The organism is Paracoccus sp. Ld10 (genome assembly GCF_045064235.1).
In the GTDB taxonomy this organism is placed as follows: domain Bacteria; phylum Pseudomonadota; class Alphaproteobacteria; order Rhodobacterales; family Rhodobacteraceae; genus Paracoccus.
This window is the reverse complement of record NZ_JBISHD010000002.1, coordinates 1-54,589: the sequence shown is the minus strand read 5'-3', so window position 1 is coordinate 54,589 and position 54,589 is coordinate 1. Positions and strand designations below refer to the sequence as shown.

The 54,589-nt window shown below is 64.0% G+C and carries 47 protein-coding genes, 1 tRNA gene, 6 pseudogenes and 1 other annotated feature; of the genes and pseudogenes, 23 read left to right on the top strand and 31 right to left on the bottom strand.

Annotation, left to right across the window (positions count from 1 at the left end; translation table 11 throughout):
* Positions 1–291, bottom strand: a pseudogene (locus ACJJVR_RS00555) (helix-turn-helix domain-containing protein); the annotation flags it as partial.
* 135 nt (positions 292–426) lie between these two features.
* On the opposite strand from ACJJVR_RS00555, the pseudogene ACJJVR_RS00550 reads away from it, so the two are divergent.
* Positions 427–656: pseudogene (locus ACJJVR_RS00550) on the top strand (hypothetical protein); the annotation flags it as partial.
* Positions 657–927: 271 nt separating this feature from the next.
* On the opposite strand, the gene ACJJVR_RS00545 reads toward ACJJVR_RS00550, so the two are convergent.
* Positions 928–1,110 (bottom strand): hypothetical protein, encoded by a 183-nt coding sequence (locus ACJJVR_RS00545; protein ID WP_405401364.1) that lies wholly within the window; start codon positions 1,108–1,110, stop codon positions 928–930.
* Positions 1,111–1,803: 693 nt separating this feature from the next.
* On the opposite strand from ACJJVR_RS00545, the gene ACJJVR_RS00540 reads away from it, so the two are divergent.
* Positions 1,804–4,053, top strand: coding sequence for a methyl-accepting chemotaxis protein (locus ACJJVR_RS00540; protein WP_405401362.1), 2,250 nt, complete (start codon positions 1,804–1,806; stop codon positions 4,051–4,053).
* An 868-nt stretch (positions 4,054–4,921) separates the two neighbouring features.
* Here ACJJVR_RS00540 and ACJJVR_RS00535 read toward each other — a convergent pair.
* The 6 genes and pseudogenes from ACJJVR_RS00535 to ACJJVR_RS00510 form a co-directional block, all read right to left on the bottom strand.
* A pseudogene (locus ACJJVR_RS00535) lies at positions 4,922–5,216 on the bottom strand (hypothetical protein); the annotation flags it as partial.
* A 68-nt stretch (positions 5,217–5,284) separates the two neighbouring features.
* Positions 5,285–5,377, bottom strand: a pseudogene (locus ACJJVR_RS00530) (transposase); the annotation flags it as partial.
* Between the two features lie 173 nt (positions 5,378–5,550).
* Complete coding sequence (locus ACJJVR_RS00525; protein WP_405401361.1) at positions 5,551–5,814, bottom strand: hypothetical protein; 264 nt, start codon at positions 5,812–5,814, stop codon at positions 5,551–5,553.
* Between the two features lie 502 nt (positions 5,815–6,316).
* Positions 6,317–7,246 (bottom strand): MYG1 family protein, encoded by a 930-nt coding sequence (locus tag ACJJVR_RS00520; RefSeq protein ID WP_405401359.1) that lies wholly within the window; start codon positions 7,244–7,246, stop codon positions 6,317–6,319.
* A 127-nt stretch (positions 7,247–7,373) separates the two neighbouring features.
* Positions 7,374–7,685, bottom strand: coding sequence for an ETC complex I subunit (locus ACJJVR_RS00515; protein ID WP_405401357.1), 312 nt, complete (start codon positions 7,683–7,685; stop codon positions 7,374–7,376).
* 70 nt (positions 7,686–7,755) lie between these two features.
* Positions 7,756–8,088: a hypothetical protein gene (locus ACJJVR_RS00510; RefSeq protein WP_405401355.1), complete on the bottom strand. Its 333-nt coding sequence runs from the start codon at positions 8,086–8,088 to the stop codon at positions 7,756–7,758.
* Positions 8,089–8,163: 75 nt separating this feature from the next.
* Here ACJJVR_RS00510 and ACJJVR_RS00505 point away from each other — a divergent pair, with 75 nt between their 5' ends.
* Positions 8,164–8,439: an I78 family peptidase inhibitor gene (locus ACJJVR_RS00505; RefSeq protein ID WP_405401353.1), complete on the top strand. Its 276-nt coding sequence runs from the start codon at positions 8,164–8,166 to the stop codon at positions 8,437–8,439.
* Here the strand turns inward: ACJJVR_RS00505 and uvrB are convergent.
* The 10 genes from uvrB to coaBC all read right to left on the bottom strand — a co-directional run bounded on the left by uvrB (position 8,436) and on the right by coaBC (position 20,226).
* Entirely contained in the window at positions 8,436–10,622 is a 2,187-nt protein-coding gene (gene uvrB / locus ACJJVR_RS00500) for an excinuclease ABC subunit UvrB (RefSeq protein ID WP_405401352.1), read from the bottom strand. The genes ACJJVR_RS00505 and uvrB overlap by 4 nt on opposite strands.
* A 55-nt stretch (positions 10,623–10,677) precedes the next feature.
* Positions 10,678–11,895 carry an NAD(P)/FAD-dependent oxidoreductase gene (locus ACJJVR_RS00495; RefSeq protein ID WP_405401350.1) on the bottom strand — a complete coding sequence of 406 codons (1,218 nt, stop codon included), beginning with the start codon at positions 11,893–11,895 and terminating at the stop codon, positions 10,678–10,680.
* Positions 11,896–11,997: 102 nt separating this feature from the next.
* Positions 11,998–13,209, bottom strand: coding sequence for a cysteine desulfurase (locus tag ACJJVR_RS00490; protein ID WP_405401348.1), 1,212 nt, complete (start codon positions 13,207–13,209; stop codon positions 11,998–12,000).
* Positions 13,206–13,799: a Yip1 family protein gene (locus tag ACJJVR_RS00485; protein ID WP_405401346.1), complete on the bottom strand. Its 594-nt coding sequence runs from the start codon at positions 13,797–13,799 to the stop codon at positions 13,206–13,208. The genes ACJJVR_RS00490 and ACJJVR_RS00485 overlap by 4 nt, the downstream gene beginning before the upstream one ends.
* Complete coding sequence (locus ACJJVR_RS00480) at positions 13,796–14,290, bottom strand: hypothetical protein (RefSeq protein WP_405401345.1); 495 nt, start codon at positions 14,288–14,290, stop codon at positions 13,796–13,798. The genes ACJJVR_RS00485 and ACJJVR_RS00480 overlap by 4 nt, the downstream gene beginning before the upstream one ends.
* A complete protein-coding gene (locus ACJJVR_RS00475) occupies positions 14,287–15,621 on the bottom strand; it encodes a SufB/SufD family protein (protein WP_405401344.1) in 1,335 nt (444 codons plus the stop codon). Before ACJJVR_RS00475 ends, ACJJVR_RS00480 begins: the two co-directional genes overlap by 4 nt.
* Entirely contained in the window at positions 15,621–16,376 is a 756-nt protein-coding gene (gene sufC, locus ACJJVR_RS00470) for a Fe-S cluster assembly ATPase SufC (RefSeq protein WP_405401342.1), read from the bottom strand. Before sufC ends, ACJJVR_RS00475 begins: the two co-directional genes overlap by 1 nt.
* Positions 16,377–16,452: 76 nt before the next feature.
* A complete protein-coding gene (sufB, locus tag ACJJVR_RS00465) occupies positions 16,453–17,973 on the bottom strand; it encodes a Fe-S cluster assembly protein SufB (protein ID WP_405401340.1) in 1,521 nt (506 codons plus the stop codon).
* Positions 17,974–17,989: 16 nt separating this feature from the next.
* Positions 17,990–19,045, bottom strand: a complete 1,056-nt coding sequence (locus ACJJVR_RS00460) for a cysteine desulfurase family protein (protein WP_405401338.1) — start codon at positions 19,043–19,045, stop codon at positions 17,990–17,992.
* The gene (coaBC, locus tag ACJJVR_RS00455; RefSeq protein ID WP_405401336.1) at positions 19,042–20,226 is read right to left on the bottom strand and encodes a bifunctional phosphopantothenoylcysteine decarboxylase/phosphopantothenate--cysteine ligase CoaBC; all 1,185 of its coding nucleotides are present in this window, start codon (positions 20,224–20,226) and stop codon (positions 19,042–19,044) included. The genes ACJJVR_RS00460 and coaBC overlap by 4 nt, the downstream gene beginning before the upstream one ends.
* Positions 20,227–20,351: 125 nt before the next feature.
* Here coaBC and ACJJVR_RS00450 point away from each other — a divergent pair, with 125 nt between their 5' ends.
* A complete protein-coding gene (locus ACJJVR_RS00450; RefSeq protein ID WP_405401334.1) occupies positions 20,352–21,863 on the top strand; it encodes a YifB family Mg chelatase-like AAA ATPase in 1,512 nt (503 codons plus the stop codon).
* Here ACJJVR_RS00450 and gshB read toward each other — a convergent pair.
* The 3 genes from gshB to rsmI are packed head-to-tail and all read right to left on the bottom strand — an operon-like array spanning position 21,860 to position 24,158.
* Positions 21,860–22,810, bottom strand: coding sequence for a glutathione synthase (gene gshB, locus ACJJVR_RS00445; protein ID WP_405401332.1), 951 nt, complete (start codon positions 22,808–22,810; stop codon positions 21,860–21,862). The two genes, ACJJVR_RS00450 and gshB, sit on opposite strands and share 4 nt — an antisense overlap.
* A gap of 60 nt (positions 22,811–22,870) precedes the next feature.
* Positions 22,871–23,233: a YraN family protein gene (locus ACJJVR_RS00440; RefSeq protein WP_405401330.1), complete on the bottom strand. Its 363-nt coding sequence runs from the start codon at positions 23,231–23,233 to the stop codon at positions 22,871–22,873.
* Between the two features lie 10 nt (positions 23,234–23,243).
* Positions 23,244–24,158 carry a 16S rRNA (cytidine(1402)-2'-O)-methyltransferase gene (rsmI, locus tag ACJJVR_RS00435; protein WP_405401328.1) on the bottom strand — a complete coding sequence of 305 codons (915 nt, stop codon included), beginning with the start codon at positions 24,156–24,158 and terminating at the stop codon, positions 23,244–23,246.
* A gap of 111 nt (positions 24,159–24,269) precedes the next feature.
* On the opposite strand from rsmI, the gene ACJJVR_RS00430 reads away from it, so the two are divergent.
* The 3 genes from ACJJVR_RS00430 to murJ are packed head-to-tail and all read left to right on the top strand — an operon-like array spanning position 24,270 to position 29,777.
* Positions 24,270–25,475, top strand: coding sequence for a penicillin-binding protein activator (locus ACJJVR_RS00430; RefSeq protein WP_405401326.1), 1,206 nt, complete (start codon positions 24,270–24,272; stop codon positions 25,473–25,475).
* Between the two features lie 22 nt (positions 25,476–25,497).
* On the top strand, positions 25,498–28,251 hold the full coding sequence (locus ACJJVR_RS00425; RefSeq protein ID WP_405401325.1) for a [protein-PII] uridylyltransferase: 2,754 nt from the start codon (positions 25,498–25,500) through the stop codon (positions 28,249–28,251).
* Positions 28,248–29,777: a murein biosynthesis integral membrane protein MurJ gene (gene murJ, locus ACJJVR_RS00420; protein WP_405401324.1), complete on the top strand. Its 1,530-nt coding sequence runs from the start codon at positions 28,248–28,250 to the stop codon at positions 29,775–29,777. Before ACJJVR_RS00425 ends, murJ begins: the two co-directional genes overlap by 4 nt.
* Here the strand turns inward: murJ and ACJJVR_RS00415 are convergent.
* On the bottom strand, positions 29,774–30,475 hold the full coding sequence (locus ACJJVR_RS00415; RefSeq protein ID WP_405401322.1) for a rhomboid family intramembrane serine protease: 702 nt from the start codon (positions 30,473–30,475) through the stop codon (positions 29,774–29,776). The genes murJ and ACJJVR_RS00415 overlap by 4 nt on opposite strands.
* 88 nt (positions 30,476–30,563) lie before the next feature.
* Here ACJJVR_RS00415 and trpS point away from each other — a divergent pair, with 88 nt between their 5' ends.
* From trpS to ACJJVR_RS00375, 8 genes are all read left to right on the top strand, one after another.
* Positions 30,564–31,598, top strand: a complete 1,035-nt coding sequence (gene trpS, locus ACJJVR_RS00410; RefSeq protein ID WP_405401320.1) for a tryptophan--tRNA ligase — start codon at positions 30,564–30,566, stop codon at positions 31,596–31,598.
* A 58-nt stretch (positions 31,599–31,656) separates the two neighbouring features.
* Positions 31,657–31,712 (top strand) — a sequence feature (sul1 is cis-regulatory element that is thought to sense ions involved in sulfur or methionine metabolism; They are found in Alphaproteobacteria).
* A gap of 64 nt (positions 31,713–31,776) precedes the next feature.
* Positions 31,777–33,273, top strand: coding sequence for a SulP family inorganic anion transporter (locus ACJJVR_RS00405; protein WP_405401318.1), 1,497 nt, complete (start codon positions 31,777–31,779; stop codon positions 33,271–33,273).
* A 15-nt stretch (positions 33,274–33,288) separates the two neighbouring features.
* Positions 33,289–34,152: a universal stress protein gene (locus tag ACJJVR_RS00400; RefSeq protein WP_405401317.1), complete on the top strand. Its 864-nt coding sequence runs from the start codon at positions 33,289–33,291 to the stop codon at positions 34,150–34,152.
* Positions 34,153–34,444: 292 nt separating this feature from the next.
* Positions 34,445–35,746: a Hint domain-containing protein gene (locus ACJJVR_RS00395; RefSeq protein ID WP_405401315.1), complete on the top strand. Its 1,302-nt coding sequence runs from the start codon at positions 34,445–34,447 to the stop codon at positions 35,744–35,746.
* Between the two features lie 66 nt (positions 35,747–35,812).
* Positions 35,813–36,325 carry a hypothetical protein gene (locus tag ACJJVR_RS00390; protein ID WP_405401313.1) on the top strand — a complete coding sequence of 171 codons (513 nt, stop codon included), beginning with the start codon at positions 35,813–35,815 and terminating at the stop codon, positions 36,323–36,325.
* Between the two features lie 20 nt (positions 36,326–36,345).
* Positions 36,346–37,536 (top strand): hypothetical protein, encoded by a 1,191-nt coding sequence (locus ACJJVR_RS00385; RefSeq protein ID WP_405401311.1) that lies wholly within the window; start codon positions 36,346–36,348, stop codon positions 37,534–37,536.
* A complete protein-coding gene (locus tag ACJJVR_RS00380) occupies positions 37,533–38,780 on the top strand; it encodes a glycosyltransferase family 4 protein (protein ID WP_405401310.1) in 1,248 nt (415 codons plus the stop codon). The genes ACJJVR_RS00385 and ACJJVR_RS00380 overlap by 4 nt, the downstream gene beginning before the upstream one ends.
* 165 nt (positions 38,781–38,945) lie before the next feature.
* Positions 38,946–39,827 (top strand): polyprenyl synthetase family protein, encoded by an 882-nt coding sequence (locus ACJJVR_RS00375; protein ID WP_405401309.1) that lies wholly within the window; start codon positions 38,946–38,948, stop codon positions 39,825–39,827.
* Here ACJJVR_RS00375 and ACJJVR_RS00370 read toward each other — a convergent pair.
* Genes ACJJVR_RS00370 through fni form a run of 6 tightly spaced genes read right to left on the bottom strand, consistent with a single transcriptional unit; the run spans position 39,809 to position 45,720 of the window.
* Complete coding sequence (locus tag ACJJVR_RS00370; RefSeq protein WP_405401307.1) at positions 39,809–40,738, bottom strand: phytoene/squalene synthase family protein; 930 nt, start codon at positions 40,736–40,738, stop codon at positions 39,809–39,811. The genes ACJJVR_RS00375 and ACJJVR_RS00370 overlap by 19 nt on opposite strands.
* Positions 40,735–42,240 (bottom strand): phytoene desaturase, encoded by a 1,506-nt coding sequence (locus ACJJVR_RS00365; protein WP_405401305.1) that lies wholly within the window; start codon positions 42,238–42,240, stop codon positions 40,735–40,737. The genes ACJJVR_RS00370 and ACJJVR_RS00365 overlap by 4 nt, the downstream gene beginning before the upstream one ends.
* The gene (gene crtY, locus ACJJVR_RS00360) at positions 42,237–43,397 is read right to left on the bottom strand and encodes a lycopene beta-cyclase CrtY (protein WP_405401303.1); all 1,161 of its coding nucleotides are present in this window, start codon (positions 43,395–43,397) and stop codon (positions 42,237–42,239) included. The genes ACJJVR_RS00365 and crtY overlap by 4 nt, the downstream gene beginning before the upstream one ends.
* Positions 43,394–43,882, bottom strand: a complete 489-nt coding sequence (locus tag ACJJVR_RS00355) for a sterol desaturase family protein (RefSeq protein WP_405401301.1) — start codon at positions 43,880–43,882, stop codon at positions 43,394–43,396. The genes crtY and ACJJVR_RS00355 overlap by 4 nt, the downstream gene beginning before the upstream one ends.
* Positions 43,879–44,607 carry a fatty acid desaturase gene (locus ACJJVR_RS00350; protein ID WP_405401300.1) on the bottom strand — a complete coding sequence of 243 codons (729 nt, stop codon included), beginning with the start codon at positions 44,605–44,607 and terminating at the stop codon, positions 43,879–43,881. Before ACJJVR_RS00350 ends, ACJJVR_RS00355 begins: the two co-directional genes overlap by 4 nt.
* Positions 44,608–44,637: 30 nt before the next feature.
* Entirely contained in the window at positions 44,638–45,720 is a 1,083-nt protein-coding gene (fni, locus tag ACJJVR_RS00345) for a type 2 isopentenyl-diphosphate Delta-isomerase (RefSeq protein ID WP_405401298.1), read from the bottom strand.
* 215 nt (positions 45,721–45,935) lie between these two features.
* Between fni and ACJJVR_RS00340 the strand changes: the two genes are divergently transcribed.
* From ACJJVR_RS00340 to ACJJVR_RS00315, 6 genes and pseudogenes are all read left to right on the top strand, one after another.
* Positions 45,936–46,025, top strand: a tRNA-Ser gene (locus tag ACJJVR_RS00340).
* Positions 46,026–46,230: 205 nt separating this feature from the next.
* Positions 46,231–47,195 (top strand): annotated as a pseudogene (locus ACJJVR_RS00335) (IS5 family transposase).
* 435 nt (positions 47,196–47,630) lie between these two features.
* The gene (locus tag ACJJVR_RS00330) at positions 47,631–48,713 is read left to right on the top strand and encodes a PotD/PotF family extracellular solute-binding protein (RefSeq protein ID WP_405401296.1); all 1,083 of its coding nucleotides are present in this window, start codon (positions 47,631–47,633) and stop codon (positions 48,711–48,713) included.
* Between the two features lie 27 nt (positions 48,714–48,740).
* Positions 48,741–49,592 carry an ABC transporter permease gene (locus tag ACJJVR_RS00325; protein WP_405401294.1) on the top strand — a complete coding sequence of 284 codons (852 nt, stop codon included), beginning with the start codon at positions 48,741–48,743 and terminating at the stop codon, positions 49,590–49,592.
* A 1-nt stretch (position 49,593) separates the two neighbouring features.
* A complete protein-coding gene (locus ACJJVR_RS00320) occupies positions 49,594–50,436 on the top strand; it encodes an ABC transporter permease (RefSeq protein ID WP_405401293.1) in 843 nt (280 codons plus the stop codon).
* A gap of 13 nt (positions 50,437–50,449) precedes the next feature.
* Positions 50,450–51,508, top strand: a complete 1,059-nt coding sequence (locus tag ACJJVR_RS00315) for an ABC transporter ATP-binding protein (protein WP_405401292.1) — start codon at positions 50,450–50,452, stop codon at positions 51,506–51,508.
* Positions 51,509–51,578: 70 nt separating this feature from the next.
* On the opposite strand, the gene ACJJVR_RS00310 is transcribed toward ACJJVR_RS00315, so the two are convergent.
* Positions 51,579–51,923 carry a RidA family protein gene (locus ACJJVR_RS00310; RefSeq protein ID WP_405401291.1) on the bottom strand — a complete coding sequence of 115 codons (345 nt, stop codon included), beginning with the start codon at positions 51,921–51,923 and terminating at the stop codon, positions 51,579–51,581.
* 11 nt (positions 51,924–51,934) lie between these two features.
* Positions 51,935–52,987 carry an agmatinase gene (gene speB / locus ACJJVR_RS00305; protein ID WP_405401289.1) on the bottom strand — a complete coding sequence of 351 codons (1,053 nt, stop codon included), beginning with the start codon at positions 52,985–52,987 and terminating at the stop codon, positions 51,935–51,937.
* A 118-nt stretch (positions 52,988–53,105) separates the two neighbouring features.
* On the opposite strand from speB, the gene ACJJVR_RS00300 reads away from it, so the two are divergent.
* Positions 53,106–54,035, top strand: coding sequence for a LysR family transcriptional regulator (locus ACJJVR_RS00300; RefSeq protein WP_405401287.1), 930 nt, complete (start codon positions 53,106–53,108; stop codon positions 54,033–54,035).
* A gap of 24 nt (positions 54,036–54,059) precedes the next feature.
* Here the strand turns inward: ACJJVR_RS00300 and ACJJVR_RS00295 are convergent.
* A pseudogene (locus tag ACJJVR_RS00295) lies at positions 54,060–54,380 on the bottom strand (integrase core domain-containing protein); the annotation flags it as partial.
* A 76-nt stretch (positions 54,381–54,456) separates the two neighbouring features.
* On the opposite strand from ACJJVR_RS00295, the gene ACJJVR_RS00290 reads away from it, so the two are divergent.
* The coding region (locus tag ACJJVR_RS00290; RefSeq protein ID WP_405401366.1) for a transposase at positions 54,457–54,589 on the top strand (133 nt) is incomplete at its 3' end.

Below are 54,589 nucleotides of genomic sequence, written 5' to 3'. Positions count from 1 at the left end.
TCATCTAACGGCAGCAGCGTGTGCCGCCGGAATGCGACGATCATTGCCTCCTCCGCTTCGGTGAGCAAGGTTGAACGCGGCTTCCTCGGGCCGGTCTTCAAATCCTCGACGGTCGCACGCTTCCGCCACTTCGCGACCGTCTTGGGATTGATGCCCAGCTCTTGGCTCAGCTGCGCGAGCGAAGCTTGCGATCATTCGGGCCGACCCTCGGACCGATGGCGGGCCCGTCCTCATTATTGCTGCTCTGACGGCGTACGTGGTCCTGGCGCTGCCATGACGAATTTGTCCCATAATGCTTCCTTCCATTCCAACGAAAGGATCACACCATCAAACCGTGGGATCAAATACCTAGCGCAGGCGGATCGGATCTTGGCGGACTAGGACCATGACGCTGACCGATTTTGAAAAGCGTTTAAGGATAGGAAGATTATACTTTGCATCCCCGGCCGGAGGACCCGAAAAAAGGCCGTGAAATACGATAAGCGCCGCTACAAAAACAGAATCGCATCGAGATCATGCTCGGTCGCCTGAAGGACTTAAGACGTGTCGCCACGCGTTCCGATATGTGCCCGAAGACCTATCTTTCCGCAATCGCCTTGGCTGCAACCGTCCGGTTCTGGCTTTTAACCTCAATGAGCCTGAACCCTGAGTTGTGAACCGCATTCAGTTTCATGGTTTGACGAGGGGTGACAGAATGCTGACGCTGAGTGGCCATCAGGAATGCCGCCACTAACATCATCCAAGCGTATTCCGCGACGTTTTTCCGCCTGCCTTTCGACAATCAGCCATGGCGCGGCGCGGGTCATCTTATCCGTCCAGATCAGTCATGGGCGACGATGACGTTTCAGCAAGAAGGGTCGTGTGCCATCTGTGCAGCGGTCTGCAAATGCGAAACGATCATCGGTCACGCGTCATGGCGACGCCCCATTACGCAACCTGCACGATATACCGATGGGCATGGCGATCAGGGCCGCGCACTGCCCGTCTCTGGAGCTGTCTGCTACAACGGAACAGGGGCGCCGATGCGTTCGGGTTGCCCGGATCGATATGCTGGGCGGGAATGGCGCCGATCGGGTGATGGTTGGGGGCGCTCTTCGTGATGTCGGCCATGTTGCTTTGGGCAGTCGGCCGTCGGACAGCGTCGTTTGCCGCGCCTCTGTCCGTTTGGATCTCTGTTTGCGCAATCCAAGCCGGTGACAACCGTCCTATGGGCAAGGTTGTCCCTTGAGCCACGATCAGGTCAAACGAACGTGGCTTATGGCAACCGGGACGAACCTGCGGGCGCATGTGGTGGACGTACCGGTCAGCCGCCGGCGCCAAGATGCTCCGAATGCTTGGTGTACAGATGGTGCACAGGCACAGACCTGACCACGAACCAGATCATGTCGGTGGCGCGCTTCCTGGCCCGACATTCCGGATTTGGGGCATCCATTTCTTATGCCGTCCTATCTGGTTGCCCCCCCGCACAGGGACGTTGCGGGCGGCGGGCAGGGGGCACATGCCGGGTATAAATGTCATGCTGGCAGCCAGCGGCCGTCCCTTACGGCAATGCGCAACCCGACAGCACGGCTTAACGGTCGAACATCCTGCACGCGGACTGCCCCGGGAAACGTATCACCGGGGTCGTCCCGCGTCTTTGTCAGGATGGTACAGGCGAACACCCCGCGGTTCCAGCCACCCCTGACGGCCGGAGATGCCGTGATTGCTCCGCGCTTTCCGCAGCCCGGTAACGGATCGGAAACCTGCCGATGATATTCTGGCATGACGACCCAGTTCCCACCACTCCCCAAGAGAGGGGCAAGCATGCCGTTCCGATCCATGTCCATCCGCGCCAAGCTGGCCGTGTCTGCCGCTGCCCTGACCGCGTGCGCGATCATCGCCGTCATCGCCCTGACGACCACGCTGATGTCGCGCGCCTCGTCGCGCGCATCAGAGGCGCATGCGGATGCCCTTATGGGCAGCTATGCGGCGATCATCACCCAGGAGATGGGCAGCGTTATCGATACGGTCCGTACCAGCGTCGCGGCGATTGACGGGGCGATTGCCACTGACCCTGCTGACCGTGATGGTCTGGCGACCATCATGACTTCGGTCCTGCGGACACGACCGGATCTGGTGGGCATGACGCTGGCGCTGCAGCCGAATGCGCTTGGTCCCGACAGCGCCTTTGCAGGCAGCCCCTATGCGGATGCGACAGGGCGGTTCGTTCCTTATTTCGTCTACGCGGCCGACGGCAGCATCCAGATCGAACAGCTGGACATGCGTCCCGAAGCCGGGACGGACAGCTGGTACGACCGCCCCCTGCGCGAGGATCGCAGCTTGATCACGCCGCCCTACCTGTACCCCGTGAACGGGGCCGAGGTTCTGATGACGACAGTCAGCGGTGTGGTACGCGACGGCACCCGCCCGGTCGGCGTGGTGACAGGCGACCTGTCGCTGGACAAACTGGCCGCGAGGATCGATCAGTTGCGCCCCTTTGGTGACGGCCGCGTGCGGCTGATCAGCTCTGGCGGGATGTGGATCGCGCACGAGGATCGCAGCTTGTTGGGACAGCCGGTTCAGGCGGCTGATCAGGCTTTGATTGCGTCGGGGCCCATGCACTATGCGGACGTTGACGGACAGCAGATGATGGTTCTGACCGGCTCCGTCGCGTTTGGCGGCATGGACGAACGCTGGACCCTGCTGATGCAGGTGCCCCGCGCGACCGTGATGGCCCATGTCACGCAGACGCGTGACCGGGCGGTGCTGACCGCGGCGCTGTTGCTGGTGGGAACATTGATTGTGGTATGGTTCGGTGCACAGATCATCTCGCGTCCGATCGAAGGAATGACGGCGGCGATGACCCGTCTGGCCGATGGCGATCTGGACACGTCCATTCCCCATTCAGGCCGCGGTGACGAAATCGGGGCGATGGCGGGTTCGATGCAGGTGTTCCGCGATCGTGCCCTGACCGCCCGCCGTCTGGAGGCCGAGGCAGAGGCCGACCGCGCGGCCCGCGACCGCGATGCCCGCGCCGAAGCCGACCGTCAGGCCCGCGTCGTGCGTGAGATCGGCGCCGGGCTCGATCGTCTCTCGGCCGGCGACATGACGCATCAGATCTCAAGCCCCGCCCATGACCCTTTTCCCGAGGGCTATGATTCGCTGCGGCTTGCATTCAATGGCGTCGTGAGCGGGCTGTCCGACACGATCCGACGCATCACCGATGTCGCAAATCAGGTGCGCGGCGGTGCGGATGAGATCAACATGGCGGCGGGAGAATTGTCCAGCCGGGCTGAAACGCAGGCGGCCACGCTGGAGCAATCCGCGGCGGCCCTCAACGAGATGAGCGAAAGCCTTCGCCAGACCGCCGACCGTGCACGCGAGGCCGAACGCGCCAGTGGACAGAACCGTGACATCGCCAGCGCCAGCGCGGCGGTCGTGGCCGATGCCGTTACCGCCATGCAGGGCATCCAGCGTTCCTCGGAACAGATCACCCGGATCATCGGCGTCATCGACGATATCGCATTCCAGACGAACCTGCTGGCGTTGAATGCCGGTGTGGAGGCCGCCCGCGCGGGCGAGGCGGGTCGCGGTTTTGCGGTTGTCGCCTCCGAGGTGCGCGGATTGGCACAGCGTGCGGCGGAATCCGCCCGCGAGGTACGGGGACTTGTATCGGAAAGCGCGGCGCAGGTCAGAACCGGTTCCGATCTGGTGGGTCGCACGGGCGACAGCCTGGGAATGATCTTGGAAAAGGCCTCGGCTGTGTCCGAACAGATCGCCGCGATCGCTCTGGCCACCGCCGAACAGTCCATCGGCCTGTCCGAGATCAACAGCGGCGTGAACCAACTGGACCAGGTAACCCAGCAGAACGCCGCCGTGGCCGAAGAGGCGACCGCCGCGTCGATGTCACTGCGCCAGCAGGCACAGGTCCTGTCGACCGAAATGGGGGCGTTCACGGTGTCCGATCAGGCTCCGCCCACGCAGCGCCCGTCGCTGGCGCCGGATTTTGCCGTACAGGCCCGGCCTATCCGGGTTGCAGCTCCGGCCGGGCGCGGGCAGATGATGGAGTTCTAGGTTGCCTTGTGTACGGTCCTTATTAACGCTCGTTTGTGAGGACTGCGACACTTGGTATCGCACGTTCTGCGAACTGGGGCCCTTTGGCACCGTGATCTATACGATCAGCAGCGATGTCGGATCGCCTCGAACGTGGTAGGTGTGTTTGTGGCCCTGTCTCCTGACTCAAGCCCCGCACAATGTTAATTCCTGTGAGGGGCTTTGTTTCACATATCGGCTGCGGGTCGACGCTCCGGTTTTCCATATAATCTCATCGCCCTTCTTCAGCGACAGGGATGCCGGGTGGGGTGATGCCGTTCAGGACGGCGAACCGGCTCGGATGCGTTGCAACGTTACGGTCGAAATCCCGATAAGTCGGGCGTGTGCCCGGCAGCGCCACACAGTGCACCCTCGTGTTCACGCTGCTCCGGCGGTGATCGCCCAGAAAGTGGCGCGACGCGGTCATGGCTTCGTTACGGGCAATTGTTAAGAGCCGTCATGGTCTTGCGTTTCTGCGGGGCGGTATGACTGCGGCGACATCACAGGCGCATGGCATCGTGGCGCTTGCGGGTGTCGAAGGCCCCATCAGCGGTGACGGTGGCGATCTGGTCCAATAGATTGGGCAGCATGGGATCGTCATCAACCTCAGTAGCGTAAGACCCGGCCGCACATAGCTTCAGCATTTCCCAATCAATTTCATGTTAATTGTACGAAAGACCGGGCGTTTGGTAGCCCCATGCTTGCGTGTTCATCTGGAGAGCAGTCCCTGACCGGCGTCTGGCCCTCCTTATTCCACTTTGGTTGTCTTTCAATGCCGGTGCTATCGGTCAAAAGGTGCAATGGGCATGCCGGGCTGTGATACGGGATGTTGACCGTCCGGCCAGTCGCCCTATGTGTTCAGTCCCGACATTTGGTGGGTGGGATTTAGGATGAATCGATCTAGGTCTGAAGTCCATGTCTTGCCGATGTATTCGTAGGGCGTGCGACGTCGTATGCGTCAATGAAGTCGGGCAAGTGCGTGCGCAGCTGATCTTGGGTGTCGCAATGGTATGGTTTCACCGTCGCGTCCTTGATGGTTCGGTTCACCCGCTCAACCTGACCGTTTGTCGGGAAAACAGACCCAGGACTGTTTCCTGATCCTCGCAACTCCACGGATGGTTTGGCTTGGTCAGGCTGTGCTCGATCCCGCTCGACCATGTCCTTCGGACCAATGGCAGACACGGTCTCGCCCTTGCAGATCATGTCGAAACGCCGCCTTGCGGCAGACCTCGGCCACTGGCGTGCCTTCCTCACCCTGCTTCAGGACAAACGCCTTCTGCGCCTCCGTGAACCTCGATGCCTTCATCATTCTCTGCTCCTCTCCCAGCCAGGGAAGGTTAACCGAAAACTCCAGTTTCAAACGGTCCAGTTTTCAGGGGGCAGAGCAACCGTGTGTTGGCGGTCTACCGGCGGGCGAACTGGGGCCCGCTGCCTATTTCCGGGGTGGCGCGGTGTGGTTGCGCAGACTCCTTGGGGAATTCACGTCACGGAGACAATGCCAGAACAAGACTGTCGGATGATTTGAACAACCCCGGTTCGCCGATACACAGGTTCAGATGAGTATTTCATGATGAACTTCGATGGCGGCGGCCAAATGCGGTGCCGTCCGCGCACATTCGCGAACCACTTCCCGCGAAGCGAAGCACCGGATTGCTCTGCGAATGTCTCTGGAAACGCGCCCAGTTCGTAGGTTTTATTGATAAGATAGATCTGTTGCGACAGCCCTAAAAGCGGCAGCGGCATCTGGTCGACCTTATGGAGACACGGCAGGCGCAGAGCGCCCTGAGAGCCATGCTGTTCCGGGACGGACCGGCGGGACGCCGGTAGCATGGTGCGCCTGGTTGACTCAGGCTCGTTCCGGGCTGTTCACTGCACATCCACGTCGGCGCGCGCGCATATTGGATAGAGCACGCAAGGCCATCCAGCAGCGTGATCGCCCAAGCGCCCTCACATTGCCTGGCTGTCCGCAGGCATTCGGGAGCCTTAAGGGACGCGGTCCCGATGGTGCCGCAGTCAGGCCTGTCGGCGGCCCGCGCGCCGACCACGGACCTAGGCATGCACCTGAACGATCTGAGGCAAAGGCTGCGGCGCCAGGCAGGGTGGGCGAAATAGCAGAGACCGGGACATGGTGGCCGACCGCGCACGTACAGAACCGCGTGACGGAAAAGGCCTCGTGACCGAAGCCGGCAGGACATTGTTGCGGCATTTAGACGAATGCTGAATGCCTGTGCATATTCGGCGGCGGTTATTCCGCACTCTTGCTGGATATTGCATGTGCAACTGCAAGGTCCGCGAGCCGCAGCCCCGCCTTGCGGTCTGCAGCGACGGCGATAAAGCATGCGTTATGGCAGAAACGGGCACCTGGGACGCCGGAGACGGCTTCGAAGGCCGCATCTGTCAGGCCGGCCCAAGCCTGTGGCAGGTCGGCACGCAGTTCAAAACCGTCGGCATGTTTCCGGATACCCGTGATGGCCCAATCTGTTTCACGCGGATGGACCACGAAAAGCAGTTGATCCGCCCCCGCATCCGCAACCGCCGTGCGGAAGGGCATCCCCATGGGCAATTCCAGCACCCTGCCCTCGCCCGCTGCGGCGATGGCGGCGATCACGACGGCTTGGGCCCGCAGTTTCGCAGCCTTACGCGCAATGGCTGCTTCGACAAAGGCGCGTGCAATCAACAATGCGCGGTCAAAGGCGCGGTCGTCGGCATCGGGACTACGGTCGTCGAAGACGGGTTTCAGGCTTTCAAGCAGCAACGGCAGGGACAGATCCGCCAGTGGACCTGTCGGTGACAGGGCGCCGTTGTCTACCAGGTCAATGGGCAAGACAAAATCTGCATCGAACCCGGCATGCACACGGTCGATGTCACCCTCCGGCAGTCCCGTCGCGCGCAGATAGTCACGACCGAACTGTCGCCAGATCAGCCCGAAAGAGCTGTAGGGCTGGCCGTCATCGCGCAGGGGCGGGTTTTTTTGGTGGTGATCGAAAATCAGCCTGTCGGCATCAAAGTCGCGGCCAACATCATAGATCACGCGATCCGGCGCCGGGGTGGTCCATGCCGCATCGCGCGTGCGCAGGATCTGCGCCTCCGGGTGCAGGCGGCTGAGGATGACGGACGACAAAAGCTCATCAGCGTGAAAGCCGCCGGAATGCGTCACGAGGTGCGTAATGGTCATAGACTGCCCCAAAAAACAGATGACCGCCCAACGGCGGTCATGGAAATATCAATATCTGGCAAAATCTTTGCACCTAACGGAGCAGAGATGCCCGTGGCCGGCAGCAACCGTGGCCCGAACGACAGCCTCAGTGGCTCCAGGGCTCGCGGCGGTCGGTCGCGAAATTTTCGCCATAGCCGCGGGGGCGGATGTTCGTGCCGCGGCGGTGCGGTTCCTGCGCGACGAATTCCAGACCACGGTCGCGGGCATAATCCTCGGCCTGCTTGCGGGTGTCAAAGCGCAGGCGGACCTGGCTCTGCGTGTCGCCGCTGCTGGTCCAGCCCATCAACGGATCGACCTCGCGCGCATCGGCGGGCGGAAATTCCAGAACCCAGCCCTTGGTCTTGGCGGTACCGGACTGCATCGCGGTGCGGGCTGGCTGATAGATGCGCACGGGCATGGAGTATCCTTCGGATTGACTGTTCGCTATATCGCCAAATCCGGGCTGCGGATCAAGCCCCCTGCCCCGATCACTCCGACGCAGGTCGAGGTTGTAGGGCATCGGGCCATTCGGGGAATGGAACGCCAAGCTGCGCCGCCCCACTCTGCTTGTCCAGCAGGCAGACCGACAGCTCTGGCGCAAGGTCCGGAAGCGTCGTGACGACCAGCGCCAGCGCGTGGGTTTCCGTGCCGAATTCGTTCGGGGTCACAGCCACGTCGGCCCCGGGCGCGGCGTCCTGTGCCAGCGCCGTACATTCCGCCACGGTGCGTTCGCGCAATTCGGACCATGCATCGTCCGTGGAGGATTGCGCCATGGCAGGCCAGAATGCCACCATCGCCAAACAAACCGTACGCTTCATCATCTTGCCACCGGAACAACTGAACATGGCCCACGTTGGCATCCCAACGCGCCGTTGTCACATGAGAGAGACGTGATCATGACCCTTCTTTGCCGCCCTGCCGTCCGTGTATCACTGCTGATGCTGACATTGGGTGCCTGCGCCGGCAGCCCCTATGACGTCGCAGCCCGTCAATGCGACATGTCCCAGCACCAATCACTGGTCGGTCGCAACATCGGCGAGGTCATGCTGCCCCCCAACCTGCGCAAACGCGAGGTTCACAATGAAGGCGTCATGACGCGCGATTTCAATCCCGCGCGCCTGACCATGTTTCTGGACGCCAAAGGCTGGATCGCCCGGGTCGAGTGCAGCTAGCCGCCGCGTTTGGACCGCTTGTTGCCGCCGCGCTGACCAGCCCGCCCGGCAGTCGATCGTCCCGATGACTTGACTGCGGCCTCGGCCGCATCCTCGATCACCGATTGCCGCGCCATCGGATCGTCCGAGATCGCCAGGTCCACCGCCTCCAGCCGCTTGACCTCGTCGCGCAGGCGGGCGGCCTCCTCGAACTCCAGGTTCTCGGCGGCCTTGCGCATCTGCGTGCGCATCGCGTCCAGATGCGCGGCCAGATTGGCGCCCACCATCGGCTTGTCCACGCGGGTCGTGACGCGCGACTGATCGGTATCGCCCTGCCACAGCCCTGCCAGCACATCCTCGACGTTCTTGCGGACGGTCTGGGGCGTGATGCCGTGCAACTCATTGTACGCGATCTGCTTTTCGCGGCGTCGCTCGGTCTCTGCCATCGCGCGTTCCATGCTGCCGGTGATCCGGTCGGCATACATGATGACACGGCCATCCTCGTTCCGGGCAGCGCGACCGATGGTCTGGATCAACGACGTCTCGCTGCGCAGAAAACCCTCTTTGTCCGCGTCCAGAATGGCCACCAGCCCGCATTCGGGAATGTCCAACCCCTCGCGCAACAGGTTGATGCCCACCAGCACGTCGAATGCACCCAGACGCAGGTCACGCAGAATCTCGATCCGCTCGATCGTGTCGATGTCGCTGTGCATATAGCGGATCTTGATGCCCTGTTCGTGCAGGTATTCGGTCAGATCCTCGGCCATGCGCTTGGTCAGGGTGGTGACCAGCGTGCGGTATCCGGCGGCGGTGACGCGGCGCACCTCGTCCAGCAGGTCGTCGACCTGCATCTCGACAGGTCGGATCTCGATCTTGGGATCCAGAAGGCCGGTGGGGCGGATGATCTGTTCGGTGAACACGCCGCCAGTCTGGTCCATCTCCCACTGCGCGGGCGTCGCGGACACGAACACCGACTGGGGCCGCATCGCGTCCCATTCCTCGAACTTCAGCGGGCGGTTGTCCATGCAGGACGGCAGGCGGAACCCATGTTCCGCCAGCGTGAACTTGCGCCGAAAGTCGCCCCGGTACATGCCGCCGATCTGTGGCACCGACACGTGCGATTCGTCGGCAAAGACGATGGCGGTGTCGGGAATGAACTCAAACAGCGTGGGGGGCGGTTCGCCCGGCGCACGGCCAGTCAGATAGCGGCTGTAGTTTTCGATGCCGTTACAGACGCCCGTGGCCTCCAGCATCTCGATGTCGAATGCGGTGCGCTGCTCCAGACGCTGCGCCTCCAACAGCTTGCCCTCCTCGGTCAGCTGCTTCAGGCGCATGGCCAGCTCTTGCTTGATCCCCTTGACGGCCTGCTGCATCGTCGGGCGCGGCGTGACATAGTGGCTGCTGGCATAGATGCGGATTTGCTTGAAGCTGTCGGTCTTGACCCCGGTCAGCGGGTCGAACTCGGTGATCGCCTCCAGCTCGTTGCCAAAGAAATCGAACCGCCAGGCGCGATCCTCAAGGTGGGCGGGCCAGACCTCGACCAGATCTCCGCGCACGCGGAATGCGCCGCGCTGAAAACTGGTGTCCAGCCGCTTGTACTGCTGGGCCACCAGCTGGTTCAGGAATTCCCGCTGGTCATAGCTGTCGCCCACGACCATGTCCTGGGTCATCGCGGAATAGGTCTCGACCGAACCGATGCCATAGATGCAGCTGACGGATGCCACGATGATCACATCGTCGCGTTCCAGCAGCGCACGCGTGGCGCTGTGGCGCATCCGGTCGATGGCCTCGTTGATCTGCGATTCCTTTTCGATGTAGGTATCGCTGCGGGCCACGTATGCTTCGGGCTGATAATAGTCGTAATAGCTGACGAAATACTCGACCGCGTTTTCGGGAAAGAATCCCTTGAACTCTCCGTACAATTGCGCCGCCAGCGTCTTGTTGGGCGCCAGGATGATCGCCGGACGCTGCGTCGCCTCGATGATCTTGGCCATGGTAAAGGTCTTGCCGGTCCCGGTCGCCCCCAGCAGTACCTGGTCGCGTTCTCCCGTACCCACGCCCGCCACCAGTTCGGCAATGGCGGTGGGCTGGTCGCCCGCCGGTTCAAACTCGCTCTTCAATATGAAACGCTTCCCGCCCTCCAGCTTGGGGCGGGTCACTTCGGGAACGCGCGTCACGGGCGCGTTGGTGTTGTTGTGACCCATGGGGTTCCTGATCCGTTCGGCGTTGCCCTCAAGATGTGATGGCAGCCGCCCGGTTTCAACCGCGTTTCAGACGCTGCGGCTGAAGTTCCGCCCAGCCTTCGCCGCCCGACAACTCATCCGCCAGGATTTCCGCCGTGACCGGACCCAGGGTGAAACCCTGATGCCCATGGCCGAAATGCGCCCACAGGTTCGGCTGGTCCGGCACCCGGCCCACGACAGGCAGCATGTCGGGCATGCAGGGGCGGCGGCCTGCCCAGGGTTCGGCCTCGACCGCGGTGCCGATGTCGAACAGCTCGCGTGCGGCCTTTTCGCCGTGGCGCAACTGCGGGGGCGACAGGCGCGGATGGGGGGTCAATTCGGCGGCGGTGGCGATGCGCAGACCCCGCCGCATTGGCGACATCACGACCGAATTGCCGAAATCGGCGATCGGATGCTGGGGCGGCAACTCCATGTGGTAATGCTTGTGATAACCGCGCTTGTACACCATCGGCACCTTGAGGCCGAACCGCTGCGACAGCATCGGCGACCATGGCCCAAGCGCAATCACGGCATGTTCGCCCACGGCCTCGTCGGCGCGCCAGCCAGCGCCATGGCGGTGCAGGTCGCCCGCGTCGCCGTCCACGATCCGCCCGCCGTTGCGCTGGAACAGCGCGGCATAGCTGGCCACCAGCCCGCCCGGATCGGCACAGTTCCAGCTGTCGGACCAATGGGTTGCACCCTCGACCTCGACACGGATCGACGGCTCCATCGCGCACAGTTCTGCCCCGGTCATCAGCCGCGCCTGGACGCCGAACTCTGTCGCGAACCGATCCGCGGTCTTGCGGGCGGTCTCCATCTTGGCGGGGGTGCGGTGAATCTCGATATAGCCGTTGCGGCGGATGATGTTGTCGGCCCCGGCAGCCGCGATCAGCGGGCCGTGCCGGTCGGTCGACTGGCGGATCAGCTTGCCCCAGGTCACCGACGCGCGCCTGTGCCCAGCTGGCCGCGAATTCCACGCATAGGTCGCAACCGCGCCCAGTTGGGAAAACAGCCCCTGCGGTGTCCATTTCACATCGAAACCGCGCCCAAGGGCGATCTGGAACAACGCGCCGGGTGACAGCGGCATGGCATAGGGCTCGACCGCCTCGGTCTGGATCAGGCCGGCATTGCCGTAACTGGTCTCCCGACCCGGCACGCCGCGTTCGACGATGGTGACGTCATGCCCGCGCGCCTGCAACGCCAGTGCGGTGCTGACGCCCACCATACCTGCACCCAGAACCAGAACCTCGGCCATTGCCGCCCCCATCGCTGATGATGGGTCAGGGATGCAGACATTCCGAACGCCCGGCAAGAATTATCGGGCATTCTTCGACACCATCAGGGATCTTTGCAAGAATCAGGCGAAAAGGTCTCGGCAGAAGATCAATCCTTCGACCAATGCGTCCACATCTGCCTGCGTGTTATACATCGCGAAACTGGCGCGGGCGCTGGCGTTCAGTCCCAGATGCTCCATCAAGGGCATGGCACAATGGCTGCCGGCGCGGATCGCGATGCCCTTCTTGTCCAGAATGGTCGAGATGTCATGCGCATGCGCGCCGTCCATCGTCATGGAAAAGATCGCCCCTTTGACCGGTGCATCGCCCTGAACCTGCAGCCAGTTCAGTTCGCGCAGCCGGTCGCGGGCATGATCGCGCAGCGTGCGCTCGTGGGCGGCGATGTTCTCCATCCCCAGCCCCATCATGTATTCCAATGCGACGCCCAGACCGATCTGGTTGACGATGCCTGGCGTGCCCGCCTCGAACCGCAGGGGCGGGTCGTTATAGGTGACGGTCTCGCGGCTGACGGTGCGGATCATGTCGCCGCCGCCCAGAAACGGCCGCATCTCGGCCTGGCGGTCCGCACGGATCCAGATCGCGCCCGACCCGGACGGGCCGTACAGCTTGTGCCCGGTGACACAGTAGAAATCGGCGCCAAGCGTCGACAGGTCGACCGGCATGTGGACCGCGGCCTGCGACCCGTCCACGACCATCGGCAGGTTGGTGCCGCGACGGATCGCGGCGATGTCCACGACCGTTCCGGTGACGTTCGACATATGCGTCAGCGCCAGCATCCGCGTGCGCGGCCCGATCGCGGCCAGCACCTTTTCAGGCGGCAGGCTGCCGTCGGCGTCGGGTTCGACCCATTTCAGCACAACGCCCTGACGTTCGCGCAGGAAATGCCACGGCACGATATTGGCGTGATGTTCCAGCAGGGACAGCACGATCTCGTCGCCCGCCTGCAGGCGCGGCGCGGCCCAGGCATAGCTGACCAGGTTCAGCGCCTCGGTCGCGCCGCTGGTAAAGATCACCTCGTCGACCGCAGGCGCGTTCAGGAACCGCGCGATGGTGCCGCGAACGCGTTCGTAATTGTCGGTTGCAAGGTTCGACAGGTAATGCAGGCCTCGGTGCACGTTGGCATATTCGCCCTCGTACGTGCGGGTGATGGCGTCGATCACGACACGGGGTTTCTGCGCACTGGCGCCATTGTCCAGATAAACCAGCGGCCGCCCGTTCACGGTGGTCGACAGAATCGGGAAATCGGCGCGGACGGCGTTGACGTCAAAACTCATTGCGGCATCTCCGGCATGAGGCCAAACGCGGCCATGAAGAACGACAGCACGAATCCCATGACCAGCAGCGTGCCGAACATGACCAGCAGCACCTTTGGGCCGCTGGTGAACCCGTGCAGGGCCTTGGTGAACTGTACCGTCAGCCACAGGAACAGCGCGACGGCGACGATGCCCAGAATGCCCGCCAATCCCGGCAGGGCCAGCGACAGCACGATCTGGGCCAGCTGCACGACCAGCAGCATCACCTCGATCCAGACGGTCAGCAGCAGGGCGTCCTCGAACCGGCCGTGACCGCCGAACATGCGACCGACCCCGGCCATCAGCCCGGCACCGACGACAATCGCAAAGAGCTGCATTCCGGCCAGCACCAGCGGTTGCTGGCCAAGCGACAGAACCGCCACGCCCTCGCCCTCGGGCAGCGGGAACATCAGGGTCGAGGCATATGCCAACAGCCCTGACAACGACACAGCCAGCACTAGCGCCATCCAGCGCACCTGCATCGGCCAGTTCTGGGCGATCAACCAATGGGCCGCCTGTTCAGGATTGCGCAGAGTCTGGCGCGCCAGCGCCCTGAGGTCATCAAAGGTCATTTGCGTCTCGCCAGCGCCGCGATCCCGGCGCCCCAGATGAACAGGAATCCCATGCCCGCCACGGTGCGGGTCAGGGTCAGTGCGGGGGACGGGCCGATCAGCCCCGCCACCATTCCGCCCAGCAGCGTTGCAGGCGCCACCGCCAGCAGCGCCCAGAACAGCGCCAATCGTGCGTGGCGCGGGTCCAGCCGCCATGGGGTCGCCCGACTGACCAGACCCGTCAATCCCGCCATGGCATAAGCCACCAGCGGCATCATGAACATGGTCCCAAGAGCCGCACCCCCGATCCGCGCATCCAGCGGGATCGACGGGTCCAGTTGTGCCGCGCGCGACAGGCCGGGCGCCTGCCCGACCAGCGTGATCAGCATGGCCAGCATCAGCACCACCAACAACGTGCTGTCCGGCATGGCAGACAGGCCCCGCACCACCCTGCGCGGAGCCCACCAGCTTTCCAGCACGCGCAGCACCATTCCGCCGCGCGGTGGGGTCATCCCTGCGGGCGGTCGGTCAGCCACGCGTCCAGCCGTTCGTTGATCTCTTCGCGCAGGCTCTCATCTTCGACCTCGGACAGGGCGTCGGCCAGAAAGGACAGGACCAGGAACACGATGGCCCGGTCATAGGGCACCCCGCGCGAGCGCAGATAGAACAACGCCCCCTCGTCGATGGCCCCGGTCGTGGACCCGTGCGAACATTTCACGTCGTCGGCATAGATCTCCAGCTCGGGCTTGGCCAGAAACTGGCTGGCCTCGTCCAGCAGCAGGGCCTGGCTGATCTGATAGCCGTCGGTCTTCTGTGCGCCGTTCTTGACTAGGATCTTGCCTTGGAAAACGCCGGTCGCGCCGTTCTTCAGCACCTTCTTGAACACCTGACGGCTTTCGCCGCGCAGCGCGCCGTGGGTGACGAAAACGGTGTCGTCGTGATGGAACGGACCGACATTGCCATCGCCCAGAACCGCCGCCGCGACATGGGCCACGGCGTCGTCGCCGACCATGTCCACGACCGCTTCGTGGCGCATGGTGGTGCCGTTCACGACCAGCGCGAAACTCTTCAGCACCGACCCCTCGCCCACGCGGGCGAACAGGTGCGACAGGCCGACCTTGGGATCGTTGGCGCGTTTCGCCGCGATGTGGTGCAGCGTGGCACCCGGCAGCAGATCGACCTCGATCATGCCGTTCGAACGCGCGCCGACCGTGCCGCTTTCCAGCAGCGTCAGCTCGGCTCCCGGTTCGATCCGAATGACATGGTGCCAGATCGCATCGGCGCTGTCCGACCCGCGACGGTGCAGCACATGCACCGGACGCGAGGGTTTGCCGGTCACGCGGATCAGCAGGCCATCGGCCGCGGCAGCCGTATTCAGCGCCGCGAACGGCCGCTTGACCGGGGTCTGACCCGCCAGTTCCAGCGTGCCGTACAGATCGGCGGCCCAGTGGTCACCCGCACGATCGGCCTGCGCCAGGGTGGCGATCTCGACCCCCTCCAACGACAGGTCGTCCGATGCGGCGGCGTCGAACGCGCCATCGACAAACACCAGCGTCAGCTTGTCCCGCGCGGCGAACAGCGGCGATTCCGGCCCGGTATCGACGGCCAGCGCCTGTGGCGCAGGCGCATTGAACGGGCGCGGGTCGGTATAGCGCCAGTATTCGTCACGCGGCGCCGGCAGCCCGGTCGCGCGCAGCCGTGCCATCGCATCGGCGCGTGCGGCGGCGGTGAACCCGCCCGTGGGCAGGTCCACCACGGCCAGCCGCGCGTCCAGCGCGTTCGCGGCCTTGGGCGCGCCCGTGACCTGCGGGGTCTGGATTTCCTGAACGGCGGATTCGGACATCAGCCAGCCTCCGCCAACAGGTCGCCATAGCCGTTCTGTTCGACCTCGAGTGCCAGTTCCGGGCCGCCCGACTTGATGATCCGGCCATTGGACATGATGTGAACGACATCGGGTTTAATGTGGTCCAACAGACGCTGATAGTGGGTGATGACCAGAAAGCTGCGCTCAGGCGACCGCAGGGCATTCACGCCTTCGCTGACCAGACGCATGGCATCGACGTCCAGACCGGAATCGGTCTCGTCCATGATGCACATGCGGGGCTCCAGCATGGCCATCTGCAGGATCTCGTTGCGCTTCTTTTCGCCGCCCGAAAAGCCGACATTGACTGGGCGCTTCAGCATGTCGGGGCTGATCTGCAGATCGGCCGCCTTGGCGCGGACGACCTTCAGGAACTCTCCGGCGGTCAGTTCGGCCTCGCCACGCGCCTTGCGCTGCGCGTTCACGGCGGTGCGCAAGAACGTCATGTTGCCGACGCCCGGAATTTCGACGGGGTACTGGAAGGCCAGAAACAGGCCAGCGGACGCACGCTCCTCTGGCTCCATGTCCAGCAGGCTTTCACCGTCCAGCGTGGCACTGCCGTCGGTGACCTCATAGCCGCCACGGCCCGACAGGACATAGGACAGCGTGGATTTCCCCGACCCGTTCGGACCCATGATGGCATGGACCTCTCCGGCCGGAACCTCCAGCGTCAGACCTTTCAGGATCTGCTTGTCCTCGTCTTCAAGTTTGACGTGCAGGTTGTTGATATTCAGCATATTTTCCTCAAACGGCAAAGGCGCCACGGGGGCGCCGCATCTATGGTGGCCGGGCACTGCGGCCCGGCCGGAATGATCAGCCCACCGAGCCTTCCAGCGAGATCGCGACCAGCGCCTGGGCTTCCATGGCGAATTCCATGGGCAGCGCCTGCAGGACCTCGCGGCAGAACCCGTTGACGACCAGCGCCACGGCCTCTTCCTCGTCCATGCCGCGCGACCGGCAATAGAACAGCTGGTCGTCATCGACCTTGCTGGTCGTGGCCTCGTGTTCCACGCGGCTGCTGCTGTTCTTGACCTCGATATAGGGCACGGTATGCGCCCCGCACTTGTCGCCGATCAGCAGGCTGTCGCACTGGGTATAGTTGCGGCTGTTCGTGGCGCGCGGGTGCATGGTGACCAGCCCGCGATAGGTGTTCTGCGCCTGACCGGCCGAAATGCCCTTGGACACGATCCGCGACCGCGTGTTCTTGCCCAGATGGATCATCTTGGTGCCGGTGTCGGCCTGCTGCCAGTTGTTGGCGATGGCGATCGAATAGAACTCGCCCTGGCTCTCGTCGCCGCGCAGAATGCAGGACGGGTATTTCCAGGTGATCGCCGAACCGGTCTCGACCTGCGTCCACATCACCTTGGCCCGCGCCTCGCGGCAATCCGCGCGCTTGGTGACAAAGTTGTAGATGCCGCCCTTGCCGTTCTCGTCACCGGGGAACCAGTTCTGGACGGTCGAGTACTTTATCTCGGCATCCTCCAGGATCACCAGCTCCACGACTGCGGCATGCAGCTGGTTGGTGTCACGCTTGGGTGCGGTGCAGCCTTCCAGATAGCTGACATGCGCGCCGCGGTCGGCAATGATCAGGGTCCGCTCGAACTGGCCGGTGTTCTCCGCATTGATGCGGAAATAGGTCGACAATTCCATCGGGCATTTGACGCCGGGCGGGATATAGACGAACGACCCGTCCGAAAACACGGCGCTGTTCAGCGTCGCGAAATAATTGTCCGACTGCGGCACGACCGACCCCAGGTACTTGCGCACCAGTTCGGGATGCTCGCGGATCGCCTCGCTGATCGAACAGAAGATGACCCCGGCCTTGGCCAGTTCGTCCTTGAAGGTGGTGCCCAGGCTGACGCTATCGAACACGGCGTCCACGGCCACGCGGCGACCCTCGGCGGGCGCATCCTCGGCGCCCTCGACACCGGCCAGGATCATCTGCTCGCGCAGCGGGATGCCCAGCTTGTCATAGGTCGCCAGCAGCTTGGGGTCCACGTCGTCCAGCGACTTGGGCTTTTCCTCCATGCTTTTGGGACGCGCGTAATAATACTGATCCTGATAGTCGATCTTGGGATAGTTCAGCATCGCCCATTCCGGCTCAGTCATGGTGACCCAACGGCGATAGGCTTCCAGCCGCCATTCGGTCATCCATTCCGGCTCATGGTTCTTGGCAGAGATCAGACGGACGATATCCTCGTTCACGCCCTTGGGCGCATAGTCCATCTCGATCTCGGTGTTCCAGCCGTATTTGTAGCTGCCCATGTTCTGGACAGTCTCGACCGTTTCCCGGTCAACGCCTTCGCGCACGTCAAGATCGCTGATGTCCGTCATCCTTCAGTCCTTTTCCTCAAATGGCCGCGGTCGGTCCATTCCTGTCGCGCCAGCGTGAATACGCCTTTTCCCAGGCATCCGCAAATCGGTTGATCTGATCGTCCCCGATAGCGGGGCTTATCGAGATCCGGATCGCCGATTGCGCAAGCTGATCGTCGAACCCCATCGCCTGCAGGGCGCCGCTGGCCCGGACCTTGCCCGACGAACAGGCCGAGCCGGCCGAGATCGCGAACCCTGCCAGGTCCATCTGCATGACCTGGGTTTCGCCCTTCCATCCCGATGTAAGAAGGCATGTCGTGTTCGGCAAGCGCCGCACGGCCTTTCCCACGATCACGGCGCCGGGCGCGATGTCGCAGATCCGCGCCTCCAGCGCGTCGCGCCGTTCGCGGACCGCGTCCCACAGCCCGGCGTCCAGATCGCGCTGCGCGGCGGTGGCCGCGGCGGCGAAGGCCAGAATGCCGATCAGGTTCTCGGTCCCCGCGCGGCGACCCTGTTCCTGCCCGCCGCCCTTGATCAGCGGGGGCAGGTCGGTGCCCTTCTTCAGGATCAGCGCGCCGATACCCTTGGGCCCGCCCAGCTTGTGCGCGCTGACGAACCCCGCCATCACGCCCAGCCAGTTGAACGCCATCGGCACCTTGCCAAAGGCCTGCGTCAGGTCGCTGCTGTGCAACCCCGGCGGCAGGTCCTGCATCACGCCCGTCTCGTTGTTGGCCAATTGCAGACTGGTCCGCGCGGGGTCGGTGACGGTCACGATGCCATCGCCGTCCACGGACAGGTCCGGATGGCACCACACCTTGACCGCGCTGTGTTCCACAGGTGCGCAGTGGTGATCGCCCTGCCCCAGCACCATCGCCGCGGCCTCGGTCGCGCCGGCGGTAAAGACCACGTCGGCCCCATCGGCGCCCAAGGCCACCGCCACCTGTTCGCGGGCGCGTTCCAGCGCCATCTTGGCCGCCCGCCCCTCGGTATGCACCGATGACGGGTTGCCCGAAATCTCCAGCGCCTCGGTGATCGCGGCCTTGACCTCGGGGCGCAGGGGGGTGGTCGCGTTCCAGTCCAGATAGGTTCTCATGCCAGTGCCTTTGCGATGCGCGCGCCCAGTTGGGCCGCAACAGCGTGCTTGTCCATCCGCGGCCAGTCCTCGGCCCCATCTTCGGTGATCAGCGTGACGGTATTGTGGCTGCCGCCCATGATGCCCGTCGCCGGGCTGACATCGTTCGCCACGATCCAGTCACAGCCCTTGCGCAGACGTTTCGCCGTCGCATGCGCCGTGACATCCTGCGTTTCAGCAGCAAACCCCACGACCAGACGCGGACGCCCCGCATCGCGGCTGATCCAGGCCAGGATGTCCGGGTTCTCGGCCATCTGCAGGGTGGGCAGGTCGCCGGTCTTCTTGATCTTTTGGTCGCTGCCGTTCAGCACATGCCAATCGGCCACCGCCGCCGCCATCACCGCCGCATCCGCCGGCAACGCGGCCGCGACCGCATCCCGCATCTGCTGCGCGGTCTCGACCGCGATCACGTCCACGCCCTGCGGCGCGGGCACGGATGCCGGGCCGGTCACGAAACTGACCCGCGCCCCCAGATCGCGCAGCGCCGCGGCAATCGCCGCCCCCTGCGCCCCGCTGGAGCGGTTGGCAATGTATCGCACCGGGTCGATCGGCTCATGCGTCGGACCCGATGTTACGATCACATGCCGCCCCGTCAGCGGCCCCTCGCTCAGCGCCGCGCGGATCGCGGCGACAATCGCCTCGGGCTCGGCCATCCGGCCCGCGCCGTACTCGCCGCAGGCCATGTCGCCCTCATCGGGACCGACCGCCAGGATGCCGTCGCCGCGCAGCGTTGCCAGATTGCGCCGTGTCGCGGGGTGGTCCCACATGCGCACGTTCATCGCCGGCGCGATCAGGACGCGCTTGTCGGTCGCCAGCAGCAGGGTCGATGCCAGGTCATTCGCCAGCCCCTGCGCCATCCTGGCCATCAGATCGGCGGTGGCGGGGGCCACGACGACCAGATCGGCCTGTCGCGACAGCTGGATATGACCGATCTCGGCCTCGGCGCCCTGATCCCACAGCGTGTCGTGCACCGGCTCTCCGGCCAGCACGGACAGGGTCATTGGCGTGGTGAACTGCGCCCCCGCGGACGTCAGCACCGGCGTCACCGACGCGCCCGCAGCCCGGATCAGCCGGATCAGCGCCGGCGCCTTGAAGGCCGCGATCCCGCCGCCCACGATCAGCAATATTCGCTTGCCCTGCATGCGCCACCCCCATCGGTCCTGCGCACCAGATAGCGACGCCGCGCCCCTGCCGCAAGGAAAGCGCGTCCGTTAACCTTTCCTTAAGACCGCAGCCGTTAACCATTCCGGAACAACCGGGGGACACCATGGTCGCCATCGCCTATTCCGTGGCCTTCGAAGGCATAGAGGCCCGCCTGGTCGAGGTGCAATGCGCCGTGGCCGCAGGCCTGCCAGGCTTTTCCATCGTGGGCCTGCCCGACAAGGCCGTCAGCGAGGCCAGGGAACGCGTTCGCGCGGCGTTCGGCGCGCTGGCCATAGCCCTGCCGAACAAGCGGTTGACGGTGAACCTGTCACCCGCAGACCTGCCCAAGGAAGGGTCACATTTCGACCTGCCCATCGCGCTGGCGGTGCTGGCCGCGCTGGACATCGTGCCCCGCGACGAGCTGGCCCGCTGCGTGGCGTTGGGCGAACTGGCGCTGGACGGGCGGCTGGTCGCGGTCGCGGGCGCGCTGCCCGCCGCCGTTGCCGCCGCCGATGACGACCGCGCCCTGATCTGTCCCCGCGCCTGCGGTGCCGAGGCGGCGTGGATCGAACAGGTGCCGGTGCTGGCCGCCGACACCCTGCGCGCCGTGATCGACCACCTGACCGACCGCGCGCCCATCGCGCCGGCCCGCCCCGGTGAGGTCGTCGACGGCTGCAATCCCCCGTGCCTGTCCGACGTGCGCGGCCAGGAACGCGCGAAACGCGCGCTGGAGATCGCCGCCGCGGGTCGGCACCACCTGTTGATGGTCGGCCCCCCGGGCGCGGGCAAATCGATGCTGTCGGCACGCCTGCCCGGCCTGATGCCGCCGCTGACGGCGCGCGAGGCGCTGGAGACGTCGATGGTCCATTCGGTGGCGGGGCTGTTGAAGAACGGTCAGATCTCGCGCCGCGCGCCGTTTCAAAGCCCGCATCACACCGCATCATCCCCGGCCATCGTTGGCGGCGGCCCCAAGGCCAAGCCGGGAGAGATCAGCCTGGCCCATAACGGCGTGCTGTTTCTGGACGAACTGCCGGAATTCGACCGCAAGGTGCTGGAAAGCCTGCGCCAGCCGGTCGAGACAGGCGAGGTCTTTGTCAGCCGGGCCAGCGCGCATATCCGCTATCCCTGTCGGTTTTTGCTGATCGCGGCGGCCAACCCGTGCCGCTGCGGCTATATGGCCGATCCGGGCCGGGCCTGTTCGCGGGCGCCGGTCTGCGGCGACAGCTATCTGGGCAAGATATCGGGGCCGCTGATGGACCGGTTCGATCTGCGGCTGGAGGTGCCGGGCGTCAGCCTGACGGACCTGGATCTGCCGCCGGGCGACACGTCGGCCACCGTGGCCGCACGCGTCGCCGCCGCCCGCGCGGTTCAGGCCGACCGGTTTCGCGACCATCCCGGCGTCACGGTCAATGCCGATGCGCCGCCGCCGCTGCTGGACGTGATCGCGGCGCCCGATGCAGACGGGCGCGCGCTGATCCTCAGGGCATCGGAAAAGTTGGGGCTGACCGCGCGGGGTTATCACCGCATCCTGCGCAGTGCGCGCACCATTGCCGATCTGGACGGATCGGACCCCGTCCTGACCCGTCACCTGGCCGAGGCGATCAGCTATCGCCTGCCGTTCGTCGCGGGGGGTTAGCCCTTGGCGGCCACGCGCCGTTCAATCGCCTGCCAGATCGCCTCGGCGGCGTTGATGCCGTCGAACCGCTCCAGTTCCTGGATGCCGGTGGGGGATGTCACGTTGATCTCGGTCAGCCAGCCGTCGATCACGTCAATGCCGGTGAAAATCAGGCCCTTTTCACGCAGAACGGGCGCGATGCGGGTGCAGATCTCGTATTCGCGCTCGGTCAGGCCGATCTGTTCGGCGCGACCGCCGACATGCATGTTCGACCGGGCCTCGCCCTCCTGCGGGACGCGGTTGATGGCGCCCACGGGTTCGCCGTCGACCAGGATGATGCGCTTGTCGCCCTTGACCACGGCGGGCAGGTATTTCTGTGCGATCATGGGTTCGCGGTTGATGCCCGCAAAGGTCTCCAGCAGGGCCGACAGGTTCGGGTCGCCGGGCTTCAGGTGGAACACCCCCGCCCCGCCATTGCCGTAAAGCGGCTTGACGATGATCTCTCCGTGGCGCGCCCGGAACGCCTTGAAGGCAGCGGGGTCGCGGGCGATCATGGTGGGCGGCGTCAGGTCGGGAAAATCCAGCACCATCAGCTTTTCGGGGCAGTTCCGGACCCAGAACGGGTCGTTGACCACCAGCGTCTGGGGATGCACCCGGTCCAGCAGATGGGTCGAGGTCACGTAACCCATGTCGAAGGGCGGGTCCTGGCGCAGCCAGATCACGTCGAAATCGCCGGCCTCGACCTCGGTCCAGTCGCCGAAGGTGACGTGGTCGCCCTCGGTCCGGCGCAGGGTGACGGGGCGGCCGCGCACGACGATGCGCCCCTCGTCATAGCGCAGCTGATCGACGGTGTACTGGAACAGCCGGTGGCCGCGGGCCTCGGCCTCCAGGCCGATGCGGAACGTGCTGTCGGCGTGGATCGAGACATCCTCGATCGGGTCCATCTGCAAGGCGACATACAGGCTCATTAGGCCCTCCTGAATTTCGGACAAGTTGTGGCCCGCCGCCGGGGCGGATGCAAGCCTGCCTCAGACCTCGCCGAAGGCGTTGGGGATTAGTTCCACCCGACCGGTGGCATCTACCAACGCTACGTCGAAGCGCATGGAAACCTCGCCCAGGCCTTGTCGGTCGCAATACTCCAGCGCGGCTTGGGTGATCCGGCGCATCTGCGCGGGCAGCAGGTGCAGGGCGGCGTCGGCATGGCTGCGCGACGCCTTGACCTCGACAAAGACCAGGTCGGGACCGTCCTGCACGATCAGGTCGATCTCGGCCCCCTGCCCGCGCCAGCGCGTGGCCAGAACCTGCGCGCCGCGCTGCTGGTACAGGCGCAGGACGCCCTCTTCCGCCATGCGGCCGGACAGGTCGGCGGTGCGGCCCCGGCTGGCACGCATGCCGCCCGGCTCAGTCACGATCCGCCAGTCCAAGCGCCAGCTGATACACGTCGCGTCGCGGCAGGCCCAATTCCTGCGCGGCCTCACGGGCGGCATCCTTGACGGACATGGTGCGCATATGCACGGTCAGGACGGCACGTACTCGGTCCTCGTCCATCTCGACCGGGGATGGGCGGTCCAGCACCATCACCACCTCGCCCTTCAGCGTGGCCATGCGCGGGTCGGCGGACAGGTCGGCGGCGGTGCCGCGGATCACCTCCTCGAACTTCTTGGTCAGTTCGCGGGCGATGACGGTGATGCGGGCGGGGTCGATCAGGGCCAGATCCTCCAGCGTGCGGGACACGCGGCGCGGGCTCTCGAACAGGATCAGCGTCGAATCGACCGCCATCCAGCGGCGCAGCCACGTCTGGCGGGCGGACTGGGTCGGCGGCGGAAAGCCCAGGAACAGGAACCGATCGCTAGGCAACCCCGCCAGCGACAGCGCCGCCAGCGCGGATGACGGACCCGGCAGCGCATGGACCCGCGCCCCCGCCTCTGCCGCGTCCAGTGCCAGACGATAACCGGGATCGGCCACCAACGGCGTGCCCGCGTCGGAGCAATAGGCCACGCTGTCCCCATTCGACAGCGCCGCCAGCAGGGCGGGACGCGCCCGGTCGCCGTTGTGGTCGTGATACGACAGGATGCGCCGCCCGCGCAGCGGCACACCGTGGATGTCCAGCAGGTGACGCAGCACGCGCGTATCCTCGGCCGCCAGCATGTCGGCGCTGTTCAGCACGTCCAGCGCGCGCAGCGTGATGTCGCGGGCCGCCCCGATGGGGGTCGCCACCAGATACAGGCCGGGGTCCAGGCGCGCGGCCTCGACATGGGCGGTCAGCCTGCGGGCGGGTTCCTGCGCGGGGTGCGGGGTGTCGCGGCGGTCGGTCATCGTGCCTCCGGTTCCGGCCCGCACGGGGCCGGCGCTGATTGCCAATCGCAAAGACAGGACATAGGCTGCCGCCATCCGCGCGCGTCATAACATAAAGCAGGGAAGTTTCACATGTCAGCCTTCGCCACAACCCGGCCTGCGGGTCTGCGCCATGTCCTGATGAAAGCGGCGACGGTGGCGTCTGCCCTGTTTCTGGCCGCGTGCGAGCCGACCGGCGGCGCCAATCAGGCCAGCGGCCCAGAGACCGGACCCCTGATCGATCCGTCCGAACCGGTGCGCATCGCGCTGCTGGCGCCGGGCGGAACCGGGTCGCAGGATCTGGAATGGCTGGCCCGCAGCCTGAAGAACGCCGCCCGCATGGCCGCGGCCGATGCACAGGGCGCGACCATCGACCTGCGCATTTATGACAGCGGCGCATCGACCGAAAGCGCGGTGGCACAGGCCAACGCCGCCGCCGACGCGGGCGCGCAGATCGTGCTGGGCCCGCTGTTTGCCGAAGGCGCCAACGCTGTCGGCAACGCCATGAAGGCGCGCGACATCAACGTGCTGACATTTTCCAACAACACCCAGGTCGCGGGCGGCAACGTCTTTGTTCTTGGCAACAGCTTTGAGAACGTCGCCGACCGGCTGGTCGGATACGGCATGACGCAGAACAAGCGCAACGTGCTGGTCGTGGCGGAAAACGACGTGGCGGGCCAGCTGGGCGGCCGCGCGATCGAGGCCGCCATCGCCCGCAACGGCGCCCGCATGGCGGGCCGGGTCGATCACCCGGTCTCTATCAGCGGGGTCGACGGTGTGGTGCCGCGCATCACCCAGGCCGCGACGTCGGGGGCGATCGACGCGGTGTTCATGACCGCCAACAATCAGGCCGTGCTGCCCTATCTGACCGAACAGCTGGCCGCGGCCGGGGTCCGGTCGCCCGGCACGCAGATGGTCGGCCTGACCCGGTGGGACCAGCCGTCGTCGCGTCTTGGCATGTCGCAGCTGGCCGAGGGGTGGTTCGCGATCCCCGACCAGACCCTGCAGCGCCAGTTCGAGGCCCGCTATGCCGGCGCCTATGGCGAGGCGCCCCACCAGCTGGCATCGCTGGCCTATGACGGGGTCGCGGCGATCTCTTCTCTGGTGCGCAACGGCCAGCGCAACGCGCTGACCACGACGGGCCTGACGCAGCGCGCGGGGTTCACCGGCGTCGGCGGCATCTTCCGCCTGCAGCGCGACGGCACCGTGCAACGCGGGCTGGCGGTCGCCACCATCCGCGGCGGCCAACTGGTCGTGCTGGACCCCGCGCCGCGCACCGCGCGCGGGCTGGGGTCGTGACCGGGGCCGGACGCACCGCCAGATGACCGTCACCACGGCCCGACCCGACCTGAACGCCGACCAGCTGCTGGCCCATCTGGACCGGCAGCTGGCGGAGATCACGGACCCCCGCCAGATCCGCGCGCAGACCGTGGCGATGCTGACCGTCACCCGGTCCGCCACGATGGAGGCGATCGAGGCCGCCTTTGCGACCCATCCGCGCGCCGCGCGCGAAACCGTGCGCGCCATCGCCATGCTGACCGACGCGCTGGTCATCGCGGTCCATCACGTCGCCACCACCCGCCTGCACCCCCAGCAGTCGTCATCCGACACCCAGCGGCTGGCCGTACTGGCCGTCGGCGGCTATGGTCGGGCCGAGATGGCGCCGTCATCGGATGTGGACCTGCTGTTCCTGACGCCGTGGAAGATGACGGCCTGGACCGAAAGCGTCGTCGAATCGATGCTGTACATGATGTGGGACCTGAAGCTGAAGATCGGCCATTCGATCCGCAGCGTCGATGACTGCCTGCGCCTTGGGGCGGCCGACATGACGATCCGCACGTCGCTGGTGGAACACCGTCTGGTCACAGGTCACGCCCCCCTGGCCGAAGAGCTGCGCAACCGCCTGTGGGCGGAGCTGTTCGAACGCACCATCCCCGAATTCATCGAGGCCAAGCTGGAGGAACGCGCCGCCCGCCACACCCGGCAGGGGGGCCAGCGCTATGTCCTGGAACCCAACGTCAAGGAGGGCAAGGGCGGCCTTCGTGACCTGCAGACGCTGTACTGGATCGCGAAATACATCCACCGCGTCGATCGCGCGGTCGAGCTGGTCGATCTGGGCGTCTTTACCCGCGAGGAGCATCTGGCCTTCTGGCAAGCCGAGGATTTCCTGTGGGCCGTGCGCAGCCACCTGCACCTGATCGCGGGGCGGCCGTCGGACGTGCTGTCCTTTGACATGCAGGTCGAGGTGGCGCGCCGCATGGGATATGCCGACACCACCGCCCGGCGCGCGGTCGAATATTTCATGCAGGATTATTTCCGCCACGCCACGCGCGTCGGTGAACTGACGCGCGTCTTTCTGACGGAACTGGAAAACCGCCATGTTCGCGCGGCGCCGTTCCTGGGCCGCATCTTTCGCAGGCGCCGCAAGGTGCGTGCGGGTTTCGTCGATCAGCAGGGGCGCCTGTCCTTTGAGTCTGAAGCGGCATTTCTGGCCGATCCGTTGAACATCCTGCGCCTGTTCGAAGAGTCCCTGCGCACCGGGGTGCTGGTCCACCCCGAGGCGCTGCGTCTGGTGGCCGCGAACCTGGATCGCATCGACGACAAGGTTCAGTCCGACCCCGAGGCGATCCGCATCTTCATGGACCTGCTGCTGCGTCACGGAAACCCCGAACGCGCATTGCGCCGGATGAACGAACTGGGCGTTCTGGCGGCCTTTGTTCCGGAATTCCAGCCGGTCGTGGCGATGATGCAGTTCAACCTGTATCACCACTATACCGTCGACGAACATTCCATCCAATGCGTCGCCGCCCTGGCCGAGATCGAACGTGGCGAACACCCCGGTGACCTGCCTTTGTCGTCGGAAATCATCAAGGCGGGCGTGAACCGGCGCGTCCTGTACCTGGCAACCCTGCTGCACGATATCGGCAAGGGCCGCCCCGAGGATCATTCGATTCTGGGTGCGCGCATCGCCCGGCGGATCGCAACGCGGTTCGGGTTCGCGCAGGATGACATCGACACGGTCGAATGGCTGGTGCGCCATCACCTGCTGATGTCGGACGTGGCGCAGAAACGCGACATCAGCGACCCGCGCACCCTGCGTGACTTCGCCAAGGCGGTAAAGACGCGCAAGCGGCTGGACATGCTGCTGGTGCTGACCGTCTGCGACATCCGCGGCGTGGGACCGGGCACCTGGAACAACTGGAAGGCCGCGCTGCTGCGCCAGTTGCATCAGGAGACCGCTGCGGCATTGGAAAACGGGCTGGAGGAGCTGAACCGCGACCGCCGCCAGACCGAGGCAAAGCGGTCCTTGCGCCACCTGCTGATCGCCAAGGGCTGGGACGCCCGCATCATCAGGGCCGAACTGGCGCGCCATTACGACGCCTATTGGTCTGGGTTGCAGACCCAGACCCAGGCCGTGTTCGCCGATCTTTTGTCGGACCTTGGCGCGGACGAGATCCGCATCGACCTGCGCGCCGATCCCGACCGCGATGCCACGCGCGCTGCCTTTGTGCTGTCGGATCATCCGGGCATCTTTTCGCGGCTGGCGGGGGCGCTGACGCTGACCGGCGCGAACGTGGTGGACGCGCGGACCTATACGACGCGGGACGGCTATGCGACGGCGGTGTTCTGGGTGCAGGACGCCGAGGGCCACCCCTTTGCCGAGGATCGGTTGCCCCGCCTGCGCCAGACCATCCTGCGGACCCTGGCCGGAGAGATCGTCGCCCGCGAGGCCTTCGCCAGCCGCGACAAGCCGAAAAAGCGCAACCGAGAGTTCAAGTTTCCCACCCACATCACCTTCGACAACGAAGGCAGCGACATCTATACCATCATCGAGGTCGACACCCGCGACCGCCCCGGCCTGCTGTATGACCTGACGCGGACGCTGGCCGCGAACCACATCCAGATTGTCAGCGCCGTCATTGCGACCTATGGGGCGCAGGTGGTCGACAGCTTCTACGTCAAGGACATGTTCGGCCTGAAACTGCACAGCCCCGCGAAACGCGATGGGCTGGAAAAGAAACTGCGCACGGCGATCGCCGATGGCGTCAAACGGGCCGAGGCTGAACAGGCATGAAATCGGGACTGGTACGGGGGTTTCTCTCCGTCGGGCTTTGGACGCTGATCTCGCGCGCGTCGGGTTTCGTGCGCGACATCCTGATGGCCGCATGGCTGGGCACGGGCGCCGTGGCCGAGGCGTTCCTGATCGCGCTGTCCCTGCCCAACATGTTCCGCCGGTTCTTTGCCGAGGGCGCGTTCAACACCGCCTTCATCCCGATGTTCTCCAAGAAACTGGACGACCCGGACGACGCCCGCCGCTTTGCGCGCGAGGCGTTCTCGGGGCTGTTCCTCACGGTGCTGGCGCTGTCGGCGGTGGCGATGATCTTCATGCCGGGGCTGGTCTGGCTGATGGCGTCGGGGTTCGCAGGCGACGAACGGTTCGATCTGGCGGTCGAATACGGGCGCATCACGTTCCCCTATATCCTGCTGATCTCGATGGCCTCGATGATCTCGGGCGTGCTGAACGCGAACGGGCGGTTCACGGCGGCGGCCGCGGCGCCGGTGCTGTTGAACCTGCTGTTCATCGTGGCGATGGGGCTTGGGCGTTGGCAGGGCTGGGACCTGGGCCTGACGTTGGCTTGGGCCACGCCCGTCACCGGGGTGGCCCAACTGGCGCTGGTGTGGTGGGACGCGCGGCGGACGGGATACACGTTCTGGCCGCACCGCCCCCGCCTGACGCCCGACATGCGTCGCCTGATCGCTGTCGCCCTGCCCGCGGCCTTCGCGGGCGGCGTCGTGCAGATCAACCTGCTGGTCGGCCGTCAGGTCGGCTCGCGGTTCGAGGGGGCCATCGCCTGGCTGTCCTATTCCGACCGCCTGTACCAACTGCCCCTGGGCGTGGTGGGTGCTGCGGTGGCGGTCGTCCTGCTGCCCGAACTGGCGCGCCGCATCCGCGCCGAGGATCACGCGGGCGGCCAGTCGGCCTATTCCCGCGCCACGGAATTCGGGCTGTTCCTGACCCTGCCCTCGGCCTTTGCGATCGCGGTGATCGCGGAACCGATGGTCAGCACGCTGTTCGAACGGGGGGCATTTTCCGCCTTTGACACGCAGCAGACGGCGGCGGCGCTGGTCGTCTATGCGTTCGGCCTGCCTGCCTTCGTGCTGCAAAAGATCCTGCAGCCGCTGTATTTCGCGCGTGAGGACACCCGCACCCCGTTCCGGTTTGCCCTGATCTCGATGGTGGTGAACGCGGTCGCGGCCTTTGGCCTGATGCCGGTCTTCGGCTTTCTGGCGGCGGCGCTTGGCACGACGATCGCGGCCTGGATCATGGTGGCGCAGCTGTGGTGGGGCACGCGGGTGATGGGTCAGGCCGCCCGCGCCGATGCCCGCCTGCGCCGGTCTTTCCCGCGCATCCTGCTGGCATCGGTGTTGATGGCCGCCGCCCTGTGGGCGACCCGCGGCTGGCTGGAGGCCGCGGGCCTTGGACGCGGCGCGGGGCTGGCCATTCTGGTGTTCGGCGGCGCGGCGCTGTATTTCGCGCTGGCCTTTGTCATCGTGGGCTATCGCCCGTCGGAACTGCGCGCGGCCGTCCGGCGCGGTTAACGCTGGCGCATCTGCGCCAGCGCGCGGGCCATGCCCCCGTCGACCAGCACAAAGGACAGCACGAAACCGAACCCGAAACCCGCGATCTCGGCGATCCAGCCAAGGCCGGCGCCACCGAACATCAGGCCAAAGACCAGCTGAAACATCAGCAGCATGCCGATCAGCGTAAAGGCCCGCATCCGGTTGGCGTTCTGCGCCGCCAGACGCGTCCAGATCAGAAAGGTGAACGCCCCCACCAGCCCATAGACCGCCGGATAGCCGCCGATCAGCGGCGCGGACCGCGCCCCCACCGCCTGAATGATCGCCGCATAGACCAGCGCCCCGCCAATGGCCGACCCGAAATACAGCGCCAGCACCGCCCAGGGGCGAAAATTCTGCGCGACCATGTTCCCCAGGGCCAGCGTGAACACCACGACGAACAGCGCGTGCATGGCGCTGACATGGATGAACACGAAGGCCAGAAAACGGTACATCTGGTCCAGGTCGAACGCGCCCAGCGTCCAGGCGCGCTGCGCCAGTTCGGGCGGAAACGCCGCCATGCGGATCGCGGACAGGCGCAGACCAATGCCCTCGGCTCCGCCGATCAGGCCCGCGCCGCCCAGGGCAAACACGGCCTCGGAGGCGATGACGGGCAGGGTCAGCAGCCAGATCACGGGCGGCAGCGGGTTCAGCGGCGATTCAGGCAGGCTTGATCGCATGGGGTTTCCTTGGTTGCGAAGGCGCGGGTTGCGGACGCTTTGGCCAACCGCTAAGCCACGGGCCAGGAAATTCCAAGGCAGGCCGCTCATGTCCGACCCGATCAACGCCCAGTTCCGCCCGCGCATCTTTTCGGGCATCCAGCCGTCGGGCGGGCTGACGCTTGGCAACTATCTTGGTGCGCTCAAACGGTTCGCGGCCCTGCAGGGCCCGGACGCGCAGACGGTCTATTGCATCGTCGACCTGCACGCGATCACCGTCTGGCAGGACCCCAAGGTGCTGTTGTCGCGCACGCGCGAGGCGGCGGCGGCCTTCATGGCGTCGGGCGTGGACCCCGCACAGTCGATCCTGTTCAATCAGTCCCAAGTCAGTGCGCATGCTGAAATGGCGTGGCTGTTCAACACGGTCGCACGCGTGGGCTGGATGTACCGGATGACCCAGTTCAAGGACAAGGCCGGCAAGAATGCCGAAAATGTCAGCCTGGGGCTGTTGGCCTATCCAGCGCTGATGGCGGCCGACATCCTGACCTATCAGGCGACCGCGGTCCCCGTCGGAGAGGATCAGAAGCAGCATCTGGAACTGACCCGCGACATCGCGGCCAAGTTCAACCACGATTACGGCGTGACCCATTTCCCGATCACCGAACCGCTGATCGAGGGGGTGGCCACCAAGGTCATGTCCCTGCGCGACGGGTCGAAAAAGATGTCGAAATCCGATCCGTCGGATGCCAGCCGCATCAACCTGACCGACGACGCCGACACCATCGCGCAAAAGATCCGCAAGGCGCGGACCGATGCCGACCCCCTGCCCGGCCAGATGGACGGTCTGAAGGACCGCCCCGAGGCCCGCAACCTGGTCAACATCTATGCCGCCCTGACGGACGAGACCCCCGACCAGGTTCTGTCCCGGTTCGAGGGTCAGGGGTTCGGCGCCTTCAAGCCCGCTCTGGCCGAGGTCGCGGTCGAGGCGCTGTCGCCCATCACCCGGCGCATGTCGGAATACATGGCCGACCCGGCCCAGATCGACGCCATCCTGGCCGACGGTTCCGACCGTGCGGCGGCCGTTGCCATGCCGATCCTGGAACGGACCAAGGACATCATGGGCCTGCTGCGCACCCGCGCCTGAGGCCCTGCCGCAGGGGGTTGCACCAACGCACCCTTTGCGGCTATCAGCCCGTCACGTGCATGGACCCGGTGAGATTCCGGGTGGCTCTTCCGGCCGCCGATCCGCCGGACAATTCGAACCATGACAGCGGACTGTCGGACCGCGGGCCAGCAACGGCGCGGTCAGGAACGGATGACACATGTTTTCACTGACGACCTACAAGAACGAATGGTTCGGCAACATCAGGCCAGACCTGCTGTCGGGCCTTGTCGTGGCCCTGGCCCTGATCCCAGAGGCGATCGCGTTTTCCATCATCGCGGGCGTGGACCCCAAGGTGGGGCTGTATGCCAGCTTTTCCATCGCAGTCATCACCGCGATCACCGGGGGCCGGCCCGGCATGATCTCTGCCGCTACGGCGGCGACGGCGGTCCTGATGATCACGCTGGTGCGCGACCACGGGCTGGAATACCTGCTGGCGGCCACGGTGCTGGCCGGGCTGATCCAGATCGGCTGCGGGCTGGCGGGGCTGGGACGCTTCATGCGCTATGTCTCGAAATCGGTGATGACCGGGTTCGTGAACGCGCTGGCGATCCTGATTTTCATGGCGCAGCTGCCCGAACTGGACTTCTCCACGCCCGGCGTCACCTGGTTCACCTATGTGCTGGTCGCGGTGTCGCTGGCGATCATCTATCTGTTCCCGCGCATCACCCGGGCGATCCCGTCGCCGCTGGTGACGATCGTGGTGCTGACCGGGCTGGCGATGGTGTTCGGATGGGATGTGCGCACGGTGGGCGACATGGGCGCGCTGCCCGACACGCTGCCGATGTTCCTGATCCCCGACATCCCGCTGACGCTGGAAACGCTGCAGATCATCCTGCCCTATTCCATCGCGGTCGCCATCGTGGGCCTGCTGGAAAGCCTGATGACCCAGAACCTGGTCGATGATCTGACGGACACGCGCAGCAACCGCAACCAGGAATGCATCGGCCAGGGCCTTGCCAACACGGCCACCGGGTTCATCGGCGGCATGGCAGGCTGCGCGATGATCGGCCAGTCGATGATCAACGTCAAATCCGGCGGCCGGGGACGGCTGTCGTCGTTCACGGCGGGGGTGGCGCTGCTGATCCTGGTGGTGGGTCTGGGCGATCTGGTCAGCCGCATTCCCATGCCTGCGCTGGTCGCGATCATGATCATGGTGTCCATCGGCACATTCAGCTGGTCGTCGTTGGCCAATTTGCGCACGCATCCGCGGTCGTCATCGGTGGTGATGCTGGCCACCGTCGCCACGGTCGTCTGGACGCACAACCTGGCGATCGGGGTGCTGGTCGGCGTGCTGCTGTCGGGGATCTTCTTTGCCGCCAAGATCGCGCAGCTGTTCCGCGTGACGTCCACGCGGTCGCCGGACGGGCGCAGCCGGACCTATGTCGTCGAGGGACAGATGTTCTATGCCTCGGTCGAGGATTTCATGGCCGCCTTCGACTTTGCAGAACCGCTGGATCATGTCACCATCGACGTCGGCGGGGCGCATATCTGGGACATCAGCTCCGTTCAGGCACTGGACATGGCGATCCTGAAATTCCGGCGCGAGGGGGCGCAGGTGCAGCTGATCGGCATGAACACGGCATCTGAAACCCTGGTCGACCAGCTTGCCATCCACGACAAGCCGGGCGCCTTGGACAAGCTGACGGCACATTGACGGGGGAGACCGCACATGAAGGACAAGATCATCGCTCTGGTTGACGGGTCCGCCTATGCGGCCTCTGTCTGCGAACACGCAGGTTGGCTGGCCGCGCGCAGCGGGATGCCGGTCCAACTGCTGCACGTTCTGGGGCGCAGATCGCCCGCCCCGGCGCAGGATCTGTCCGGCACGATCCGTCTTGGCGCCCGCAGCGCGCTGCTGGACGAACTGGCCAGCCTGGACGAACAGCGCGCCAGACTGGCAAATGCCCACGGCCGCGCGCTGCTGGATGATGCGCGCAGCCTGACCGAGGGTGCTGGCGCCGCGCGGGTGGACACACGGCTGGAACAGGGCGACCTGATCGCCCATGCCACCGGCAAGGCCGCCGACCCGGCGCTGATCGTGATCGGCAAACGTGGAGAGGCCGCCGATTTCGCCGCCGACCACCCCGGATCGAACCTGGAACGCGTGGTCCGCGCGGCCAAGGTTCCGGTGTTGGTCACCGCCCGCGCGTTTCGCCCCATTGCCAGTGTCATGCTGGCCTTTGACGGTGGCGTCTCGTCGATGAAGGCTGTCGATCATATCGCCAGCAGCCCCGTCTTTGACGGATTGCGGATCGAGGTGGCGATGGCCCCCCCAGCAAGTCGCGACGCCCACACCCAGGTGGAGGAGGCGATCCTGCGCCTGCGCGCCGCCGGTCGCGACGTCCGCGCACAGTTTCTGGACGACAGCGGCGACAGCGCCGACGGCGCGCTGATTGCCCGGATCGAACAGCAGAACCACGATCTGGTGGTGATGGGCGCCTATGGTCACAGCCGCATCCGCAGATTGATCATCGGATCGGTGACGACGCGGATGCTGATCGAGTCCCGCAGATCGGTCCTGCTGTTTCGTTGACTGAATAATAAACAGTTCAGGACGGAAAAATTTACATCCTTACGTTGCATGAGGGCCTGTGGTTTCGCCCGCCATGAAGGCCCAGCCCGACGCACCGCGAGGACTGCACATTGTGCAAAATGAACCGTAAAGTTCGCAAGGTAATCAACCAATTGGCGTTTCTGCAACGCCTGTCCTGAAAAACGTCACCATACAGTGTGTCGGCGTGGATCATATTGACAGCCCCGGCCCTGCGGGCGTAACGCCATTGACACAACGTTAACTAGAATCGTTTTCAAGAGGGATGATTGGCATGGCCACGATCTTTGGTAGCTACGATGGGGATGGCGCGACCATCCGCCAAGGCGATGGCACTGCAAGCACCCAGAACGTGTCCCTGTCCGACTGGGCGTTCGCACGTCAGACGGAGGCTGGCGACACCCGCAGCGTGTTCGACATCAGCATGAAGGGCGGCAACGACACGCTGGAGGGCGGCAACCTGTCCGGCCAGGGCGCACGCGTCGACTTTGGCCAGATCGACATGGGCACCGGTGACGACATGGTTCGCCTGACGCGGACCCAGTTCGAGACGATCACGACCGGAACCGGCGACGACACGCTGATGCTGAGTCAATCGTTCGGCGCACGGGCCGATCTTGGCGCCGGTGACGACGTGCTGTGGTTCGACATGAAGCCCGATCACACGTTGTCGGATGCCGACAAGATGCGCAGCGGCCCCAAGCTGGACGGCGGCAAGGGTCAGGACACGCTGAACCTGCGCGGCGAATGGACCCTGACGCTCAGCAGCGGCGACGTGACGATCGATACCAACGGCGATGGTGTGGGCGATCTGGTGACGAACGTCTATTCTGACGGCGATGTCGGCTCTATCCTGGGATATCCGCCGATCCTGGCGGGCACGGTCGCCTATGGCGCGATGACGCTGAGCGACGGGTCGACCGTGGCATCCCAGTCCGGGTTCACCAATTTCGAGGCGATCAACGCCGTCTGCTTTACCGCCGGCACGATGATCGACACGCCGCGCGGCCCGGTCGCGATCGAGACATTGCGCCAAGGCGACATGGTCATCACCCGCAACGGCCCCAAGGCACTGGCATGGATCGGCACGCGTACACTTGACGCGGTCGATCTGGCGGGCAACCCCAAGCTGCTGCCGATCCACGTGCCCGCGGGCGCGTTCGGCAACGGCCTGCCCCTGCGCGACATCCGCTTTTCGCCGCAGCACCGCGTCGTCATCCGTTCGGCCATCGCGGAGACGATGTTCGGCGCCCCCGAGGTGCTGGTCGCGGTCAAGCAACTGGTCGGCGTGAACGGCATCGATGTGGACGGTGACGCCCGCAGCGTGCAGTATCTGCACCTGATGTTCGCCGATCACCAGATCCTGGCCGTCGAAGGGATCGAGGCCGAAAGCCTGTTCCCCGGTCGTCAGGCGCTCAGCTTTCTCAGCCAGGACCAGCTGCGCGAACTGCACGCGATCTTTCCGGACTTTGATGCGATGACCCAGACTGATCCGGCCATTCCGTTCCTGAAGGGGCGCGAAAGCCGGTCGCTGGCCGCGCGCCATGCCCGAAATGACCGCCCGCTGTATTCGTAAGAACCCTCAACAGCCATCGGACAGGCCCAGCATGTCGGAAACGGACATGTTGGGCCACTTGTGATCATGATCATCGATACCGACCTGCCCCCCGCCCTGTTGCGCCGGACCGACGTCACCGTCGGCAGGGATGCGGCACGTCCCGACCTGATCGTGCCGCTGGCCCGCCAGATGCACCGCGAAAGCCTGTTTGCGGATTTGCCGTTCGATCAGCCCCAGATCGAACGCATGCTGGGCCTGGTTCATGATGACAGCGGCTATCACGGCGCGGTGGTCGTCGCCTGCGAAGCAGAGCCGGTGGCATTCGCGCTGTTCGAATTCGAACCGATGCGGACGCACTCTGCCAGCTGGATCACCGTGATCCACACCGCGCATATCCGCAGCGACATTCGTGAAACCGCGATGGCGACCGCGATTTGGCATCGCGTGATACTGGCCGTGCGCGGCTGGTCCGCGCCGCGTGGGGTTCGGGGCATCCAGATCGCATTGGGTTTGGGCGTCGCCGTCCCGCGGATGGATGCATTGCTGACCGCTGATGGCGCCACGCCTCTGGGCGGCGCCTTCTTCAGCCGGCAATAATGTCTGCACGCGACCGTGCGATGACCGCCCAACTGACCCATGACGATCCCAGACTTGGCCTGCGCCCAACAGATGCGCGGGCAGACGATCCACTGACCGGAGTGGCCATGCGCCTGTTGGGCGATGCGCTGACCGGTTCGGGCGACGGATGTGTCTGCGCACCAGCCCTGGGCGTTCCCGTGCGCCTGCTGGCGGTCCGACGCGGGGCCGATCTGATGCATGTCCTGAACCCGCGCCTGTCGTCCCTGTCCGACCTGCACCTGAACCGGGCCGAAACACGCCCCCAGACAGGGCCGGTGCAACGCCACGCCTGGCGCGCGCGCCGCGTGACCCTGACCGGTACGCAGCCCGGCGGCGTGCCCCTGTCGCTGGACCTTGACGGCCCGTTGGCCATCGCCGTCCAGCAGGCGGTCGAGGTTCTGGACAACCGCGATGCGTTCTCGTGGGTCACGCCCTTTCATCGCGCCTGGCTGAGGGCGACCGACGCCCCGATCCGCGCCCGCGCCTGCGCGATCAACCACGGCCTGCACCGCCCCGACGGGACCGCGATGCGCCTGCTGGATGACCGGCACGTTCAGGTGATGGGCGATGACGGCGCGCCGTTGGGTGTGATCGACACGCTGAACCCGGCGATGCCGGTCGCGGGCTGGGCGCGGCGCTGTCTGGGGTTGCTTTGCGCCACGTCGGCTCTGCGACATGTGATGATGATGCAGCCCGCGCATGTGCCGCTGGCGGTCGCGGCGCTGGCGCTGGTACCGGGCCTGACCGTGCATCACCCGGCGACTGGCTGGCCCATCGCGTCGGTGCAGGCATTGGGCCTGGGCGCGGCATTACGGTCGGCGCATCTGTCCGATGCCGCGCCCGATGCGCCCCGGCTGGACGCGATCGTGACGCAGGCAGATGCCGATTTGCTGCACGGACCCGACGCCCTGGCGCGCATCCGCCAGGCAGGGCGTCGCCTGTCGGGCGATGGCGGGGTGCTGCTGGTGCACGGGTCGGGCCCCATGGCCGCGATCCGGGACCTGCTGCAGGCGGCCTTTCCGGCGGTCCACCTGGTCGAAGACGGCGATACGACCGTTCTGGTCGCGGCCAAAGCCCGGCTGGACCTAGGCGCGGCCCACGCGCGCGTGCAAGCCATCGTCAATCGGACCGATCAGCAACCGCTGTTGGCGGCGGGCTGCACGGGTTGGCGCGTGGACCGCCCATCATGATCCACGCGTCACCCGTGGCCCGACGGCCGCAGATCCTGTTCGTGCATCTGTCGGGTCCCGGCCAGTTCGAGTTTCTGGGCCGCTGGCTGGCGGGACAGGGGTGGGACGTGACGTTCATGCATGGCGGCGTCGACGCCGAGGCCGCCCATGACGGCATTCGCACCCGACGATTTGCACAGCGTGACACCACCATCCCCACCGGCGATTCACGTCATATCCTGGACCATGCTGCCCAGAACTGCCGTGGCGCGACAGAGCTGATGTATCGCATGCGCCATTCCGAAGGGTACGTCCCGGACGTCGTCGTGGCCCATGCGGGCTGGGGCGTGGGTCTGGGGGTCAAGCTGGTCTGGCCCGACTGCACCTATGTCGCGTATCACGAATGGTATTATACGGACCGCAACTGGGACAAGCGACGGGCGGAAAAGCCCGCCGATCTGGCGGTGATGATTTCGGACCGGATGCGCAATCTGCCGATCACCGGCGAATTCGATCTGGCCGATGCCAGCTGGTGCCCGACGCAGTTTCAGGCCAGCCGGTTTCCCCCCGTCCTGCGCCGCCAGATCACCGTGATGCCCGACGGGGTGGATTGCGATCTGCATCGCCCCGATCCACAGGCACGCATTGATTTCGACTGGCTGGACCTGCCCGCAGATCGACCGGTGATCACCTATGCCACCCGCGGGATGGAGCCGCTGCGCGGCTTTCCCCAGTTCCTGCGGGCAATTGCCTGCCTGCAGGGACGCCGTTGCGATTTCGATACGGTGATCCTGGCCAATGACAGCGTGTCCTATGGCCGCCCGCTGGCGCGCGGCGACAGCTGGTGGCTGCGGATGATCGACCAGCTGGATCTGGATCACCGCCGCATCCATGTGAATGCCATGCGTCCGCGGCAGGAATATGTCCGCACCCTGCAGGCGTCGCACGCGCATGTCTATTTCACCGAACCCTTTGTCACATCATGGTCCCTGTCCGAGGCGATGGCGACCGGTTGTCTGCTGATCGGTTCGAACACCGCCCCGGTGCGCGAACTGATCAGCGACATGGAAAATGGCCTGATCGTCGACATGGACGACGCGGAAGAGGTCGCGGATGCGATGGCGTGGGTGCTGGACAACCCGGTCCAGGCGGCCGTTCTGCGTCAGGCCGCGCGGGACACGATCCTGGCCGATCACGACGCAAAGCATGTTTTTCCAGCCAAGGACGCGTGGCTGCGCGCGGCGATCGGCACGGATGTCCACTGACGTTGCTGGACAAATTGCCGCGCGACCCCGCGTCGCCGTCGAAAAGGCGTGCAATCGGGCGTGAACCGTTCCAACATGGGGACAGTTGACGGTGGATGACGGGTCGCGGGTTGCCGCCCCGACCAGACCATCCCGCCAGGTCAGAACCCAAGCGCGAAGGCACTGATGAGACGAGACGTCAACCCGACCCACGCCACCCTTCTGCAAACCAGACTAGAGGATATCGCCCAGGGATTCGGCACCGTGTCGCAGCCGCTTGGCGCGGCGATGCGTCATGGTGCGCTGTCTTCGGGCAAGCGCTTTCGCGGCATGCTGATGCTGCTGGCAGCCGAGGCATCGGGCGGGGTCTGCGATGCTATCGTGGACGCTGCCTGCGCGGTTGAAATGGTGCACGCTGCCTCGCTGATCTTTGACGACCTGCCCTGCATGGACGATGCGGGGCTGCGCCGTGGGCAACCTGCGACCCATATGGCGCATGGCGAAAGCCGCGCCGTGCTGGGCGGCATTGCCCTGATCACCGAGGCGATGGCCCTGCTGGCCGGCGCACGCGGCGCGTCGGGCATCGTGCGCGCGCAACTGGTCCGGATCCTGTCGCGGTCCCTGGGCCCGCAGGGGCTGTGCGCGGGTCAGGATCTGGACCTGCACGCGGCCAAGAACGGCGCCGGCGTCGAACGTGAGCAGGATCTGAAAACCGGTGTGCTGTTCATAGCCGGGCTGGAAATGCTGGCCGTCATCAAGGAATTCGACGACGAAGAACAGACCCAGATGATCGATTTCGGCCGTCAGCTGGGGCGGGTGTTCCAATCCTATGACGATCTTTTGGACGTGATCGGCGACCAGGCGGCGCTTGGCAAGGATACTGGTCGCGACGCCGCGGCCCCCGGCCCCCGGCGCGGATTGCTGGCGGTATCCGACCTGCAGAATGTGTCCCGCCACTATGAGGCCAGCCGCGCCCAACTGGATGCGATGCTGCGAAGCAAGCGTCTGCAGGCGCCGGAAATCGCGGCGCTGCTGGAACGGGTGCTGCCTTACGGCGTCCGTGCCTGAGGGTGATGCGGCCGGGTCCACAGGCCCTGTCGCGACACGCCTGCGCCGGGCATGCGTGACCGCGCGACGTCCCAGCCACCGACGGCCAGCAGGCCGATCTTGGTCGCCTTGGACGTGCTGATCCGCTGGCGATAGGCCTGCGGACCGCCCTTGCGGATGCGCAGACCGATGGCGCGATAGATCCGCAACGCGGCCGCGATCGACCACGCACAGCGCGGCGGCAGGTCTGCCAGACCGACCTGCGCCGACGCATAATAAGGTTCGGCCGCGTCCAGCAGCCGGATGATCACCGAATACAGTTCCGGCGACGGCAGCGCGCCATCGACCCGCGCGCCCGTCTGCTCCAGCCAGTCGCCGGGCAGATAGGACCGCCCGATGCGCGCATCGTCGATCACGTCGCGTGCGATATTGGTCAGCTGAAACGCCAGTCCCAAGTCGCAGGCGCGGTCCAGCACGTGGTCGTCGCGCACGCCCATCACGCGGGCCATCATCACGCCGACGATGCCCGCGACATGATAGGAGTATTCCAGCACATCATCCAGCGTGCGGTAATCGCGCGCCTCGACATCCATCGCGAACCCTTCGATCAGGTCCATCGGCCATTCCTGCGGGAAATCATGCCGCCGCGCCACCGCGCGCAGCGCCGCAAAGGGTGGCGTTACCGGACCGTCGCTCTGCAGGGCCGCCAGCGTGTCGGCGCGCAGGTCGTCCAGCCGGGCCTGTGGGTCGTCCACGGCCTCGGGGCGGCTGCCCAGGGCCTGACCGTCGATCACGTCGTCGGCGTGTCGGCACCACGCATATAGCATTACCGTATCGTCGCGAATGCCCGGCGGCATCAGCTTTGCCGCGGTGGCAAAGCTTTGCGATCCCTTGGTGATCGCCTCGGTCGAGGTCAGGACCAGATCGCTCATGCGCCCGCGAGGTCCGACAGCATCACCTGGGCCGTGGCCTTGGCCGACCCCACGACGCCGGGAATGCCCGCGCCCGGATGGGTGCCCGCGCCCACCAGATAGAAGTTGCGGATCGTCTTGTCGCGGTTGTGCGGCCGGAACCAGGCCGACTGCGTCAGGATCGGCTCGATCGAGAATGCGCTGCCGTGATGGGCGCTCAGCTCGGTCGAGAAATCGGCCGGGCTGAAGATGCGCGTCGTCGTCAGGTTGGCGCGCAGGTTCGGGATCAGCCGTTCCTCCAGGGACGCCAGAATGCGGTCGGCATAGCGCGGCCCTTCGACGGCCCAGTCGATCTCGGCGCGGCCCAGATGCGGCACGGGGGCCAGCACGTAATGCGTGGACATGCCCGGAGGCGCCATGTCCGGGTCCGTCGTGCAGGGCGAATGCAGGTACAGCGAGAAATCCTCGGCCAGGTTCGGCCCTTTGAAGATCTCGTTCACCAGTTCCTTGTAGCGGGGGCCGAACAGGATGGTGTGATGCGCGATATCCTTGGGCGCCTCGCGCAGGCCGAAATGCAGCACGAACAACGACATCGACCACCGCTTGCGCCCAAGCGATTTGGCCTGCGCCTGCCCGCGCGGTGTGTGGCCCAGCAGGTCGCGATAATTGTGCATCACGTCGCCGTTGCTGGCCACCATGTCCGCATGGACCGTGCGGCCATCGACCAACGTCACGCCGGTGGTGCGGGCGCCTTCGGTCTCGATCCGGGCGACCTTGGCGTTCAACATGACCTGTCCACCAAGCCGTTCAAACAGTGCGACCATTCCCGCGATCAACTGATTGGTGCCGCCTTTGGCGAACCACACCCCGCCCCGCCGTTCCAGCGCATGGATCAGCGCGTAAATCGAACTGGTCGAGAACGGATTCCCGCCCACCAGCAGCGTGTGATACGAAAACGCCTGCCGCAGATAGGGGTCCTTGATAAAGGTCGCGACCTTGGCATGGACGGACTTGTAGGCCTCCAGCCGCATCAGCGCGGGCGCGGCGCGCATCATCTGGCCCAGCTTCAGGAACGGCACGGTGCCCAGTTTGACATAACCCTCCTGATACACCTCTTCGGCATAGTCGCGAAAGCGGCGGTACCCCTCCAGGTCATCTGGGTTGAACTCTGCGATCTGGCGCTCCAGCTGATCGGCCTCGTTCACGTAATCGAAAACCTTGCCGCCCGGCCACATCAGCCGGTAAAATGGCGACACCGGCATCAGGGTCACGTCGCGGGACATGTCCTGACCCGTCAGCGCCCACAGTTCCTTGAGCGCATCGGGGTCGGTGATGACCGTGGGGCCCGCGTCAAAGACGTGGCCCTGGTCGTGCCAGACATAGGCGCGACCACCGGGCTTGTCGCGGGCCTCGACCAGCGTCGTGGCGACGCCCGCGGACTGCAGGCGGATAGCCAGAGCCAGCCCCCCAAAGCCTGCACCGATCACGATGGCGGTCTTGGCCGCGGGCGAATGGGCGTTCATGCGTTTTCCTTCAACAGGGGACGTTCGGGCAGGCAACGGATGGCCGTGCCAAGCGGAATGGGCGGTTTGCCTGTGACGATGCGCAGCTGATCCGCCACGCTCAATCGTCCGGCATAAAATCGTTCGATCAGGCCCTGCGGCATCCGGTAGAACCGCTGCAGCAGGGTATAGCGGCGATTGGGCGCACAGCCGCGGAACAGCATCCGGTTCAGCAGCCGCAGGAACCCGTCACGGCGCGCGCGGGCAATCGCGAAATCGCGGATGGCTGCGCGCAGCGCATCGGTGGTCATCGGCCCGGACAGACCCGCCACGACATCGGCGAGCTGCGCCGCATAGGGCAGCGAATAGCCGGTGACGGGGTGAAAGACCCCTGCCCGCAGGCCCACGGGCACCGGCCCCGTTGCGTGATCACCCCAAAAACCCGGCGCATCATGGGCCAGCGCGATGGGCAGAATGCCGCGTTCGCGCCGCACCTCGGTCCCGGTCCACCCCTGTTGGCGGGCGTAATCGTGGGATGCCGCCGCCAGCGCGTCGTCGTCCAGATCACCGCCGTCGGAATAGCGGGTGTCCTCGATCAGGATGCGGGTCGGGGAAAAGGGCAGCAGATAGATAAAGCGGTATCCGTCCTGCTGGGGAACAGTGGCATCCATGATCATCGGACGGGGCACGCCGTGGGGGCGGTCGGTCTCGATCTCGACGCCGACGAATTTCTGGAACCCCACCGTCAAATGCCGCGATGGCTGCGCGCCGCGCCCGTCGATCACAGCGCCCGCATCGATCCGCGTGCCACAGGCCAGCGTCGCGCCATGCGCGTCCAGCGTGGCAATGTCGCTGTCCCACCGGATGTCGGCCCCCGACCGGACGACGGCATCTGTCAGCGCAGCCCCGTCCAGCGACCCATAACCGGTGGAGAGACGACGGGCATGGCGGGGAAAACGCACCTCCTGATCCGGCCAATTGGCGCGGCGCAGCGGTTTCAGCCGGGCCAGCCATTCGGGCGACAGGTCGGGGTCATGACAGGACCATGTATGCCCGTCGGACGGCCCCGCCGCATGGTCCAGCAACACCACCCGCAGGTCGGGTCGCGCGGCACGCAGCGCGAGGGCGATCAGCCCGTTTGCAAGGCCCGCCCCTGCCAGCAGGACGTCGTGGGTCACGTGCGCTCCTGCGCCTCGGCCCGCAGGACGCCCGATGTCTTCAGGTTCTGCTTCAGCGTGTCCACCGGCGGCGCATAGATAAAGCCAAAGCTGACGCAGTGGTCGCGCCCTTCAACCGCGTGGTGCAGGCGGTGCGCCTGATACAGGCGGCGCGCATATCCCTTGCGTGGGATGTATCGGAACGGCCAGCGCTGATGAACCAACCCGTCATGCAGGATGAAATAGATCAGCCCATAAACGGTCATGCCCAAGGCGATCCACCACAGCACGGGCGCCCAGATCCAGCCCACCGTGAACAAGACCGTGGCGATCACCGCAAAGACCAGCCCGTACAGGTCGTTCTTTTCCAACGCGTGGTCGTGTTCCTCGTGGTGGGACTTGTGCCAGCCCCAGCCCAACGGGCCGTGCATGACCCACCGATGGACGGAATAGGCCGTCACCTCCATCGCCAGCACGGTGGCGACGACGATCAGAAAGTTGGTCATGCGGTGTCCCCCTTGGTCCGGGTGCTGGGCAGGCGCCACCACGGCACCGTCGGGTGCAGATGGTGTTCGTGATGATAACCGCCAAAGTGAAAACAGGTCAGCAGCGACACAGGGTCGCGCATGCGCGACGACCGCGCGTTGTGCCGATCGGGAAAGTCGTCGTGGCCGGGGCGGTGCGGCAGCCAGGTGCCGAACACGAACAGCTGCATCGACGCCAAAATCGACGGCAGCGGCCACATGACGACATACATCCAGCGATCACCAAGGATCAGCGCATAGACCGTCACGATGACCGGCAACAACAGACCTTCGCGCCAGCCGAAATAGGTGGCAATAAAGCTGGCGTACCAGCGCACCGGGCCCCCATGGTCGAAATCGGGGTCGTCGTCCGTGCCGGCATGGCGGTGATGGGCCATGTGCTTGACGATCATCTTGCGCCACGAGAACCCGGCATAGAGCCACAGCACCAGCTGTCCCATCGCGGCATTGGCACGTGGACGCCCCGGCACGACCGATCCGTGCATCGCGTCATGCGCGATGATGAACAGACCCACCGACAGCCAGGTTAGCCCCAGAAAATTCACGACCGCCAGAATGGGATGCGCCGCCGCGTCCAGAAACCACAGCGCATGGAGATGCAGCGCCAGCCATGCGGCGATGATGCCGCCCGAAACGATCAGGCTGGTGGCGGTCAGATCCGCCTTGGGCATGGCATGCGCGCTCATCTTGTCCCCCGGACCGGCGATCCGCGCAGACTACAACCCCGCATCGCTGGTTTCCATCCCCGATGCTTGCGACCATTGGCCACCCGGCCCCGGCACCAGCAGGGGCGCGCGGCGCAGCGCCGCCAGATCGCCCGATCCGGTGCAGAACATCGCGATGCGCAGCTGTGCAATGACGTCGGAGAGGTGGTCGGACAGGGCCTCGGCGCTGTGGCGCGCAGCAGCCAGCGCACCGGCCGCCTGCCCCACCAGGTCAGCACCAAGCCGGATGGCCCGCGCTGCATCCAACCCATGCCGCACGCCGCCCGACCCGACCAGAACATGGCCCGGCCGCATCAGCGGCGCGATGCCCCGCAGCGCCGTCGTCGTTGGAATGCCCCAGTCGTGGAACGGTGCCGCCAGCGCCTGCAGGCGGTCAGGGCCGCGTTCGGCCTCGACCCGCGCCCAGCTGGTGCCGCCCGCGCCTGCGACGTCCAGGATGGTCACGCCCGCATCGATCAGCCGCCGGGCCAACGATGCCGACAGGCCCGCGCCGACCTCCTTGACGCCCAGGGGGACCGGCAGGCTGGCCGCAAGCGCCTCTATCTGCGGCAACAGGGCCGTGAAATTGCGGTCGCCTCCCTCCTGAATCGCCTCCTGCAGCGGGTTCAGGTGCAGGATCAGCGCGTCGGCCTGAATCATGTCCACAGCCCGCTGTGCCTGTACCAGGCCAAAGCCACAGTTCAGCTGGACCGCGCCAATATTTCCCAAAATCGGGATGTCGGGCGCCCGTGCCCGCAGGCTGGCACCCAGGCCGCCGTTGCCGCCAGCCTCGACCGCGATACGTTGCGATCCGACCGACAGGGCGATGCGGTGATGGGCGCAGGCCTCTGCGATGTGCAGGTTGATGCGTTCCGCCTCGTCCGGGCCGCCCGTCATGGCCGAGATCAACAGCGGTGCCCCCAGGCTGCGACCCAGGAACCGCGCCCCGGTATCGACCGCCCGCATATCCAGATCAGGCAGCGCATGATGCACGAACCGGATCTGGTCGAACCCGCTGTCCAGCCGGTCCTGCGCCCCGCCGCCTTCGGTGACGATGCGCAGGTGATCCGACTTGCGACGAGAGATTTCGGTCATGGCTTGCCACCTGGTTGCATCATCAGACTATTGCGCCAACGCCTCCGGGGTTCCAGCCCCCGTTCCAAGAGGACGAACTGTCGCGCGCAATATCGGGCGTCGGCGAGCCCGTGGATTTCGGTCGCCAACCCGTTGTGCCGGGTCGCGCGGCGATCGCGAAATATGCCGCACAAACCCCCTTGCCCCCCCTTGGCGACATCCATATACGGGTCCGCGGAGATGTGGCCGAGTGGTCGAAGGCACGCCCCTGCTAAGGGCGCAGGCCCGAAAGGGTCTCGAGGGTTCGAATCCCTTCGTCTCCGCCACCCATACCCATTGCGCTTTATTTCCTTGTCTGGTTGGATGGTTAGCCCCGTCCGACATGGCGGTGGACATTATATCGGACATTACGATAACTCACCCAGCCGCAAGACTCGTCCCAGTTAAGGACACGTTGTATGTTTATGGGTCTTTGTTGCGCAAAGCGGGTAAGGGATTCATGTCGTTAACCCAGCGTGGTCGCTGGCCCTCATGGGCAAGCCGACATCACCGACCTACAAGACAACGAACTGGGCTGATGACACCGCGGCGCTGAAGCGCCGTGGATCACTGACGATCTGGCTCGATACTGATATGAACTGGGATGCCAACCCTTCCGGCAGGAGACAGGTCGCAGACGTTCAGCGACGCCGCCATCCAGACCTGCCTGACCATGAAAGTGCTGTTCGGAATGGCGCTTCGCAAGATCGAGCCATGGGAACGCCACCGGTCCGAGTGACCATGGCGAGGGGGCTTCGTCGGGAGCCTGCTGCGGCTGACAGGGCTGGACTGGGTCGTGCATGACTTCAGCATCATCTGCCAACGCCAAAGGACGCTTGCGGTGGACATTCCGTATCGTGGCGCGCAAGGCCCCCTGCACTTCCTGATCGACAGCACCGGCCATCAAGGTCGAGGGCGAGTGAAACGCCCGCAAGCATGGCGGCCCCAAACGACGCGTCTGGCGCAAGATCCCCATCGGTATTGATGAGCAAACGTTGGACGTCAGAGCGGTCGAGATCACGGGCAGCAACACCGGGGATGCACCGATGCTGCCTCATCTGCTCACCCAGATCCCGCGCGATCAGGAGACCGGCCGCGTGACCGCGGATAGCGCCTATCGACACGCGCCGATGCCATAACGCCATCGCTGACCGCGGTGCGGCCGCGGTCATCCCGCCACGCCGAAATGCCCGGCCATGCAAGCCGATCACCGCCGGCGCCATCGCCAGGAACGACGCGTTGCGCGCGTCGGGATATCTGGGCCGGACGCTCTGGAGACACTGGAGCGGCTATTACCGCCGGAGCCGTGCAGAAACAAAGGTGCATTGCATGAAACTGCTGGGCCAGCGCCTGACGGCGCGCGGCTTGGACCGTCAGGTCGCCGCGGTTCAGGTGCGCGTTGCGATCCTGAACGGCCGCACCGCCCTCGCATCCCCGTCACAAGGGCCGTGGGATAAATCCATCTGGGGTAAGGCGAGAACCGTCCGTCAGATGATTTGCGCAACAGAGGCGTCACGATAAGTAAACCATATCTCTAAGTATTATTTTAAAAAAAATTAACACCACCATTTATTGGCCTCAAGATTTTCCATGGCATTCAGGGTTGCGGCTTCATCAGAAACTTTATCGTTTCTTGACGGAGCTCCATGGTTGTTCAAAGTGAATCCCAATGCGGACTGATGATCCACTTAACGCCAATATCGATAAAAAACAGGCATCCTGCCCAAAAAATCAACACGTAGCGAAACCACGAACAAATCAGCGTTAGTTGTAGTTTTATGAAACATCCTTTGTTTTCATCGATATTGATATTCAGCTTTGATCGACCATGATGGGAAAAATTTGTGCCCGCCAACAAACCGTTGTGGTCACCCATCCCAGAAGGAAGAACCATGCAATCCAAAATCTCACGTCGACATCTTTTTGCGACAAGCGCTGGGCTGGCTGCAACATTGGCAATGCCGTCGATCGTGCGCGCTCAGCCCCTTGCTGGCAAAGAGGTGCGCCTGTTGACGTGGTCGGACAACACAGGCCTGGCCGTTCTTGATCACATTGCAAAGCCCTTTGAGGAAAAGACCGGGGCACGCGTCATCGCTGACCGCACAGGCTCGACCTCTGAAATGGTTGCAAAGTTGCGTGCAGCGGGCGATCGCCCGCAATATGACGTCATAACTCTTGCCGGTGTTGGCGGCGTGGAGTTGGCCGGGGATGGGCTGCTTGCCAAACCGGACCTCAACATGTTGCCCAACTTGGAACAGGTTGATCCGCGGTTTCGGACTGGTGCCGATGGTCACGGCATCGGCTATCTTCTGTGGACTGGCGGCCTGATCTACAACACCAAGACATTTGCAGAACCGCCGACGTCCTACGCTCAGATGTGGGACGCTGCGCATAAAAACCGCCTGTTCTTGCCGCCTGCGACTTGGACCGATGCGCTTGATACCATCTTTGCGACCGGCAAGATGATTGGCGGCGATGGCACCAATGCTGACGAAGCTTTCGCGAAACTGGCAGAGTTGCGCGACGGCATTCTGACGTTTGGCGAAAACCCGGCGCAATTGGCCGAATTGTTCCGATCTGATGCACTTGATATCGGTGGCGTCTATGCGCCTGCATTCTACGCCAAGGAACTGATGGATCCTGCAAATTCCAACATGGGTGCCACCTACGATGTGGACGAAGGTTTCTACGCAGACCTGATGTATACGATCACACCCAAATCCAAACCGGGCGACGATGATGTGGTACACGCCTTTATCGACTATACGCTTGATGCGGAAGTACAGGGCATCATGGCCGAGGCGGTGCTAAACGGCCCCATCAACCAGAACGCTGTAATGTCCGAAGCGGCCAAGGCCAGTCCGTTCATCATCAAACCCGAACAGATGGGCGAAAAGGCGGTCGTTCAGGACAAGGCATTTATTGCGGATGTGCGTGAAGATTGGATCAATCGCTACACCCAGACTCTGTCGTAACCAGTAGCCTGACGCAGGACCCCCAAAATGAGCATACGGCTATCCCGAACCAGAGCACTGGCGTTTTCTTTACCAGCATTCATCGCGATATTACCGTTTTTGGGGGCCTGCTTTTTCATATTCCGCTTTTCCCTTTCGGGTGAGAAAGGCGCAATCGATAGCTGGTCGCTCCAGCCCTACTTGAACTTGATGACACCGTTTTTTGGTCGGTCAGTATGGTTGACGTTGAAACTTGCGTTCATCGCGACACTGTTTGCCATGCTGTTTGCGGTGCCTCTGGCGTTTCTGCTGACATCGCTCCGCAGCCCTCTTGCACGGCGCGCCCTCACTGTTACGATTCTGCTGCCACTGATCCTTAATCTGTTGGTACAGGCCTATGGCTGGATCCTGTTATTGGGGCCAAGTGGAGTTTTAAATACCATTCTGCGCAGCCTTGGTATTATAGACCGCCCGATATTTCTTCTGTTCAACGAAACCGGCGTTTTACTTGGTTTGATCCAGACATCACTGCCGTTGGCCGTTTTCCCGATTGTCAGTTCTGTACGCGGTTTGTCCCAAGAGCATTTGGAAGCCGCCAGTTCTCTGGGCGCATCCCAATGGCGCACATTCTTTGATGTCACTGTTCCACTGCTACGCCCCGGCCTGTTCGGGGCGGCGTCGATTGTCTTTGCGTTCAACGCAAGCGCCTTTGCGATCCCGCTTTTGTTGGGTGGCCGCCGCGTACAAATGATGGGTGTCGCGATCCGTGACATGATCTCTCCGCTGTTCGACTGGTCGGGTGCAGCCGCTGCAGGCATGATCCTGATCTTTATAACACTGGTCGTCCTGGTCTTCTCATCGTGGCTGGTTCGGATCACGTCAGAAAATGTGAGGCACTGACATGCGCGTCGGACTTCTACCAACAGAAGGCGGCGGCACCTATCGGTTTGCAGTCATCGCGCTGGCAATCGTCGGCATTCTGATATCCTCCCTGCCAGTGATCGTTGTGATGATCATGTCGTTCTCGGCGGCCGACAACACTGGCTTCCCGCCAGAGGCCCTGTCATTGCGCTGGTACGGCGAAGTCATGGCGCTTTTCACCAACCAGGATGCATCAAGCGCACAATCGGTTGTGGATTCGACACTAACCAGCCTGCTGGTTGCAGTCATTGTGATGGCGATCTCAACGCTTGTATGCATTCCTTTGGCCTATGCCCTTGCCCGCGGTGACCGCCGCATCCGCGCCGGTATGGAATTGCTTTTCACGCTTCCGCTGGTGTTTCCGCTCGTCATCCTTGGCATCGCCTTCCTGTTGATTGCCGAAAGCCTGCGGGTGGATATCGGCATCTGGAGGATCATCATTCCGCATGTCGCACTGGTCCTGCCTTTCGTGCTGCGCAACTGTCTTGGTGCCATGAGCGGCATCAGCGTCGAGCTTGAAGAGGCCGCAGTGTCCCTGGGTGCCTCGCCGCTGCGGGCGATCTGGGATGTCGTCATTCCGTTGATGAAGGCGGGCATCCTGGCCGGGTTGATCTTTGCGCTGATCATCAGTTTCAACGAATTCACGATCACGTTCTTCATGTACACGATCGACGTCAGCACGTTGCCGATCTGGATGTACAGCAGAACCGTGTCGTCGCTTGATCCATCGACGCTGGCGCTTTCCGTGTTTATCATTTTCGCCGACGTGGTGCTGATCGTGCTTGTAGACAAGCTGATCGCCGGTCGCGCGAGCCTCTTTTGAAAGGGTCGACACCTTGACCACGCAGAATACCCACCTTCACATTGACGGTGTCTCCAAGAACTTTGGTGACGTGAAGGCGCTGTCCGATATCGATCTAAAAATCGAACGCGGCTCGTTCGTATGTCTGTTAGGGCCGTCCGGCTGCGGCAAGACCACGCTCTTGCGGATCATCGCCGGGTTCGAGACGGCCTCAACCGGTCGGCTCATGCTTGACGGCAGCGATATCGCGCAGACTCCTCCACACAAGCGTGGGTTCGGCATGGTGTTTCAGTCGCTCGCACTGTTCCCGCATATGAGTGTCGCACGCAACATCGCTTACGGCCTCAAACTGCGCGGCGTCAGTGGCAAAGAGCAACGTAACCGCGTCGAAGAGTTGCTGAATGTGATCCAGTTGCCTTTGATTGCTGATCGGCCTGTGTCGGCGTTGTCTGGTGGACAAAGGCAGCGGGTCGCAATTGCCCGCGCCTTGGCTATCCAACCCAAACTGTTTTTGCTCGATGAGCCGCTGTCGGCGCTGGACGCCAAGCTGCGCGACAACATGCAGATCGAGCTGCGCCAACTGCAGCAGAAATTCGGCGTCACGACAATTCTGGTCACGCATGACCAGCATGAGGCCATGATGCTGGCAGATGAGCTGGTGGTGTTGAAGGAGGGCGCTGTAAGGCAGGCCGCGGCACCTTCCGTTGTTTATCAGCAGCCCGCTGACAGCTTTGTTGCCGACTTTCTGGGGGCGGCCAACCTGATCGACGCGGGCGTCTATAAAGGCGGCGAAATACAATTTCTTGGAACCACGTCCAAAGTTGCGACCCATCATCCCCAGGGGACAAGGCTGCAAGCCGCAGTGCGGGCAGAGCATATCAAGCTGCAGCCGGCACATGCGACGCAACACGCACCAATCGGAACCATCGCGTTCATGCGTGACCTTGGTCCATCGACCGAACTGATCGTCGACGTGAATGGGGAACGGCTGCGTGTCCGTTGCACCAATGCCGAATGTCAGGGTCTGGAGATTGGCTCGCAGGTCGCCATCGCGGTCGACCCGACGCAGATGTCGCTATTCAGTGCGGCATAGCGACGAATACCCCATCAGCGGTCCAACACGCTTTGACCGCTGATGGTGCCGGTAAATCACCGGCGCGGCATCAGGCCTTTGCAGCGACAATCATAACTTCAACCAGATAGTCCGGTGCAACAAGGCGGGCCTCCACGCACGCAAGCGCAGGCGGATTGGCTGGGTCAATCCAGTCGTCCCAGACGGCGTTCATGTCACTGACATGGGCCATATCCGCAATCCAGATCGTTGCGGACAGAATGTGAGACTTGCTGCTGCCAACAGAGGCCAGCAACCGGTCAACCTCTGACAGCATATCAACCGTTTGTGCGGTCACATCGGACCCCGTCCCGACCTGTCCGGCAAGATAGATGGTGTCGCCATGTACAACCGTTTGGCTCATGCGGTTGCTCAGACCACTGCGTTCAATCGTCATATTGGTTATCCTTATTGATGTTTTCTAAAGGGGGAAAACTGCATCAGACTGAGAATCTCGAACAGCATTTGCGCACCATTCTGAGCAGTGTTTGTGGTTGGATCATAAGCAGGGGCCACCTCGACCACATCACCGCCAACGAGGTTGGCGCCCTTCATACCGCGAATGATTTTCATCGCTTCGCGGGTCGTCAGCCCGCCAACCTCTGGCGTTCCGGTGCCTGGGGCAAAGGCGGGATCAAGGCTGTCGATATCGAACGAGAAATATGTCGGACCATCACCAATGACGTTCCGCGCCTGCCTGATGATATCCGGAATTGCGCCTTCTGTGATGCTGCCACCCTCGATCACGGTCATTCCGGACATCTCCGAGAACTCCCAAATGTACTTTGCAGCACCACGTATGCCGATCTGGATCGTCCGTTCAGGATCCAGAACACCGTCAAGCACCGCGTTGCGGAACGGACCGCCGTGATGAAATTTTTCGCCTTCGTAAGATCCGCCCGTATCGCAATGGGCATCAATATGGATCATGCCGACCGGGCCGTTGGCACCGACAGCCTTCAGAATTGGATGACTGATGGAATGATCGCCGCCGACAGCCATGGGAATGACGCCCTGCGCCACAATGCCCATGACAAATTTTTCGATGTCAGCGTGGCTTTGCGCAAGGTCAAACCGGCTTTGGAAAGGCACATCACCAATATCGGCAACCACCATTTCATGGATCGGTGCGCAATCGAACGCGTCATTATAGGGTCCGACCCGTTCAATAGACCGCAGGGCGCGTGGGCCGAACCGTGATCCGTTGCGATTGGTCACGCCAAGGTCCATCGGCACGCCGAAAAGGGCGACATCAAGGTCCGATATGCTTGCCCCGTCAGCCCAATTCCGGTGCGGCGCATCCAGCAGCGTCGGCATACCAGAATAGGGCGCTGGCCTGTGGCCGCCTTTGGAAAATATCTTGTCCGCGATCCTTTGAAACTTCGGGGTATGCAACTCACCCCCTGTTGCGTCAGCAAATTTTTCCCGCAATTCAGCAAGTCTTTTTTCGGACCAAGCCATACGACACCCTTTTGGTTTTCGCCTGATATTACCGCGCAATTTGTGTGTGATTAAATTTGAACATTCGGAACTTCTGTTTCATATAGATACAACTTACGCGACCATGGGAGCATCGCAGTTGGCACGACGCAAAAACGCCTTTTCCGGAAAGGTAAACGACGTCGATCTGCGGTTGATGCGTGTCTTCAAGGCCGTCATCGAATGCGGCGGCTTGTCCGCAGCCCAGACCGAACTGGGCGTCGGACGATCAACGATTTCCCGGCAGATATCCGATCTAGAGACGAGACTGGGGCTGCGCTTGTGCCACCGGGGACGAAGCGGTTTCTACCTGACCCAGCAAGGGCGGCAAGCAATTGACTATATAGATAAGTTTCTGGTCTCAACGGATGATTTTGCCTCCGGAATTGCCAGTATCAGCAATCAGATGGTTGGAAATATAGAAATTGGCATGATCGACTTTACGATGTCGGATGTCAGGAACCCGCTCATCTCCGCGATGCAGAAGTTTCAGGAGATCGCCCCGGACGTCTCAATCAATTTGATGACGGGTTCACCCAACGAAGTTGAGCGGGGCATCATCGACGGCAAGTTGCACATCGGAATTATTCCCGACTACCAGCGTCATCCCAGCTTGGAATACATCACACTCTACGACGAGGACGTTGGGCTTTTTTGCGGTGGTCAGCATCCGTTGGTCAAAGCGATCGAGCAGAATGTCACGTTGACCGCTGACATGATCTGCAAACACAAGCTGGTCCATAGGGCATATTTCGAAAGTGAACCTCTGCGGCAGCGCAAGCAGAAGTTTCCTGTGGGCAGTACTGTTTATCAAACAGAGGCTGTCCTGGCCCTCGTGCGCAGCGGAGTGTACTTGGGATATTTCCCCAGTCACTGTCAGGACCTGATGCGCGGTGAATTCTTTGAGCTTCTGCCAGATATTTTCGGATACTCCACGCCAATATGTGCTCTTTGGAGGTCTGATAGAAAACACTCTCTTATCTTGCAGGATTTTCTTCAATTACTCAGCCAAGAACGTCCTGCAGTATAATCTGTCCAAACTGCCATTGATCGTTCATCCATCGGCGACTGGCGCCCGGTGCTGTTGACGCCAATCTTTGCAGGATATGCAATTGCCCGATGCGCAGAGATTTCATATCGCGCAGCAGGGCATGCGATTGCGTTGGTCAGGGTCCGCGCATACTCAAGGGTGGTCTGGTACATAGGCCAAGTGCGGTCGCTCGATGACGCATTCGGCTGCGCGGGCAGCGATCACGACACCCGCATGGGCCAAGCTATGGAACATGGTCTCGTCGAGCAGCGCATCACGCGTCCGCCATTCAACTCTCTACAAGGCCATTTGCACAGGCCTGCCGGGCGCAATGTAGTGTTGCTCTGCCCCCTGAAAACTGGACCGTTTGAAACTGGAGTTTTCGGCTAACCTTCTCTGGCTGGGAGAGGAGCAGAGAATGATGAAGGCATCGAAGTTCACGGAAGCGCAAAAGGCGTTCATCCTGAAGCAAGGCGATGAGGGCACGCCGGTGGGCGAGATCTGCCGCAAGGCGGGGATCAGCCAAGCGACCTATTTCAACTGGAAGAAGCGGT

Coding starts and splice junctions, on each gene's coding strand:
- ACJJVR_RS00545 (WP_405401364.1), bottom strand. CDS start 1,110: ATGGCCGACATCACGAAGAGCGCCCCCAACCATCACCCGATCGGCGCC.
- ACJJVR_RS00540 (WP_405401362.1), top strand. CDS start 1,804: ATGCCGTTCCGATCCATGTCCATCCGCGCCAAGCTGGCCGTGTCTGCC.
- ACJJVR_RS00525 (WP_405401361.1), bottom strand. CDS start 5,814: ATGCCGCTGCCGCTTTTAGGGCTGTCGCAACAGATCTATCTTATCAAT.
- ACJJVR_RS00520 (WP_405401359.1), bottom strand. CDS start 7,246: ATGACCATTACGCACCTCGTGACGCATTCCGGCGGCTTTCACGCTGAT.
- ACJJVR_RS00515 (WP_405401357.1), bottom strand. CDS start 7,685: ATGCCCGTGCGCATCTATCAGCCAGCCCGCACCGCGATGCAGTCCGGT.
- ACJJVR_RS00510 (WP_405401355.1), bottom strand. CDS start 8,088: ATGATGAAGCGTACGGTTTGTTTGGCGATGGTGGCATTCTGGCCTGCC.
- ACJJVR_RS00505 (WP_405401353.1), top strand. CDS start 8,164: ATGACCCTTCTTTGCCGCCCTGCCGTCCGTGTATCACTGCTGATGCTG.
- uvrB (WP_405401352.1), bottom strand. CDS start 10,622: ATGGGTCACAACAACACCAACGCGCCCGTGACGCGCGTTCCCGAAGTG.
- ACJJVR_RS00495 (WP_405401350.1), bottom strand. CDS start 11,895: ATGGCCGAGGTTCTGGTTCTGGGTGCAGGTATGGTGGGCGTCAGCACC.
- ACJJVR_RS00490 (WP_405401348.1), bottom strand. CDS start 13,209: ATGAGTTTTGACGTCAACGCCGTCCGCGCCGATTTCCCGATTCTGTCG.
- ACJJVR_RS00485 (WP_405401346.1), bottom strand. CDS start 13,799: ATGACCTTTGATGACCTCAGGGCGCTGGCGCGCCAGACTCTGCGCAAT.
- ACJJVR_RS00480 (WP_405401345.1), bottom strand. CDS start 14,290: ATGACCCCACCGCGCGGCGGAATGGTGCTGCGCGTGCTGGAAAGCTGG.
- ACJJVR_RS00475 (WP_405401344.1), bottom strand. CDS start 15,621: ATGTCCGAATCCGCCGTTCAGGAAATCCAGACCCCGCAGGTCACGGGC.
- sufC (WP_405401342.1), bottom strand. CDS start 16,376: ATGCTGAATATCAACAACCTGCACGTCAAACTTGAAGACGAGGACAAG.
- sufB (WP_405401340.1), bottom strand. CDS start 17,973: ATGACGGACATCAGCGATCTTGACGTGCGCGAAGGCGTTGACCGGGAA.
- ACJJVR_RS00460 (WP_405401338.1), bottom strand. CDS start 19,045: ATGAGAACCTATCTGGACTGGAACGCGACCACCCCCCTGCGCCCCGAG.
- coaBC (WP_405401336.1), bottom strand. CDS start 20,226: ATGCAGGGCAAGCGAATATTGCTGATCGTGGGCGGCGGGATCGCGGCC.
- ACJJVR_RS00450 (WP_405401334.1), top strand. CDS start 20,352: ATGGTCGCCATCGCCTATTCCGTGGCCTTCGAAGGCATAGAGGCCCGC.
- gshB (WP_405401332.1), bottom strand. CDS start 22,810: ATGAGCCTGTATGTCGCCTTGCAGATGGACCCGATCGAGGATGTCTCG.
- ACJJVR_RS00440 (WP_405401330.1), bottom strand. CDS start 23,233: ATGCGTGCCAGCCGGGGCCGCACCGCCGACCTGTCCGGCCGCATGGCG.
- rsmI (WP_405401328.1), bottom strand. CDS start 24,158: ATGACCGACCGCCGCGACACCCCGCACCCCGCGCAGGAACCCGCCCGC.
- ACJJVR_RS00430 (WP_405401326.1), top strand. CDS start 24,270: ATGTCAGCCTTCGCCACAACCCGGCCTGCGGGTCTGCGCCATGTCCTG.
- ACJJVR_RS00425 (WP_405401325.1), top strand. CDS start 25,498: ATGACCGTCACCACGGCCCGACCCGACCTGAACGCCGACCAGCTGCTG.
- murJ (WP_405401324.1), top strand. CDS start 28,248: ATGAAATCGGGACTGGTACGGGGGTTTCTCTCCGTCGGGCTTTGGACG.
- ACJJVR_RS00415 (WP_405401322.1), bottom strand. CDS start 30,475: ATGCGATCAAGCCTGCCTGAATCGCCGCTGAACCCGCTGCCGCCCGTG.
- trpS (WP_405401320.1), top strand. CDS start 30,564: ATGTCCGACCCGATCAACGCCCAGTTCCGCCCGCGCATCTTTTCGGGC.
- ACJJVR_RS00405 (WP_405401318.1), top strand. CDS start 31,777: ATGTTTTCACTGACGACCTACAAGAACGAATGGTTCGGCAACATCAGG.
- ACJJVR_RS00400 (WP_405401317.1), top strand. CDS start 33,289: ATGAAGGACAAGATCATCGCTCTGGTTGACGGGTCCGCCTATGCGGCC.
- ACJJVR_RS00395 (WP_405401315.1), top strand. CDS start 34,445: ATGGCCACGATCTTTGGTAGCTACGATGGGGATGGCGCGACCATCCGC.
- ACJJVR_RS00390 (WP_405401313.1), top strand. CDS start 35,813: ATGATCATCGATACCGACCTGCCCCCCGCCCTGTTGCGCCGGACCGAC.
- ACJJVR_RS00385 (WP_405401311.1), top strand. CDS start 36,346: ATGACCGCCCAACTGACCCATGACGATCCCAGACTTGGCCTGCGCCCA.
- ACJJVR_RS00380 (WP_405401310.1), top strand. CDS start 37,533: ATGATCCACGCGTCACCCGTGGCCCGACGGCCGCAGATCCTGTTCGTG.
- ACJJVR_RS00375 (WP_405401309.1), top strand. CDS start 38,946: ATGAGACGAGACGTCAACCCGACCCACGCCACCCTTCTGCAAACCAGA.
- ACJJVR_RS00370 (WP_405401307.1), bottom strand. CDS start 40,738: ATGAGCGATCTGGTCCTGACCTCGACCGAGGCGATCACCAAGGGATCG.
- ACJJVR_RS00365 (WP_405401305.1), bottom strand. CDS start 42,240: ATGAACGCCCATTCGCCCGCGGCCAAGACCGCCATCGTGATCGGTGCA.
- ACJJVR_RS00355 (WP_405401301.1), bottom strand. CDS start 43,882: ATGACCAACTTTCTGATCGTCGTCGCCACCGTGCTGGCGATGGAGGTG.
- ACJJVR_RS00350 (WP_405401300.1), bottom strand. CDS start 44,607: ATGAGCGCGCATGCCATGCCCAAGGCGGATCTGACCGCCACCAGCCTG.
- fni (WP_405401298.1), bottom strand. CDS start 45,720: ATGACCGAAATCTCTCGTCGCAAGTCGGATCACCTGCGCATCGTCACC.
- ACJJVR_RS00330 (WP_405401296.1), top strand. CDS start 47,631: ATGCAATCCAAAATCTCACGTCGACATCTTTTTGCGACAAGCGCTGGG.
- ACJJVR_RS00325 (WP_405401294.1), top strand. CDS start 48,741: ATGAGCATACGGCTATCCCGAACCAGAGCACTGGCGTTTTCTTTACCA.
- ACJJVR_RS00320 (WP_405401293.1), top strand. CDS start 49,594: ATGCGCGTCGGACTTCTACCAACAGAAGGCGGCGGCACCTATCGGTTT.
- ACJJVR_RS00310 (WP_405401291.1), bottom strand. CDS start 51,923: ATGACGATTGAACGCAGTGGTCTGAGCAACCGCATGAGCCAAACGGTT.
- speB (WP_405401289.1), bottom strand. CDS start 52,987: ATGGCTTGGTCCGAAAAAAGACTTGCTGAATTGCGGGAAAAATTTGCT.